Annotated in this window: 47 protein-coding genes and 1 tRNA gene (1 of these 48 running past the window's edge); 26 read left to right on the top strand and 22 right to left on the bottom strand. The window is 40.2% G+C overall.

Going from position 1 to position 57,671, the window contains the following annotated elements:
* A protein-coding gene (locus D0T87_RS12975) for a PspC domain-containing protein (RefSeq protein ID WP_163175565.1) crosses the window boundary here: on the top strand, positions 1–490 show its 3' portion. 605 nt of this gene lie to the left of the window's left edge; 490 of the gene's 1,095 nt are visible here — the last part of the coding sequence; its start codon lies beyond the left edge, outside the window; the stop codon is at positions 488–490.
* A gap of 99 nt (positions 491–589) precedes the next feature.
* Here D0T87_RS12975 and D0T87_RS12970 read toward each other — a convergent pair whose 3' ends face one another.
* The 5 genes from D0T87_RS12970 to D0T87_RS12950 form a co-directional block, all read right to left on the bottom strand.
* Positions 590–3,859 carry a TonB-dependent receptor domain-containing protein gene (locus tag D0T87_RS12970; protein ID WP_163175564.1) on the bottom strand — a complete coding sequence of 1,090 codons (3,270 nt, stop codon included), beginning with the start codon at positions 3,857–3,859 and terminating at the stop codon, positions 590–592.
* A 338-nt stretch (positions 3,860–4,197) separates the two neighbouring features.
* Positions 4,198–6,285 carry a S9 family peptidase gene (locus D0T87_RS12965; protein WP_163175563.1) on the bottom strand — a complete coding sequence of 696 codons (2,088 nt, stop codon included), beginning with the start codon at positions 6,283–6,285 and terminating at the stop codon, positions 4,198–4,200.
* A 186-nt stretch (positions 6,286–6,471) separates the two neighbouring features.
* The gene (yidC, locus tag D0T87_RS12960; RefSeq protein WP_163175562.1) at positions 6,472–8,322 is read right to left on the bottom strand and encodes a membrane protein insertase YidC; all 1,851 of its coding nucleotides are present in this window, start codon (positions 8,320–8,322) and stop codon (positions 6,472–6,474) included.
* A 115-nt stretch (positions 8,323–8,437) separates the two neighbouring features.
* Positions 8,438–10,039: a CTP synthase gene (locus tag D0T87_RS12955; protein WP_163175561.1), complete on the bottom strand. Its 1,602-nt coding sequence runs from the start codon at positions 10,037–10,039 to the stop codon at positions 8,438–8,440.
* A gap of 169 nt (positions 10,040–10,208) precedes the next feature.
* Positions 10,209–12,512: a GH92 family glycosyl hydrolase gene (locus D0T87_RS12950; RefSeq protein WP_163175560.1), complete on the bottom strand. Its 2,304-nt coding sequence runs from the start codon at positions 12,510–12,512 to the stop codon at positions 10,209–10,211.
* 414 nt (positions 12,513–12,926) lie between these two features.
* On the opposite strand from D0T87_RS12950, the gene D0T87_RS12945 reads away from it, so the two are divergent.
* The gene (locus tag D0T87_RS12945; RefSeq protein ID WP_163175559.1) at positions 12,927–15,449 is read left to right on the top strand and encodes a kelch repeat-containing protein; all 2,523 of its coding nucleotides are present in this window, start codon (positions 12,927–12,929) and stop codon (positions 15,447–15,449) included.
* A gap of 119 nt (positions 15,450–15,568) precedes the next feature.
* Here D0T87_RS12945 and D0T87_RS12940 read toward each other — a convergent pair whose 3' ends face one another.
* Together D0T87_RS12940 and D0T87_RS12935 are read right to left on the bottom strand one after the other, a co-directional pair.
* Positions 15,569–16,525 (bottom strand): glycoside hydrolase family 43 protein, encoded by a 957-nt coding sequence (locus tag D0T87_RS12940; RefSeq protein WP_239063659.1) that lies wholly within the window; start codon positions 16,523–16,525, stop codon positions 15,569–15,571.
* Between the two features lie 31 nt (positions 16,526–16,556).
* Positions 16,557–18,032 (bottom strand): glycoside hydrolase family 125 protein, encoded by a 1,476-nt coding sequence (locus D0T87_RS12935; protein WP_163175557.1) that lies wholly within the window; start codon positions 18,030–18,032, stop codon positions 16,557–16,559.
* A 193-nt stretch (positions 18,033–18,225) separates the two neighbouring features.
* On the opposite strand from D0T87_RS12935, the gene D0T87_RS12930 reads away from it, so the two are divergent.
* The 9 genes from D0T87_RS12930 to galE all read left to right on the top strand — a co-directional run bounded on the left by D0T87_RS12930 (position 18,226) and on the right by galE (position 26,545).
* Positions 18,226–19,590 (top strand): DUF3078 domain-containing protein, encoded by a 1,365-nt coding sequence (locus D0T87_RS12930; RefSeq protein ID WP_163175556.1) that lies wholly within the window; start codon positions 18,226–18,228, stop codon positions 19,588–19,590.
* Between the two features lie 226 nt (positions 19,591–19,816).
* Positions 19,817–20,239: a SoxR reducing system RseC family protein gene (locus D0T87_RS12925; protein ID WP_163175555.1), complete on the top strand. Its 423-nt coding sequence runs from the start codon at positions 19,817–19,819 to the stop codon at positions 20,237–20,239.
* Between the two features lie 3 nt (positions 20,240–20,242).
* The gene (locus D0T87_RS12920; RefSeq protein ID WP_163175554.1) at positions 20,243–21,109 is read left to right on the top strand and encodes a Fe-S cluster domain-containing protein; all 867 of its coding nucleotides are present in this window, start codon (positions 20,243–20,245) and stop codon (positions 21,107–21,109) included.
* Between the two features lie 37 nt (positions 21,110–21,146).
* Positions 21,147–22,484, top strand: a complete 1,338-nt coding sequence (rsxC, locus tag D0T87_RS12915) for an electron transport complex subunit RsxC (RefSeq protein ID WP_163175553.1) — start codon at positions 21,147–21,149, stop codon at positions 22,482–22,484.
* A gap of 8 nt (positions 22,485–22,492) precedes the next feature.
* Positions 22,493–23,488 carry an RnfABCDGE type electron transport complex subunit D gene (locus tag D0T87_RS12910; RefSeq protein WP_163175552.1) on the top strand — a complete coding sequence of 332 codons (996 nt, stop codon included), beginning with the start codon at positions 22,493–22,495 and terminating at the stop codon, positions 23,486–23,488.
* Entirely contained in the window at positions 23,485–24,213 is a 729-nt protein-coding gene (locus D0T87_RS12905) for an RnfABCDGE type electron transport complex subunit G (RefSeq protein ID WP_163175551.1), read from the top strand. The genes D0T87_RS12910 and D0T87_RS12905 overlap by 4 nt, the downstream gene beginning before the upstream one ends.
* Before the next feature lie 17 nt (positions 24,214–24,230).
* Positions 24,231–24,815, top strand: coding sequence for an electron transport complex subunit RsxE (gene rsxE, locus D0T87_RS12900; protein ID WP_163175550.1), 585 nt, complete (start codon positions 24,231–24,233; stop codon positions 24,813–24,815).
* Between the two features lie 26 nt (positions 24,816–24,841).
* A complete protein-coding gene (rsxA, locus tag D0T87_RS12895; RefSeq protein ID WP_163175549.1) occupies positions 24,842–25,414 on the top strand; it encodes an electron transport complex subunit RsxA in 573 nt (190 codons plus the stop codon).
* A gap of 96 nt (positions 25,415–25,510) precedes the next feature.
* Positions 25,511–26,545 (top strand): UDP-glucose 4-epimerase GalE, encoded by a 1,035-nt coding sequence (gene galE, locus D0T87_RS12890; protein ID WP_163175548.1) that lies wholly within the window; start codon positions 25,511–25,513, stop codon positions 26,543–26,545.
* Between the two features lie 567 nt (positions 26,546–27,112).
* Here galE and D0T87_RS12885 read toward each other — a convergent pair.
* Positions 27,113–28,003 (bottom strand): SDR family oxidoreductase, encoded by an 891-nt coding sequence (locus D0T87_RS12885; protein WP_163175547.1) that lies wholly within the window; start codon positions 28,001–28,003, stop codon positions 27,113–27,115.
* A 27-nt stretch (positions 28,004–28,030) separates the two neighbouring features.
* Positions 28,031–28,549 carry an occludin gene (locus D0T87_RS12880; protein ID WP_163175546.1) on the bottom strand — a complete coding sequence of 173 codons (519 nt, stop codon included), beginning with the start codon at positions 28,547–28,549 and terminating at the stop codon, positions 28,031–28,033.
* 82 nt (positions 28,550–28,631) lie between these two features.
* On the opposite strand from D0T87_RS12880, the gene D0T87_RS12875 reads away from it, so the two are divergent.
* Positions 28,632–29,849 carry an acyloxyacyl hydrolase gene (locus D0T87_RS12875; protein ID WP_163175545.1) on the top strand — a complete coding sequence of 406 codons (1,218 nt, stop codon included), beginning with the start codon at positions 28,632–28,634 and terminating at the stop codon, positions 29,847–29,849.
* A gap of 179 nt (positions 29,850–30,028) precedes the next feature.
* A complete protein-coding gene (locus tag D0T87_RS12870; protein ID WP_163175544.1) occupies positions 30,029–31,168 on the top strand; it encodes a DUF4919 domain-containing protein in 1,140 nt (379 codons plus the stop codon).
* A 2-nt stretch (positions 31,169–31,170) separates the two neighbouring features.
* Here D0T87_RS12870 and D0T87_RS12865 read toward each other — a convergent pair whose 3' ends face one another.
* From D0T87_RS12865 to D0T87_RS12850, 4 genes are all read right to left on the bottom strand, one after another.
* Entirely contained in the window at positions 31,171–31,938 is a 768-nt protein-coding gene (locus D0T87_RS12865; protein ID WP_163175543.1) for an N-acetylmuramoyl-L-alanine amidase-like domain-containing protein, read from the bottom strand.
* Between the two features lie 38 nt (positions 31,939–31,976).
* The gene (locus tag D0T87_RS12860; protein WP_163175542.1) at positions 31,977–32,834 is read right to left on the bottom strand and encodes an alpha/beta hydrolase; all 858 of its coding nucleotides are present in this window, start codon (positions 32,832–32,834) and stop codon (positions 31,977–31,979) included.
* A gap of 34 nt (positions 32,835–32,868) precedes the next feature.
* Entirely contained in the window at positions 32,869–34,869 is a 2,001-nt protein-coding gene (locus tag D0T87_RS12855) for an OPT family oligopeptide transporter (RefSeq protein WP_163175541.1), read from the bottom strand.
* Between the two features lie 231 nt (positions 34,870–35,100).
* Positions 35,101–35,484 carry a DUF1573 domain-containing protein gene (locus D0T87_RS12850; protein WP_163175540.1) on the bottom strand — a complete coding sequence of 128 codons (384 nt, stop codon included), beginning with the start codon at positions 35,482–35,484 and terminating at the stop codon, positions 35,101–35,103.
* A 96-nt stretch (positions 35,485–35,580) separates the two neighbouring features.
* Here D0T87_RS12850 and D0T87_RS12845 point away from each other — a divergent pair, with 96 nt between their 5' ends.
* Positions 35,581–36,717: an aldose epimerase family protein gene (locus D0T87_RS12845; RefSeq protein WP_163175539.1), complete on the top strand. Its 1,137-nt coding sequence runs from the start codon at positions 35,581–35,583 to the stop codon at positions 36,715–36,717.
* A 78-nt stretch (positions 36,718–36,795) separates the two neighbouring features.
* Here D0T87_RS12845 and D0T87_RS12840 read toward each other — a convergent pair whose 3' ends face one another.
* From D0T87_RS12840 to D0T87_RS12830, 3 genes are read right to left on the bottom strand one after another with little or no spacing between them, the layout of a single operon-like run.
* Positions 36,796–37,404: a DUF4923 family protein gene (locus D0T87_RS12840; protein WP_163175538.1), complete on the bottom strand. Its 609-nt coding sequence runs from the start codon at positions 37,402–37,404 to the stop codon at positions 36,796–36,798.
* Between the two features lie 29 nt (positions 37,405–37,433).
* The gene (gene yihA / locus D0T87_RS12835) at positions 37,434–38,036 is read right to left on the bottom strand and encodes a ribosome biogenesis GTP-binding protein YihA/YsxC (RefSeq protein ID WP_163175537.1); all 603 of its coding nucleotides are present in this window, start codon (positions 38,034–38,036) and stop codon (positions 37,434–37,436) included.
* Positions 38,037–38,086: 50 nt separating this feature from the next.
* The gene (locus D0T87_RS12830) at positions 38,087–39,574 is read right to left on the bottom strand and encodes a sodium:solute symporter (protein WP_163175536.1); all 1,488 of its coding nucleotides are present in this window, start codon (positions 39,572–39,574) and stop codon (positions 38,087–38,089) included.
* A gap of 246 nt (positions 39,575–39,820) precedes the next feature.
* Here D0T87_RS12830 and recR point away from each other — a divergent pair, with 246 nt between their 5' ends.
* The 4 genes from recR to D0T87_RS12810 all read left to right on the top strand — a co-directional run bounded on the left by recR (position 39,821) and on the right by D0T87_RS12810 (position 41,953).
* A complete protein-coding gene (gene recR / locus D0T87_RS12825) occupies positions 39,821–40,432 on the top strand; it encodes a recombination mediator RecR (RefSeq protein WP_163175535.1) in 612 nt (203 codons plus the stop codon).
* 97 nt (positions 40,433–40,529) lie between these two features.
* Positions 40,530–40,973, top strand: a complete 444-nt coding sequence (locus D0T87_RS12820; RefSeq protein ID WP_163175534.1) for a hypothetical protein — start codon at positions 40,530–40,532, stop codon at positions 40,971–40,973.
* Between the two features lie 3 nt (positions 40,974–40,976).
* Positions 40,977–41,417: a hypothetical protein gene (locus D0T87_RS12815; RefSeq protein ID WP_163175533.1), complete on the top strand. Its 441-nt coding sequence runs from the start codon at positions 40,977–40,979 to the stop codon at positions 41,415–41,417.
* 2 nt (positions 41,418–41,419) lie between these two features.
* A complete protein-coding gene (locus D0T87_RS12810; protein WP_163175649.1) occupies positions 41,420–41,953 on the top strand; it encodes a GNAT family N-acetyltransferase in 534 nt (177 codons plus the stop codon).
* Positions 41,954–42,054: 101 nt separating this feature from the next.
* Here D0T87_RS12810 and D0T87_RS12805 read toward each other — a convergent pair whose 3' ends face one another.
* Complete coding sequence (locus tag D0T87_RS12805; protein ID WP_163175532.1) at positions 42,055–43,317, bottom strand: DEAD/DEAH box helicase; 1,263 nt, start codon at positions 43,315–43,317, stop codon at positions 42,055–42,057.
* Positions 43,318–43,448: 131 nt separating this feature from the next.
* Here D0T87_RS12805 and D0T87_RS12800 point away from each other — a divergent pair, with 131 nt between their 5' ends.
* Complete coding sequence (locus D0T87_RS12800) at positions 43,449–44,591, top strand: helix-turn-helix domain-containing protein (RefSeq protein WP_163175531.1); 1,143 nt, start codon at positions 43,449–43,451, stop codon at positions 44,589–44,591.
* Between the two features lie 410 nt (positions 44,592–45,001).
* Positions 45,002–45,637, top strand: a complete 636-nt coding sequence (locus tag D0T87_RS12795) for a DUF1349 domain-containing protein (protein WP_239063657.1) — start codon at positions 45,002–45,004, stop codon at positions 45,635–45,637.
* Between the two features lie 68 nt (positions 45,638–45,705).
* Here D0T87_RS12795 and D0T87_RS12790 read toward each other — a convergent pair whose 3' ends face one another.
* A complete protein-coding gene (locus D0T87_RS12790; protein ID WP_163175529.1) occupies positions 45,706–46,299 on the bottom strand; it encodes a YqgE/AlgH family protein in 594 nt (197 codons plus the stop codon).
* A gap of 79 nt (positions 46,300–46,378) precedes the next feature.
* Positions 46,379–47,695: a pyridoxal phosphate-dependent aminotransferase gene (locus tag D0T87_RS12785; protein ID WP_163175528.1), complete on the bottom strand. Its 1,317-nt coding sequence runs from the start codon at positions 47,693–47,695 to the stop codon at positions 46,379–46,381.
* 145 nt (positions 47,696–47,840) lie between these two features.
* Here D0T87_RS12785 and D0T87_RS12780 point away from each other — a divergent pair.
* From D0T87_RS12780 to D0T87_RS12755, 6 genes are all read left to right on the top strand, one after another.
* A tRNA-Asp gene (locus D0T87_RS12780) sits at positions 47,841–47,914 on the top strand.
* Positions 47,915–48,522: 608 nt separating this feature from the next.
* Positions 48,523–50,178, top strand: coding sequence for a tetratricopeptide repeat protein (locus D0T87_RS12775; RefSeq protein WP_163175527.1), 1,656 nt, complete (start codon positions 48,523–48,525; stop codon positions 50,176–50,178).
* Between the two features lie 138 nt (positions 50,179–50,316).
* Entirely contained in the window at positions 50,317–50,709 is a 393-nt protein-coding gene (locus D0T87_RS12770; protein WP_163175526.1) for a hypothetical protein, read from the top strand.
* A gap of 158 nt (positions 50,710–50,867) precedes the next feature.
* A complete protein-coding gene (locus D0T87_RS12765; protein ID WP_163175525.1) occupies positions 50,868–52,376 on the top strand; it encodes a hypothetical protein in 1,509 nt (502 codons plus the stop codon).
* 55 nt (positions 52,377–52,431) lie between these two features.
* Positions 52,432–53,061 carry a hypothetical protein gene (locus D0T87_RS12760; protein WP_163175524.1) on the top strand — a complete coding sequence of 210 codons (630 nt, stop codon included), beginning with the start codon at positions 52,432–52,434 and terminating at the stop codon, positions 53,059–53,061.
* A gap of 21 nt (positions 53,062–53,082) precedes the next feature.
* Positions 53,083–53,652, top strand: coding sequence for a hypothetical protein (locus D0T87_RS12755; protein WP_163175523.1), 570 nt, complete (start codon positions 53,083–53,085; stop codon positions 53,650–53,652).
* Positions 53,653–54,392: 740 nt separating this feature from the next.
* On the opposite strand, the gene D0T87_RS12750 is transcribed toward D0T87_RS12755, so the two are convergent.
* The 3 genes from D0T87_RS12750 to D0T87_RS12740 form a co-directional block, all read right to left on the bottom strand.
* Entirely contained in the window at positions 54,393–54,737 is a 345-nt protein-coding gene (locus D0T87_RS12750; RefSeq protein ID WP_239063655.1) for a GNAT family N-acetyltransferase, read from the bottom strand.
* 159 nt (positions 54,738–54,896) lie between these two features.
* Positions 54,897–56,339, bottom strand: coding sequence for a MobV family relaxase (gene mobV, locus D0T87_RS12745; RefSeq protein ID WP_163175522.1), 1,443 nt, complete (start codon positions 56,337–56,339; stop codon positions 54,897–54,899).
* Between the two features lie 259 nt (positions 56,340–56,598).
* Positions 56,599–57,564, bottom strand: a complete 966-nt coding sequence (locus D0T87_RS12740; protein ID WP_163175521.1) for a toprim domain-containing protein — start codon at positions 57,562–57,564, stop codon at positions 56,599–56,601.
* Positions 57,565–57,671 lie beyond the last annotated feature (107 nt).

The raw sequence follows: 57,671 nt of genomic DNA, 5'->3' as shown, positions 1-57,671 counted from the left end.
AGTGGCTAATGGAGTGAATGATTATATGCGTTCGGACAAACCGCGTACATTCCTGCAAAAGCTGGCCGATGCCCTTGTTAGCATAATAGGTTTCATTCTGAAAGCGTGTCTTGTGGTGTTGGCTATCATTTTTAGTCCTATACTTTTTGTCTTGATTATTGTTCTTGTAGCTTTGGTAATTGCAATCATTTCCGTGATGATAGGCGGAGGAGCTGCATTATATAGTTTGATGCCTTCTATTGATTGGGGATACATCTCTGCTTCACCGTTAGTTACGATTATCGCATGTATAGCCGGGGTTATAATTGTGGGTATCCCCCTGTTCGGAATCGTCTTTGCCATATTACGCCAGGTTTTTAATTGGCAACCCATGGTTTCAGGCTTAAAATGGACACTACTAATTCTTTGGATAGTGGGGCTGGCCGTGTTCTTTTTAGCTTTGCCACAGTTGAGCTGGGATGTGCCGTATTTAGAAGGTATCCTGATGTAAATTCATTCTTATAATGAGAGAGGCGGAAAATAAAGTAGGCGGAAAACCACTTTATTTTCCGCCTACTCAATTTATCTAAATCGCTTGTATCCTTCTCTATTAATTGAAGATGTAACGGATACCCACTTGCAGTCTCCAGCATTCGCTGTAGTTCTTGTATGTATCATAAGTCTTGGTTGGATATTCACCGTTGACTTTATACATCGAATAAGTTGGTACGTTAGATGCATCTCTTCCTTCATATTTCACGAATCTGCTGCTGTTAGACACTGTATTGGTCTTAGAAATACCCCATTTCGAGTTGATCATATTACCTACGTTCATAATGTCAAAACTCACTTGAATGTTGTGTTTTGTTTTACCTACTTTGAATTCAAAGTCTTCCATCAAGCGGAAATCAAAACGATGTACCCATGAATTACGAGCAGCATAAGCTTCAGCATATTGACCTTTATGGTTTTTCAGGTAAGAGTCTTGATTGACAAATTCCCAGAAAGCAACACGGTCTTCTTCAGATACAAATTTGATTTCGCTATCGTCCTTTGGAATATACATTAAATCGTTAGCAATACCATCGCCATTCATGTCGTTGGTGTAGCAGAAGCTGTAGCCATTAGGTGAATAACCGGAATAGAACAGGTTCAAGTGTGTGCCACGAAGCAATCCTTTGTATTTGAACGGAATGTAATAGCTTACAGAAGAAATCAACTTGTCAGGTATCACATATTGTGAACGTTGCGTACCGCTAAAGTTCGGACCATTCACTGAATGCAGACCTTGCCAGGTCGATACAGGGTCATTGCCCGGCATACCAGAGACTTCCTTAGATTCCGTATGTGTATAAGCTAACATTACGTTTAATTTATCAATTGGTTGAGCATTCACCGTGATATTGGCTGTATAGCCATATCCCTTAGAGGTGTTGTCCAACATTACGGCATTTGTACCCTTGATATAAGCATAGTCCGCAGGATAAATATAACGATCATCCGCACCACTGAAGCGTTCCCAGTTGCTTGGATCTTTAATATTGATGTTATTGATTGTTACAGCGTTGATGTTCTTTGTGTACATGAATTCACCTGTAACAGACAGTGGGAAAGAAACCGGCACTTGATAATCTACAGCTACGGAAGTCTTCCAAACCTGTGGCATCTTAAAGTCGCTGACTACGCCGGAAATCTTATTGCTGGCAACATGTGTGTCAAGCGTAGTGGGCAAACCGAACTTCGAAATGATTTCATCCATATTGGTAATCATGCCACCAGCTAACTGATCCAGGCGAGAATCATGACCGGTTTCTACACCTTTATCGTAAGTTGTCTTGAACTGCACTTGATTTTGGACCATGTTAGAGTTGGTTGGCATATTTGTGAAGAATACCAATGGTAAACGACCGGTAAATACACCCGTACCACCACGAATCTTCAGCGATTTGTCGCCCAATACATCCCAGGAGAAACCTACGCGAGGAGAAATCTGTATTCTTGAATCGGGCCATTTACCGGTATCGATGTGCTGTCCGTTGAAGTCAAGCGCATAGATTGCATCATTGGTTTCAATATCTTTATTATCAAACATCAAGTTGTCGAAACGAACACCATAAGTTAGTTTAAACTTATTTGTAATATCCCATTCGTCTTGTGCATAAAAACCCAACTGGTTGAATGTAACCTGTGCGTTAGGTGATTTGTTGCCGTTCCATCCGTAAGTGAGGGCAAACGATTCGGGAGCAGCACCATTCAGGAAGTCATCCAAACTTTTGTAACGATAGTATCCTGTACCATTACGCATATACGCATTGTTGGCATATTGATGCTCATAGCTGATACCTGCTGTAATCTTATGGTTACCGGTGAAGTATGTAAAGTTATCGATGATGCTTGTAATCTTATTCTTCACACCATTGTTATATGTAAACAACTCGTAACCCGCACTCATATAAGGTTCCAGAATCTGATTGCCTTCTGCGTCCGATCCTGCCATGATGTCAATGAATGGGAATGGAGAAGAACCAGTTCCACGCATATCTTCGATGTTCGTATATGTAAACAGCAACTGATTGGAAATCTTATTCGAGAAACGGCTGTTCAGGTCGGCTGCCCACGATGTCACATTATTGTCCATCGAGTACATACTGTTGGAGAATGCCATAGATTGCGTACCTACACGGTAAGTATTGTTCAAACGAAATCCAGTATCAGAAGAGTTGGCGTTAGGACCATTCCAGGCGGTGTTTTCAGTCTTGTTGTAACGCAAGCTCAAACGGTGTTGGTCGGTAATGTTCCAGTCGATACGAGCTAAGATTTTGGTGTTTTCTTCATCGGCAGGGAAACCAGTGTATGAACCTGCATCATAACCATATTTATCCATCAGATGTTTATGAACTTTTTCCATATCCGACTTCAATGTACGCGATACCATGCCCTCTACTTTTTCACCATCCTCGCGTGCGCGATACTTTATTACTTCTCCGGGAATTGTTTCTTTTTCATAGTTCACAAAGAAGAATAATTTATTCTTGATAATAGGACCGCCTAATGTGAAACCTTTAGTCGTTTTAGACTCATCGGCGCGAGCGCCTAAGTCTTCGCCGTTGATGCGGTTACCACGCATATCCTGATTACGATAGTATGTATAAGCTGTACCTTTGAACGTGTTTGTGCCCGATTTCGTAACAGCATTGATACCACCACCGATGAAGTTCGTCTGACGAACATCAAATGGGGCAATCACAACCTGCACTTCTTCGATAGCGTCTACTGAGATCGGACTACCACCACCGGGCAATGCCGATGAAAGACCGAAGTTGTTATTGAAGTTGGCACCGTCAATCGTAAAGTTGGTAGAACGTCCGTCGCCCCCTGCAAAACTCATTCCGTTGGCATACGGAGAAAGGCGGGCGATGTCACTGATGCTACGATTCACGGTAGGCAACTGTGTAATCTGTTCCGAAGAAATGTTGGTAGTAGCACCTGTTTTTTCGGCAGAGAACTTCGTTCTGGTTCCTATTACTACAACTTCGTCGATAATCTCTGATGATTCGCCAAGCGAAACATCTAAACCTATGGTTTCACCTAATTGTAGATAAATACCTTCATATATAGCGGTATTATATCCAATATAGGAAACTGTTACCTTGTATGGACCTCCGGTACGCATACCTTGTAGTGAGAAGCGACCATCAATATTGGTAATGGCACCATAATTAGTTCCCGAAGGCTCATGTACAACTTGTACTGTAGCTCCGATGATAGCCTCTTTATCTGCCACAACTTTACCATTCATTGATGCGGTTGTAACCTGTGCATCAGATGTTACTGCTAAAGCAAACAACAAAAAACTAAGAAACAGTAATTTCTTAAACATACTTGTTAAAATTTAATTTGAAAAATAAAATAAGACTTAAATTTCGAGCAAAAATATATAAAAAGACCAAATACATCTAAAAAAAACACATGTATTTTTATGACGATATTGTTTCTTTGAGGTTACAAAAAAAAGTGTTCGTTATCTACTGATATAAATGATAAAATATAAGTTAGTGCTTCAAAAAAGAACGAATAAGTAAGTCGCTCTCTTGTTTGAACATTACCATATATGTGTACCATTTTGTTTATCGACAATTTAAAAAAGAAAGAGACCATCTAAGAAATTAGACAGTCTCTTTAAAACCTGGGTGCAGCGCCTCGCTGCCTCCTCGCTGCTTACTTCAACCACCTGTCCAACCATTCAAAGAACGTGCGTTGCCATAATACACCATTCTGTGGTTTCAATACCCAGTGGTTTTCATCAGGGTAAATAAGTAATTCTGCCGGTACCCCACGAAGTACTGCCGCGTTAAATGCAGCCATACCTTGTGATGCCAGAATACGATAGTCTTTTTCTCCGTGGATACATAAAATAGGAGTATCCCATTTATCTACGAATTTATGTGGTGAGTTCGCAAATGTACGTTGGGCAACCGGGTTATTCTTCTCCCAGTAAGCACCACCCATATCCCAGTTTGCAAACCACATCTCTTCGGTTTCCAGGTATTGCATTTCAGTATTGAATATTCCATCATGCGCAATGAAAGCTTTGAATCGCTTATCATGATGTCCGGCAAGCCAATATACAGAGAAACCTCCGAAGCTGGCACCAACACAACCTAAGCGGTCTTTGTCAACAAAAGACTCTTTGCTGACTTCGTCGATAGCCGATAGATAATCTTTCATGCATTGTCCACCGTAATCTCCACTAATAGCTTCGTTCCATTCCAAACCAAATCCGGGAAGTCCACGGCGGTTGGGCATAACAAGGATGTAATCGTTGGCCGCCATGATTTGCATATTCCAACGATATGACCAGAATTGGCTAACCGGGCTTTGCGGACCTCCCTGACAATATAATAAGGTAGGGTATTTCTTGTTCGGATCAAACTGTGGTGGGTAAACAACCCAAGTCAACATCTGCTTGCCATCTGTTGTTTTAATCCAGCGTTCTTCTACTCTTGCCATTTCCAGTTGATCATAGATATGCTGATTCTCAAATGTAATTTGAGTCGCCGCGCCTTCAGTAATATCGACTGTGTAAATCTCGTCGGCAATGCTCATAGAGTGACGCTTAGCAATCAGTTTATCTCCGCATAAAGCTACGGAAGCATAATCGTGTGTGCCCTCTGTTATTGGTTTGATAGTAGCATCGGCTACATTCAATGTGTAGATTTGGGTTTTAGCATGCCATACTCCAATAAAGTAGATCGTTTGTGCATCTTTACTCCAGCAGAACGCATCTACATTCGAATCAAAGGCTTTACTTACAAAACGCTTTTCACCCGATTCCAGATTCATGATGAACAAACGGTTTTGGTCTGCTTCATAACCATCGCGCTCCATACTCAGCCAGGCAATGGAATTGCCATCAGGTGAATATTGAGGATTGGTATCATATCCCATCATGCCCTCAGTGATATTTACGGTCTTTTGGGTATTGAGATCATAAATATAGATATCGGAGTTGGTAGATACGGCGTATGCCATTCCTGTTTTTTTACGGGAAGTATAAGCCACTTTATCTGAAGTGTTATTCCATGCAAGTTGTTCAATGCCGCCAAAAGGTTTCATCGGGCTTTCATATAATTCGCCTTCCATGATATCCGTAATATTACGGATACCTGTACCATCAAAGTCGGCAACGAATGGGTGAGGGGCAGTAGTTACCCATTCATCCCAATGCTTATACATCAGGTCATTCACAATGATACCTGTTGCTTTGGGTAGGTCGGGATATTTATCGGCTGTACTTTTTACGGTTTTAACCTGTGATATGAATAATAGCTTTTTTTCATCGGGCGAGAAAGCAAAACCTTCAATGTCTCCATCGTAATTGGTCAGCTGCTTGCGAGCGGTACCATCCGGATTCATTTCCCAAAGCTGACTGCTTCCGCTTTCGCTGCTTAAGAATGCAAGTTTACTTCCACCTTTTATCCATACGACTTCGTTTTCACTAAATGGCGTGTGTGTAATTTGTTTGTTATCCGTACCATCGACGTTCATAACAAATACTTCACGATTGCTTTTGTTCTCTTCAATACTGTAGTATGCCACAGTATATGCCACTTGTTTTCCATCCGGAGAAACGGAAAGTCCGCCAATACGTCCCATAGCCCACAACGCTTCGGGAGTCATGCGCTTTCCTTCGATCTTGATGTTCGATTTCTCGATAATCGCCTGTTCAGTCTTTCCGGCATCCTGATTGCCACAAGAGGCTAACATCATCGCTGCTGACATCATAATTAGATTTGCTGATTTCATATTGTTTTATATTAATAATTAGCTCTTCAAAGAAATAGATACGCAAAAAATCGAAATGAGCGGAAATATACGGAATTTTATTCATTTTCCGTGTATTTCCGCTCTATCAGTATGCGTAATCTGCGTCAGTTAAAATACATCCGTATGGAAACCTGGCTGCGGTGCCTCACCGCTGCCTCACCGCGCTTACCGCTTTCCTTGTTTTTCGCGTTCTTTCAACAGGCGTTCCTGCTCTTTCTGCATGTTTTCCAAACGGGCAGCAAAACCTGATTTCTTTTTATTTTTGTTTTTGGCTTTGTTAGCTTCCAATTGGGCCAGCAACTTATCTTCATTGGTCGTCTTACGTAATACGATCATGGTCAATACACTGATCAGTGTTGAAATGAAGTAGTAGTAGTTAAGACCGGAAGGATAGTCATTCAGGATGAACAGGAACATAACTGGCATCAGGTACATCATCCATTTCATAGCAGCCATTTGTGGTTGGCCTGTTTCCTGTTGTGCCATGGTGAATTTGGTATTCAGAATGGTAGTAACTGTCATTAACAGACAGAACAAACTTAAGTGGTCTCCCAGGAAAGGAATGTTAAATGGAAAAGTAATCAGTGCATCATAAGTCGAAAGGTCGTCTGCCCAGAGGAAACTCTCCTGACGCAACTCAATCGCACTCGGTACAAACATAAATAACGCCATCAATATCGGGAATTGAAGCAACATAGGCAAACAACCGCCCATTGGACTAACACCATACTTACTGTATAGCGCCATTGTTTCCTGCTGTTTCTTCATTGCATCTTCCTGCTTCGGATATTTCTTGCTGATTTCTTCAATCTGTGGTTTGAGCACACGCATCTTAGCCGAGGAAATATATGTTTTCCATGTTGCAGGGAATACAATGATCTTCACAATGATTGTCATAAACAATAATACAATTCCCATGCTTAGCCCCCAACTGGATAGCCAGTCGAAGATATTAATGGTGAACCATTGGTTGATCTGACGAACAACAGGCCACCCCAGGTACACCAAGTCGTCAAGTTCCCATTTGTCTTTGCGGCCTTTATCAAATGACTTCAACATCTTATAGTGATTTGGACCAAAGTACATGTGCATAGTGGTTGGCTGTTCGCCCTTCGGGTCAAAGAACGTGCTCATTTCACTAGAGTAGTCTTTAACATAGCCACTGCCTTGTTTTTCCAGCTTTGATTTCAATACATTCTTTTCAAAATTCTGATCGGCAATCCATACGGAAGAGAAGAACTGGTTTTTAAATGCCACCCAGTTTAAACGTTCCGGTACAGACTTTTCTTCGTCTTTTGATTCTGAAAGATGGTCTGAGTCATCACTTGCATATTTATATCTAAGATTCGACAAGCGGTTTTCATAAGTAAAGCCTTTTTCGTGCTGACGGGAACGTTGCGACCATTCAATATCCATGTATTGCGTTGATGCCGACAGCTTATCTCCCATATTGTTCGCCCGGATGGTAAAATCCATCATGTAGTTATCCGGATGAAGAACATATACAAAGTCGATGTAGCTGGACTCGTCAGAGAACAAACGCATAATTACGCTGTTTGCCGTTTTCTCTACCGGTTCGAAATAGTACTCCTTGGTTTGAATAGCTTCTTTTTTATTGTAAAAATAGAAGTTCATTGCCACATCTTTGTCATTGAAGAGCACAAGCGGTTGTTTCTCCTGATCGTTGTATTCCTTCAGCATAGCAGAATAAACACGTCCCCCTTTATTTGATAAAGTGATTTTTACCAATTCATTTTCAATAGTGGTAAATGTTTCTTCTCCGGTTAATGCTTGAAAGAATGTGGCAGTAGAGTCTACAATGTTTTCTTCTTTTTCGTTGGCTAATGCGGCGGCAGTTTTGGCTCTGAGTGCTTCTTCCTGTTGCATAACAACAGCAATGGAATCATTATATCGTTTCCAAGCAGCCATTTGTTCCTCGTTCGGACGGCTGAAATAGCTAAATCCTACTAGCAGGAGACCAATCAGAACAAGTCCGATTATGGTGTTTTTATCCATCTTTGAGTTTATTAGTTTTTGAGTTTTTAAGTTGAAATACAGATAAACATAGAGTTTTTACACTAAACTAAGTAACTTCAATCGTAAATCGTAAATCGTCTAATCGTAAATATCTTCACTTATTGATAGCAGCTTTTATAAATGAAAGGAACAATGGATGCGGATTCAATACGGTACTTCTGTATTCCGGATGAAACTGTGCACCGATATACCATTTTAATGTTGGGATTTCAACAATCTCAATCAAATCGGATTCGGGATTTACACCTACGCACTTCATGCCGTTCTTTTCGTATTCTTCGCGATAGCTGTTATTAAATTCATAACGATGGCGGTGACGTTCCTGGATATGTTCTTTTCCGTAGATATCAAAGGCTTTGGAACCTTTGGAAATCACACATTCATATGCTCCAAGGCGCATCGTTCCTCCCATATTGGTAATCGATTTCTGTTCTTCCATGATGTCGATTACGTTATGTTTGGTTTTCTCATTCATTTCTGTAGAGTTAGCATCTTGATAGCCCAATACGTTGCGTGCAAATTCTATGGCCATACATTGCATACCTAAGCAGATACCGAAAGTTGGAATATCATGTTCGCGTGTGTATTTTGCTGCAACAAACTTGCCTTCCACACCGCGTGAACCGAATCCGGGACAAATAACTACACCGTCTACTTTGCTTAATTTTTCTTCAACATTTTCGGGTGTAATATCTTCGGATTGGATATAATCAATTTTAATTTTCCGATCATTGTAAGTGGCTGCCTGTAGAAGTGATTCAAGAATGGATTTGTACGCATCTTGCAATTCAACATACTTTCCTACCAAACCGATAGTGACAACTTCGGTAGCTTTTGCACGGCGATCAAGGAATGATTTCCAGGGTTTTAGTTCCGGGTCCGGGCCAATGGGAAGTCCCATTTTGCGAAGGATCGTTTTATCCAGGTTTTGTTCCTGCATTTTCAGTGGAACTTCGTATATGGTAGGTACGTCTACAGATTGTACAACTGCATCTTCTTCAACGTTGCAGAATAAAGCTACTTTCTTTCTTAGGTTAGCACTTAATTCGTGTTCTGAGCGCAAAACCAGAACATCTGCCTGTACTCCCAGCGATTGAAGCTCTTTTACAGAGTGTTGAGTTGGTTTTGTTTTTAATTCCTGAGCTGCCGATAGGAAAGGAACGTAAGTCAGGTGCACGCAGAGGGCATTTTGTCCTAACTCCCATTTCAACTGACGAATGCTTTCCAGATAGGGGAGTGATTCGATATCGCCTACGGTTCCACCAATCTCAGTAATTACAAAGTCGAATTTATATTTGTTTCCAAGCAACTTGATGTTGCGTTTAATCTCGTCTGTGATATGAGGTACCACCTGTACGGTTTTTCCAAGAAAATCTCCGCGGCGTTCTTTGTCGATAACACTTTTGTAAATACGTCCGGTGGTGATATTGTTTGCTTTTGTGGTTTCAATGCTAAGGAAGCGTTCGTAGTGTCCCAGGTCAAGGTCGGCTTCATGCCCATCTATTGTTACATAGCATTCGCCATGCTCGTAAGGGTTGAGTGTTCCCGGGTCGATGTTGATGTACGGGTCAAATTTCTGGATTGTTACGTTGTAACCTCTTGCTTGTAATAGTTTACCTATGGATGATGACATGATGCCTTTTCCGAGTGAAGAGGCTACACCACCTGTGACGAAAATATACTTAGTTTCTCCCACTGTTATATATAATTTAATTTATTCAATATTTTAATTCTAAAAAGCGCAAAAATACAAAAATAAAAGAAGAAGTCGTTAGGTTTCAGAACAAATAATGCTAAAAAAGAAACTCTCCTGCTTAGAATTTAAGTTCTGAGCAGGAGAGATTAAGTAAAAAGAAAAGCAATGCTTATTTTTTCTTTTTTAATGTATATTCATTAGAGAATGAGTAGGGGAAGTCTTCTTCAAGTATACCTCGGTCTTTATTAGGGCTAGCTGACATCTCATAAGTTATATTTCCGCCTTCCATAAGTGTTTCAAAGGTTATATAGTTTTTAGAATGGGACTGTCCGTTTACGGATATGGATTTTATATATCTGTTTCTTTCGTTATTATTCTTTGTTTCTATGGTTATCAGTTTACCATTCTCTAATTCAAGCGTCATACTTTTGAATAGAGGAGAACCAAAAACATATTCATCCGTACCCGGGCACACAGGATAGAATCCCATAGCAGAGAAAACATACCATGCTGAGGTCTGGCCATTATCTTCATCTCCACAATATCCATCAGGAGCGGGTGTGTACAACTTATCCATTACTTCACGAATCCAATATTGTGCTTTCCAGGGTTCGCCTGAATAGTTATATAGGTAGATCATATGTTGAATGGGTTGGTTCCCGTGTGCATAATTACCCATATTCATAATTTGCATTTCGCGTATTTCATGAATAACGGAACCATAATAGCTTTCATCAAAGAGAGGTGGGACATTGAATACGGAATCCATCATCGTATTGAACTCTTTTGCTCCTCCCATTAAGTTGATTAAGCCTTTAGGATCGTGGAATACGGACCAGGTGTAGTGCCAACTGTTTCCTTCTGTAAAAGCATCGCCCCATCTCAATGGATTAAATGGCGATTGGAACTTACCATCTTTATTTTTACCCCGCATAAGTTTATGCTCCGGATCGAACAGGTTTTTATAGTTCATGGCTCTTTGGGCAAAAATGTCGATCTCTTTTTTAGGCTTACCCAAAGCTTGTCCTAACTTATAGATGGTCCAGTCATCATATGCATATTCCAGTGTACGCGCTGCATTTTCCCTAATGTCTACATCGTATGGAACATACCCCAGCTTATTATAATATTCATATCCCCAGCGGCCTGTCGGCTTGATTTTTGGGTGGACCGAATTTGCACCATGCACTACGGCTTCCCAAAGCGTTTCAATGTCATATCCGCGTAACCCTTTCAGGTAAGCGTCGGCCACAACAGAAGCCGAATTATTTCCCACCATACAGTCTCTATGACCAGGACTTGCCCATTCGGGTAAGAAACCGCTTTCTTTGTATGCATTCACTAAACCTTCCTGCATTTTTTCATTCATGGAAGGATACATTAAATTCAGGAATGGGAAAAGACAACGGAATGTATCCCAAAAACCGGTATCAGTGAACATATATCCGGGTAATACCTCGCCATTATATGGGCTATAATGAACGATTTGGTTCTGGGCATTTATTTCATAAAAGCTGCGTGGAAACAGTACAGACCGGTAAAGACAAGAGTAGAAGGTACGCAGATTATCTATATTCGTGTCATTTACCTTAATTTTACCTAAGACTTCATTCCATCTGTTCCTACCTCTTTCTACAACCTCACTAAAACGATCTTCACCTATTTCATTTAAGTTTAATTCAGCTTGTTCATAACCTATAAATGATGATGCTACACGGGCATGTACAATTTCTCCTTTGCGAGTACTGAATCCGATAATTCCACCGGCGTGATTCGATTGAACCTCCCGGCCTCCATTTGCGATGATATTATCGGAAACGGATGCTGTATAGGTAAATGGTTTATCGAATACGATGACAAAATAGTTTTTGAAATTATCCGGCACTCCTCCGGTGTTTTTGGTGGTGTAACCGATAATCTTATTCTCTTCCGGAATGATCTTTACGTACGATCCGTTGTCGAAAGCATCGACTACAACATACGAATGTTCGTTTTCGGGAAATGTGAAGCGGAACATGGCTGCACGTTCTGTAGGAGTAATTTCGGTCACTACATCATGATCGGCCAGATATACTTTATAGTAGTAAGGTTTGGCTATTTCCGCTTTATGGGAAAACCAGCTTGCCCTTTCGTTTTGATTGAATAAAGCCTTTCCGGTTACGGGCATAATGGAAAACTGACCGTAATCGTTCATCCACGGGCTAGGCTGGTGGGTCTGTTTAAATCCTCTGATCTTATCTGCATTATATATATATGCCCATCCGTCGCCCATCTTTCCGGTTTGAGGTGTCCAGAAGTTCATTCCCCAGGGCATGGCGATGGCCGGATATGTGTTTCCGGTAGATAGTTCATGTTTGGATAATGTTCCTACCAGGATGCTTACATAATCAACAGGCTCTTCCTGAGAACTGACTCCTGTACTGCAAAAACATAGAGAGCAGATTAAATAGAGAATAACAGAGTTTCTTTTCATCGGTAAAACGGTTAATGAATAAATTAAAATGGCCTGGGTGAGTGTTTTCCACCCTTTGGGTTACTGCCGGTAAAAATACGATTATGTAGATTAATTTTGTGGTTATTATTGGGTTAATTGGGGGTTATTGATTCGAATTATTTTGTTAACCGCTTGACTTTTTCTTAAGCGTTCAAAGAAGATGCATAGGGGAGTATGTTATTAATAAACTTATAGGTGTGTTTATTTGAGAATTTGACTGAAAACGATAGAATTGTATCGGAAAAATTTCGGTGGTCTTTTCCTTTCTTGTATATTTGAATAATATAGGATACGCCTTAACATAACTTGCAAATAAATTTGCAGTTCTGTCTTCGGCTTTCACTATATTTGTATGAATGACTTCTTGTTATCGTTGAATCTTTTAATCAGACCATGAAATTATACTATCCAATAATCGTTTGTTTGTCGTTATTTCTGTCCTCTTTGTCCGCATTTTCACAAGGGTTGCGAATTCAGGGGAATGATTACGTTATTGATGAGCGCACCAGTTACTCTGTATTTGAGGAACGTCAACCTACTTTCAGGCATGAATTAAATCTCCGGTTTGAAATATCTCCTCAGGAACTGTCCGGCGATTATGCCAGAGGCTATGTTCTGAGAATAAAGAATGTGGTAGAAAATACGACATATAATATATTGTATAACGGACAGGGAGAGAATGCCGTTTTTAATTTTAATTATGAAGGTAAAGATGTGCTGATAACAGCAGAATTGGATAAGACTATTTTGTATGAGCAACATTGGGTTCCATTTCATTTATCTTTTGATCTTGAAAGGGATTCGTTGACATTGCAGATTCATGAGAAAGTATTTACTGCAAAGGGATTGATGTTAAAGAAAGACTGGCAACCCCGTATCTATTTTGGACGAAGCGAACATGTAATTGATGTGCCGACATTCTCTTTGCGAAATCTAAGCGTAGGAGACAGGGATAAAACTTACTCTTTTCCACTAGATGAAAGTCAGGGTGAAAATGTTCATGACAATCATAAGAAAGTTGTAGGGCGCGTACAGCATCCGGATTGGCTGATTAATGATGCTTACTACTGGGACTTGAACACGTCTTTTCATTCAAAAACGGTAGCCGGTTCTATTTTTAATTCAGAAAGTCAGGAGGTATATTATGTAAATAAGGATTCTCTTATGATTTATAATGTACGCACAGGAGAGGTTTCTTCTAAAAAATACGCGAATGCATGTCCAATGACCTTTAAACTGGGCACTACTTTTATTGATCAGGCGAAAAACCGGTTGTATGTATACGATGTGTTTCTGGAATCTGATGAGGCTGTGACCATAACTTATCTTGATCTGGAAAATTATACTTGGGAAACAGTGAGCCGAGCCATGTTACCAACACAATTGCATCATCATTGTAATTTTCTGGATGAGGTAAATCGCCGGTATATTATTTTTGGAGGGTTTGGAAATACATTATATAATAAGGAGTTTTATTCGTACGATATAGATGCGAACCGATGGGATACACTTTCTTTTGAAGGTGATAAAATAACCCCCAGGTATTTTTCGTCGATGGGATATGAAAAGAAAAACAATGTGTTGTATCTCTTTGGAGGAATGGGCAACGAGTCCGGCAATCAATCTGTAGGACGCATGTACTATTATGACCTGTATAAGATAGATTTGAATGATAACCGGATTACAAAACTATGGGAGATTCCGTGGGACAGGGAAAATATGGTTCCCGTAAGAGGGATGATTCTTGAAAATGACAGTAGTTTTTATACCTTATGTTATCCGGAGCATTTTTCCAAATCATTTTTGCGGTTATATCGTTTTTCATTGAAAAATGGGGAACATGAGATCTTGGGAGATTCCATTCCCATTATTTCGGAGAAGATCACTACGCATGCCAATTTGTATTATAGCAAGAGCTTAAGTAAATTATATGGCATTGTTCAGGAGTTCGAGCATGATGATATTGCGTCGACAGCCAAGGTTTATGCCATTCATTTTCCTCCCGTTGGCAAAGAAAAACTGACGGGGTACTCGGATATGGAGAATTGCTGGTGGTGGCTGTCTATACCTGGCATCATTCTGGTGGCGGCATTTATTTATATGTATATAAGGCGGAAGAAGAAAGTGGGCGATGATACTTCCATTATAAAATATCCGGATGAGAGTTTTTCTGGAGAGCATTCTTCTCATGCAGAGTCCCCAAGACGTCCTAATGCGATCTATCTTTTTGGCGATTTTTCTATTATAGATCGTCGCAATAAAGAGATCGGCTATATGCTGAGTACCAAACTAAAGCACCTCTTTTTTCTAATATTAGGCTATAGCTTGGATAAGGGGATAACCTCTCAGGAATTGAATGAATTGCTGTGGCCAGGCAAGTCCGAAGAAAAAGTGAAGAACTCAAGGGGAGTAGCACTGAATAACCTGAGGAAAGTTCTTGGTGAATTGGACGGTATCAGATTGGTTTACGAAAGTGGATATTTTAAAATTGTCTTAACAAACGAGTGTTATTGCGACTACATACATTGCATTGAGATCACTTCTTCGAGCACTGTAGGCCAACAAATGGATGATCTTATGGGGATTATTTCGAGAGGTAAATTCCTGAAAGGGATTGACGTGTCTTTGTTGGATTCGTTCAAAGAGGAAATAGAACGAAAAGTAGAACCTGCTTTGTATGTTGGCATGGAAAGATATTATACTTCCGGTAATTATGCAGCTGCAATGAAGTTGTGCGAAGGAGTGTTTAATATTGACCCATTGAATGAAGATGCCATTTATTACCTGGTCAGCTCATTAAATAAATTGAAGATGACCGACGAGGCTAAAAGGAGGTATTTATTATTTGTAACCGAATATAAGCAAATTATGGATGCGGATTATTCGCGGTCTTTCAAGGATTTACTGGATAGGTGAATATTTTGTTTGATTGATGTCATTGTGATGCCTAGGGCATACCACTGTGATCCCCTAGGCATCACAGTGGTATGCCCTAGACCTTTTTTCTCCCTTGTCAAACTCCTTTTGACAAGGGATTATTTGATCTTCATTGCCTCTACACCTTCAAACGTAATTTTTACAGGATTGATGTATCCGTTCTCATCAAAGGTAAGTTTCTCAATGCAGGTAACTCTATGGTCGCGTGCATCATCGCCCAAGGGACGACGGTGATAGACAATATAATAATGCTCCGTATTCGGAATGTGAATAATGGAGTGATGCCCCGCACTTGTAGCTACCGTTGAATCCTGTTCCAGGATCTTTCCTATACGTTCGAATGGACCGAAAGGAGAGTCGGAAATGGCGTAAGCTACGCAATAATCCGGACTGCCCCAGCCACCTTCGCTCCACATAAAATAATATTTGCCGTTTTTCTTAAGCATGAAAGGGCCTTCGACATAGTTTTCGGGAGTTACTTCCTTATATAACGTACCATCATCGAAAGGAACAAGGTCGGTAAAATCATCATTCAATTTCACCATATTGCAATGACCCCACCCGCCATAATACATATAATGTGTACCATCTTCATCTCTGAATACAAATTGGTCGATGGGCTGTGCACCGTTCACATTTTCCTGAATCAGAGGTTTGTTGATCAGGTCTTTGTATGGTCCTTCCGGGCGGTCGCTGATTGCTACACCGATGCCTCCGGTTTCTCCGGGATGCACGTCGTTAGCTCCGAAGAAGAGGTAGTATTTATTCTTGTTTTTAATTACCGATGGAGCCCACATGGCTCTTTTTGCCCATTTAACCTCGGTTGTATCCAGAATGTTACTGTGCTTTGTCCATGTGACTAAATCTTTAGAAGAAAAACAGTCAAAGAAGATCTGATTTTCGTATTCATCGCTCCATGTAGGGTAAATCCAGTATGTATCATCGTAAATAATGGCTTCCGGGTCGGCATACCAGCCCTCGAACAGTGGATTTCCACTCATCTCTGCTTTTTTATTGGATTGATTGCATGAGACTAGAAAAGCAGAGGCAATCATAAGGTAAAATACTTTTTTCATAGGAGCTTTCTTATTTAATACTATTGAGTAAATCAACTTTTCCTTCATTTACTAATTTTAAAATCAGTTCGCCAAACAAGGTATTCTGCCAGGCAAACCAAGCGCGGGTGAAGTTCTTAGGATCGTCTTTATGGAAAGACTCGTGCATAAATCCGGTGTCGGCATCTGTATCCATCAACATCTTGACGCAAGCCTTTATCTCTTCATCGGATTGGCTGGTGAAGGCTTTCATCATAATGCTCATGGGCCAGATCATGTCGTAACCAATGTGCGGACCTCCGATTCCTTCGCCGGCTTTCCCTTTGAAGAAGTAAGGATTATCTTCACTCCATACATAATTGCGGGTGTTTTGGTAGATCGGGTCATTCACGTCTATATCGCCGAGATAAGGCATGGCTAGCAGACTGGGAACATTGGCATCATCCATAAGGTAATGATTTCCGAATCCGTCTACTTCGAAGGCATAGATAGTTCCATATTTCGAATGGTTGTAGGTAGCATATTTCTTTAAAGCAGTTTCTACTTCCCGGGCAAGTGCTGTACACTCTTGGGCCAGAGTAGTTTTTCCATTTACAGTTTCAAGAATTTCGGCTGCTTTGCGGAGCGAACTAACAGCAAAGAAATTGGATGGTACGAGGAATTGCAGTGTAGTTGCATCATCGGACGGACGGAAGCTGGAAACGATCAAGCCAACAGGTTTAACCGGTGCTCCCAAGCCATCGTTGTTCAATGTATCCAAAGCACGTTCCGATTTACGCTGAAATTTATACGGTCCAACTCCTTCTTTTCTTTGTTGTTCCCTGAATGTTTGTAACACCAGCTCAATGGCTTTAAGCCAGTTTTCGCTGAATACGCTGGTGTCTCCTGTTGTTTTCCAGTAGTGATATGCCAATCGGAGAGGGTAGCATAAAGAGTCGATTTCCCATTTGCGCTCATGCAATTCCGGTTTCATATCCGTCATGTCGCTCATCCAATGCCCATCGGGTATGGCGCCGTCATTGAATGCATTGGCATACGGGTCGATCAGAATACACTTGAACTGGCGGTTGATAACTCCGGCCAGCATCTTTTTCAGTTCCGGATCTCTGTTTGCCAGTTGTACATACGGCCACACCTGAGCGCCGGAGTCGCGGAGCCACATGGCATGAATATCGCCGGTATAAACAAAGGTATCCGGTTTGCCGTCGGTTGTTCGGTAATGCACTGTTGTTTCCAATGTGTTTGGAAAACAATTCTCAAACATCCATGCCAATTTAGGATTTGAAAGCAGCTTTTTTACACGTACAATCTCTTCTTCAACTGCTTTTGAGGTAAATAGACGTTTCTTAACGGGGGGGCGATTTGTCTTGTATTTCACTTCTTCCCGGCTGTGGCTTATGACCAGTGTGTTATCTTGGGCAAGAGTTAGGTTTGAACTTGTTGCAGGTACTCCTGTCAGTAAAGCCAATGCAGCAACAACATGTAGCTTTTTAAGCTTGATTCTCATGGTTCTTATATTTTAAAATTAATTATAGCCTAAAATTAAAGATGAGAGATTAAAAATAGGGTTATTTTGGGGTTATGAGAGGGTTATTTCCGGAATTATTTTATTAACCATTATATAAGATGTACCTTTCTCTCTTTTTCTGTTAATTATTTCATTTATTTAATGTACTTTTGCGCCCAAATACCGTATAATTATGAAGAAATATTGTCTACTGTTAATCACGATTATTTTTGTTACTTTCTCTGCTACAGGACAAGGTGCTGCGCCCTCTGCTACGAAAACTAAAGATGTTGTATTACAGCAAGATTCGATGCCATCTTTACTTTATCAGTATTACTTTGGTTCGCTCGACTCTTTGAATCGTAGTCAATACCCTTTGCGGTATATTGCTCCTAATCCTTACTACTACCGTCTTTTTACTCCGCTTGCATTTTATCATGCTCCTGTTGATCAGATCAATGAAATGACCTGGGAGTTTCAGCCGTTTGAAACGACTGCTGATACACGTCCGGAGAAAATGTTGCCTTTCAATGAAAACGCTTTTACGGCTGTTGACCGGACGAACAAGCAAGTAAACAAGGTATTGCTAAATACTTATATTAATCATCCTGAACTAATTGTCACTACTGAAGATGAAATAAGAAGCCGTCAGGCATTCCGTGAGGATATTGGGGTAGAGCCTTCTCCCAAGACATCTGTTTTGTCTCTGTTCAAACCAGACCCTATAGGGGTGGAAGTAGGAGAGGCTGAAGTGGTTATCCATAAACCGAACTTCTGGATAACCGGTGGGAATGGCTCATTACAACTGACACAGAACTATATTTCCGATAACTGGCATAAAGGGGGAGATAGTAATAAGTCTATGTTGGGTTATCTTCAACTTTTTGCTAATTATAATGATAAGGAAAAGGTTCAGTTTGAAAACATGTTTGAAGCTAAAGTGGGTTTTATAACAAATGATGCCGATACAATGCATAGTTATAAGATGAATTCCGACCTTTTGCGCCTATATAGTAAACTAGGTATTCAGGCAGCTTATAATTGGTATTATACCATTTCGGGTGAATTCAACACACAGTTCTTTCGCAATTATAAAACGAACTCTAATGAAGTTCAGTCTGCTTTTATGGCTCCGGCCAATTTGATACTCAGTATCGGTATGGACTATAAGAAGAAGACAAAGGATATGAATCTTTCGGTTTTCGTTTCGCCGTTGGCATATAATTTGCGTTATGTAGGACTGGATAAGGTAGATGAAACCAAGTTTGGACTGGACGAAGGTAAATCGACATTGCAGGACTTCGGTTCGAAAATACAGACCACGCTTTCCTGGAAGATTATCCCTTCCGTTGTACTTGATTCCCGTTTGTACTGCTTTACCAATTATGATAAAGTGGAAGCCGAGTGGGAGAATACGGTCAACTTTGTGTTGAATCGTTATTTGTCGACAAAGCTTTTTGTACATGCCCGCTTTGATGATGGTGCTAAGCGTGTAGACGACCATAGTTACTTTCAACTTCAGGAGTTGCTAAGTTTCGGTATTAATTATAAATGGTAACTAAAAAGATGTTTTTGCTAGACTGTTTTTAGGGTTTGGCAGTAAAATCTGGCAAATAGAAACATAAAGCCCGCAATTGGAAAAAGTTTTCCAATTGCGGGCTTTATTGTTGATTTGAAAATAAACCTAAAAAGACCAATTTATTACATAGAAAAAACAACCGAATGCTTCGTGGTTTATAAAATATGCTTAAATTTGCCGCAATTTGTAATCTTCAGTTTGCAAAATGGCTAATGTAATAACTCATCAAGGTATCGTGGAAAACATAGATGATGCTCATGTTTTTGTGAGAATCATCCAGACATCGGCATGTGTGGCTTGTAGTGTCAAGGGGCACTGTTCTTCGGCCGATAGCAAAGAAAAGATACTTGAAATCAGTGCACCTTATTCCTCTTATAAACCAGGAGATCAGGTAACTGTTGTTGGAGAAACCTCTATGGGAATGATGGCTGTACTTCTGGCCTTTTTCATTCCTTTTTTAGTTTTAGTTATTTCTCTTTTCATATTTATGCATGTTTCGGGTGGCAATGAACTGCTGTCCGGTCTTATATCGTTGGGCTTACTTGTCCCTTATTACTTTGTGGTGTGGCTGAATAGAGCCAAATTGAAAAAGAATTTTTCATTTACAATAAAACCTATAAATAGCTAATTTATGAATTTGATTCTGATTGCAGTAATTTCATTGGGAGCAATAGCGCTTGTTATAGCCGTTATTCTTTATGCAGCTTCTAAGAAATTTGCTGTGTATGAAGACCCGCGAATTGCTCAGGTAGCAGAAATACTTCCTCAGGCTAACTGTGGAGGTTGTGGCTTTCCCGGTTGTTCAGGGTTTGCCGATGCCTGTGTAAAAGCAGACACACTTGATGGAAAGTTTTGTCCGGTAGGTGGCCAGGAATTGATGGTTCAGATAGCATCCATATTAGGTAGGGATGCCGGAACTGCCGAGCCAATGCTTGCTGTGGTTAGATGTAGCGGATCGTGTGCAAAGCGTCCTCGTACAAATATGTATGACGGTGCTGTAAGCTGTGCGATTGCTGCTTCTCTTTACGGTGGCGAAACCGGATGTAGTTATGGATGTCTGGGATGTGGAGACTGTGTTTCTGTTTGCCAGTTTGATGCTATCCACATGAATCCGGAAACCGGGCTTCCTGAAGTAGTGGAAGATAAGTGTACGGCTTGTGGCGCATGTGTGAAGGCTTGTCCGAAGTCGATTATTGAACTTCGTGCCAAAGGAAAGAAGTCTCGCCGTGTGTATGTATCCTGTGTAAATAAGGATAAAGGGGCGGTTACTCGTAAAGCTTGTGAAGTAGGTTGTATCGGTTGTGGCAAGTGTGTAAAAGCTTGTTCGTTCGAAGCTATCACATTGGAGAATAACCTGGCTTATATTGACTTTAATAAATGTAAGCTATGCCGTAAGTGCGTTGAGGTTTGTCCGCAACATACGATTATCGAAGAGAATTTCCCTCCTCGTAAACCCAAAGAAGAGGTGAAAGAAGTAGCTCCGGTGGCCGAAGCGTAAGAAATAAGAGTAATAACAGAATTAAATACATAACTGTATGTTGAAGACATTTTCAATTGGTGGAGTTCATCCACACGAAAATAAATTTTCAGCGCATCAATCCATCATAACTGCGGCTGTCCCCGAAAAGGCAGTGATTCTATTAGGGCAGCATATCGGTGCTCCTGCGAAACCTGTTGTGGCAAAGGGTGATGTAGTAAAGGTAGGGACATTGATTGCCGAGGCTGGTGGCTTTGTATCGGCAGCCGTCCATTCATCTGTCAGTGGTAAAGTAACTAAGATTGATTCGATTGTTGATGCCAGTGGATATGCCAAACCGGCGATCTTCATTGATGTTGATGGTGATGAGTGGGAGGAAAACATCGATCGTACTCCCGACCTGATAAAAGATTGTAGCCTCTCATCGGAGGAAATTGTTAAGAAGATTGCAAGTGCCGGTATTGTAGGACTTGGTGGCGCGTGTTTCCCTACTCAGGTGAAACTGACTCCTCCTCCCACAGCAAAGGCCGAGTGCATCATTATAAATGCCGTAGAGTGTGAACCGTATCTTACGGCCGACCACCAACTTATGTTGGAACATGCCGAAGAAATCATGGTAGGGGTAAACATCCTCATGAAAGCGGTTAAAGTGAATAAAGCATTTATCGGCATTGAAAATAATAAGCCCGATGCTATTGAATTGATGAAGAAAGTTGCTTCCGGGTATGCAGGTATTACTGTTGTGCCTCTCAAGGTGCAATATCCTCAGGGAGGTGAAAAGCAGCTGATTGATGCTGTGATGTCTCGTCAGGTAGCCAGTGGCGCTCTGCCTATTTCCGTAGGTGCGGTTGTTCAGAATGTGGGTACTGCGTTTGCGGTTTATGAAGCTGTTCAGAAAAACAAACCGTTGTTTGAACGTGTGATTACCATAACCGGAAAGTCGGTTAAGCAACCATCCAACTTTATGGCTCGTATCGGTACCCCGATGAAGCAGTTGATTGAAGCGTGCGGTGGTTTGCCCGAAGATACCGGCAAGATTATCAGTGGCGGTCCTATGATGGGTAAAGCGTTGGTGAACACAGATGTGCCCACTGCCAAAGGAAGCTCAGGTATCCTGATTATGAATATCAAAGAGGCTAAACGTGGTGAGGCTAAAAGTTGTATTCGTTGTGGTAAGTGTGTAGGTGCTTGTCCGATGGGATTGGAACCTTATTTGCTGTCGGTATTGGCCGAAAATGGAGATTTTGAAAGAATGGAAAGAGAACACATCATGGATTGTATTGAGTGCGGTTCCTGCCAGTTCACTTGTCCTGCCCGTTTGCCGTTGCTTGACTATTGTCGCTTAGGAAAGGCTAAAGTCGGTGCAATGATTCGTTCACGTCAAGCTAAAAACTAATCTGATATATGGAAAAGAAATTAATCGTATCCTTATCGCCCCATGTGCATAGTGGAGATAGCATACAGAAGAATATGTACGGTGTGTTGATTGCACTGGTACCTGCTTTTATTGCATCACTTGCTTTTTATGGTTTAGGGGCGTTGGTTGTTACTGCTACATCGGTCATCGCTTGTATGCTGTTCGAGTGGGTAATTGCCAAATACATTCTGAGAAAAAATACAAATTCAATATGCGATGGTTCGGCTGCTATTACAGGTGTGCTGTTGGCATTCAACTTACCGTCTAACCTTCCGATCTGGATCATCATCATTGGTGCGTTATTTGCTATCGGAGTAGGGAAGATGTCATTCGGTGGTTTAGGTAACAATCCATTCAACCCTGCATTGGCAGGTCGTGTGTTCCTGTTGCTTTCGTTCCCGGTACAAATGACTACCTGGCCGGTTGTCGGACAATTAGGCTCGTATGTGGATGTTGAAACTGCTGCAACGCCTCTTGCTATAATGAAGCGGATTATTCACAATGACCCTAATACAACTTTGGCTGATCTGCCAAGTTCATTAGACTTATTTATAGGTAATAATCCGGGTTGTATTGGTGAAATCAGTGCTGTTGCCTTGTTAATTGGTTTGGTGTATATGTTATGGAGAAAGATTATCACCTGGCATATACCGGTTTCCATCCTGGGTACTGTATTCATATTCTCCGGTATCATGTATTTCGTGAATCCTGAAGTTTATGTATCTCCGGTCATTCAACTACTTTCGGGAGGTTTGATGCTGGGCGCTATTTTCATGGCGACCGATTATGTAACTTCTCCTATGAGTAAAAAAGGAATGTTGATCTACGGGGTGGCTATTGGTATACTGACTGTGGTGATTCGTTTGTTTGGCGCTTATCCCGAAGGAATGTCATTTGCTATTCTGATTATGAATGCATTTACTCCGCTTATTAATATGTATTGTAAACCAAAACGCTTTGGGGAGGTGGCAAAAAAGAAATGAAAAAGTTAGAGTCATCACTTAAAAATATGCTATTAGTCCTAACAGGCGTAACTGTTGTTGCTGTAGGGCTACTTGCATACGTCAATGAGTTAACCAAAGAACCCATTGCGGCTGCAAATATGAAAACGCTGAATGATGCGTTGAAGAACGTTGTGCCTGAGTTTACAAACAATCCTGTAGCCGAATGCGATACCATATTTGAAGAAAAGAATGGTAAGAAGCTGGTTCAGTTTATTGTTTATCCGGCTAAGAACGGCGATCAGGTGGTAGGTACTGCTGTACAGTCTGCTACATTAGGATTTGGCGGAGAGATAAAGGTACTTGTTGGTTTTGATGCTGAAGGGAAGATATACGATTATGCTTTGTTGTCACATGCTGAGACTCCAGGGTTAGGTTCTAAAGCCGATATCTGGTTTAAGGAAGGAAATAAAGGTAGCATCGTTGGAATGAATCCGGGTGAGTCACCTTTGGTTGTGAAGAACGATGGTGGGCAGATTGATGCTATTACTGCTTCGACCATTACCACACGTGCTTTCTTGAATGCAGTGAATGCTGCATATGGTGCATATAAAGGAAATCCTGATGCCCATACTTCAGCTTCTCAGCAGACTAAAGCTACTGCTACAGAAACCGATACCAACACTGCTGCTACTCAACAGGCAGAAGATGGTACTACGGCTGCTACATCAAAAGTTGAATCTACTGATTCCATCAGTGCTAAATAAAAGAAAGGAGTATTGATATGAATAACTTTAAAGTGTTAATGAACGGGATTATCAAAGAGAATCCCGTATTGGTACTTCTGCTTGGTATGTGTCCTACGTTGGGTACGACCTCCTCGGCAATTAATGGTATGGGAATGGGGTTGGCTACCATGTTTGTATTGATCTGTTCCAACCTTGTAATCTCACTGATTAAGAACCTGATTCCTGATATGGTGCGTATTCCTGCATTCATTGTTGTTATCGCCTCGTTTGTGACCTTGCTCCAGATGGTTATGCAAGCCTATGTGCCCGATTTGTATGCTACACTTGGTCTTTTCATTCCATTGATCGTGGTTAACTGTATCGTACTTGGACGGGCGGAAGCTTTTGCCGCTAAAAATAATCCGGTCAGCTCCATGTTTGATGGTTTAGGAATGGGGCTTGGTTTTACATTGGCTCTGACCTTGCTTGGTGCTACACGCGAGCTTTTAGGCACAGGTAAAATCTTTAATCTGACTATTTATCCGGAAGAGTATGGTATGCTTTTGTTTGTACTCGCTCCGGGTGCATTTATAGCTTTAGGTTATCTCATTGCAATTATTAACCGGTTAAAGAAAGCATAAGTCACTAATTAACAGAAGAAACAATTATGGAATATATCATTATATTTATCTCGGCCATCTTTGTGAACAACATTGTGTTGTCACAATTCCTGGGAATCTGTCCGTTCCTTGGTGTATCCAAGAAAGTAGAAACGGCAACAGGCATGGGAGCAGCGGTAGCGTTTGTGCTTACCATTGCCACTATCGTAACTTTCCTTATTCAGAAATACGTTCTCAATGCTTTTGGACTTGAGTACCTGCAAACCATTACCTTTATTCTGGTGATTGCCGGTTTGGTACAGATGGTCGAGATTATTTTAAAGAAAGTATCTCCTGCGCTTTATCAGGCATTGGGTGTATTTTTACCATTGATCACTACCAACTGTTGTATTCTTGGGGTAGCCATTCTGGTTATCCAGAAAGATTACGATCTGCTTACCGGAGTGGTTTATGCATTTTCTACTGCCCTTGGATTTGCGCTTGCGTTAATTTTATTCGCCGGATTAAGAGAGCAGATGGCATTGGTAAAGCTGCCTAAAGGTATGGCTGGTACTCCGATAGCCTTGATCACTGCCGGACTTCTTGCTATGGCTTTTATGGGCTTTTCGGGTATCGTTTAATAAAAACTTAAATAAAAGTTTGATTTATCTACCCATAAATTGATTTATTTATATAAATTTGCAGCGGATAACAAATAAATCATAAGCAAAACAAAAATGGGAAAAAGGATTCTAGTTACCGGAGGAACCGGATACATTGGTTCTCACACAGTTGTAGAGTTACAAAATTCAGGTTATGAAGTAATTATAATAGATAACCTTTCAAACTCCGGTGCTGATGTCGTAGACAACATAGAAAAAGTTTCTGGAATTCGTCCGATCTTTGAAGAATTGGATTGTCTTGATTTCGATGGCTTAGATGCATTATTTACCAAGTATCAAGGAATTGAAGCCATTATTCACTTTGCTGCCAGTAAGGCTGTAGGTGAGTCTGTACAAAAACCACTTTTGTATTATCGTAATAATTTAGTATCTTTGATCAATCTTTTGGAGTTAATGCCGAAACATCATGTTGGTGGAATTGTATTCTCGTCTTCATGTACGGTATACGGTCAACCGGATGAACTTCCGGTAACGGAAAAAGCTCCGATAAAGAAAGCTGAGTCTCCTTATGGAAATACAAAACAGATCAATGAAGAAATTGTTCAGGATACTGTTGCTTCCGGAGCCCCTATTGATGCAATATTATTACGTTATTTTAATCCGATAGGTGCTCATCCTTCTACATTGTTAGGAGAGTTGCCCAATGGAGTTCCTCAGAACCTGATACCTTTCCTTACGCAGACTGCGATAGGTATTCGTGAGAAGTTAAGCGTATTTGGTGATGATTATGATACTCCCGACGGATCTTGTATCCGTGATTTTATCAACGTAGTTGACTTGGCTAAAGCCCATGTTGTTGCGATTGATAGAATTTTACAAAAGAAACAAAAAGCCAAAGTTGAAGTGTTCAACATTGGAACAGGACGCGGTCTTTCTGTATTGGAATTAATAAATGCTTTTGAAGAGTCTACCGGTGTAAAACTGAACTACGAGATTGTAGGACGCCGTGCCGGAGATATAGAGAAAGTATGGGCCAATCCGGAATACGCGAATAATGAGTTAGGATGGAAAGCTGAAACCAGCATTGAAGATACTCTTCGCTCTGCATGGGCATGGCAGCTGAAGCTGCGTGAAAGAGGTATACAATAATTGTTTAGCTTTTTTAGATATTAAAACTTAAACAAATGGTCTCTACCATTTGTTTAAAAGGTGCGAATCTTCCTGATGCTGTTTTTTGTATGTGAATATAGGAAAACAGTTACTAATGTCTCCCCGACATTGACAGGTTGATTGCATAGTAGTTTTGTCGTGTTTTATTTTGTGTTTGTGTTGTGGCGGTACTGCGATGAGAATCGTGGTACCGTTTTTGTTTTGTGAGATAATGCTCATTACACCTCTACATATGGTTTTTCCGCAGAAAAGGTGTCATATCTCACACAGCCTCTCTGGGATGTTGATGAATAGGGAGATTTTGGAGAACGATGTGTAGTCTGGAAATCGCACGCTAGTGTCACAAGTCACACAGATATTATGTTCTCCTTCTTAATTTGAACCGCAATCTTTCGGCAATAGAAGTTTATTTCTTTTCAATATACAGTTTGATGAGTTTCAATACACCCGGGTGTTTTGATCCAAAAGACCCGGGTCTTCCATACCCATACACCCGGGTCTTTCGGATTGATACACCCGGGTCTTTTCAAGGTTTGTCCGTTTGTATCAGCCAAACATTTCTATTAAACCCTGCTCCAATGCAATAGGCAGAAAGCTTAGTTCCTTATGGGCTTTGGCATTACTTAATCCACTGAATTGTGGACGGGGAGTGGCCTCGCCCATTTCTGCTGTCGTTACGGGTTGGATTAGCGAACTGTCCAGTTGCAGATAACTGGCCACCCGGTAGGCTATTTCGGATATACTGTAACATTCACTTCCACAAATATGGAAGATGCCATTCAGTGGTTTTTCGATCAGCAGTTTAACTCCGGCCGATACATCTCCAACAAAAGTTGGCGTGCGCCATTGATCGGATACTACGCGTACGGGTTCTCCATTGCTGAGTTTGTTTGCTACCAGTTGCAGTATATTCCCGTGTTGTCCGGGTAGTGCTTTACCATAGACCACCACTACACGTACAATTGCATAATTGCTGCATAGTTGTTGAACTCTCTCTTCCCCTGCCAGCTTGGTTACGCCATAGTAGTTTACCGGGGCTGGTTTATCATCCTCGGTATAAAGTTGGCGGCCTTTTCCATCGAAAACGAAATCGGTGGACAGATGGATAAAACGACTTTGGTATGCTTCGCAGAATCGTGCAAGTCTTTCTACAGCATCGGTATTGGTGGCCCATGCCTCTGCATGGTGGGTTTCGCAGTAGTCGGGAACGGATAGGGCGGAGGTATTGATTACAACTTCCGGACGAACGGTTTCGAATAATTCTTCCACTTGTTTTTCGTCCCGTATATCTGCCTGGATAAACTGGTGGGTATCTTGTGGCAGAATATCTTCCCGTAAAGAGCAACCCACGACATGAAACGTATTGCATTTGGAAAGATCGTTTAATATTCTCCTGCCTGTGAATCCGTTTGCACCTATTATAAGTATGTTTTTCATTGAAATATAAGTACAGTTCCTCGCTGTTTAGTATGGATACATGGGGTTACGTCCCTGTTGAACTTCTATCCGGATACCGAAATTCTTATTAAATTTCAGTTCCATTCCACCCATAAAATTGTTTTTCTCCCACGGCAGGGCGCTGGGGTTAGGAATGCGCTTACCATCCAATGTATATTGCCCGTACGTACTCAACCGCATGTTGTCATTCAGTTGAAAGGTTGCACTTTGCAAGTAGTTGGAGGTAGGGAATACACCAATGCCAAAGGAACTGTATGAGTTGTACACATGCGTTTTTGATAAGACCATTTGTAGTGGCAGCATAAACAACAAGCTATAATCCTTTGTTGCATCGGGTCCCAGCAGATTGGTGCTGAACGATGGGATTTTTGGAGCAGTAAACAGCGTCATATCCAGCATGAAATCTCCAAATGGTTTGATGTTATATGCAGGGGGCGTTTGGATACTATCGGTAGTAACCTCATTTTGTGCTGATAGCCGGAAAGTTCCCGCTAACAGCGTTAGTATGAATATAAGCTTTCTCATGCTATAATTTTGTTTAGGCTTAACAAAGATACAATTTTACACAAAAAATACGTTATCTTTGCCGTCAAAATATAATATGTATATGAACAGGTGTATAGCATTCAAACGGATTAAACTTCTTTTTCTTTCCTTTTTTGTCTGTTCATGTGCGTTGGCCGGAGATACAATTAAAACGAAACGTCCACAATTTATCTCCGCCCAGTTTTCGGAAGGTTTTCTTCTGCCTAACAGTAAGATAGGGGGAGATGGGGGGAGTAAGACTCCTGCTTATTCGGCATTAACCCTGAAGTATGGTTTGTCTGCACGCGGCGACCGCTGGCAGGATGCTTTATATGGCATGCCCTACAAAGGTATTGGGGTATATCTTCCTTATTTTCCCAGCGATAAATATGATTTGGGCGACCCTTTCTCTGTTTTCCTGTTTCAAGGTGCACGTTTGAAACAATTCTCGCCGCATTGGTCTTTGCATTACGAGATAAACCTGGGAGTTGCATTCGGTTGGCAACATTATGATGTGTACGAACGTCCCCGGTTTATGGCTTTGGGATCGAGTACCAACATTCACCTGGCTGGGAATTGGTATTTGAAATGGAAGTTATCCCGTCACTGGGATTTACATGTCGGGGTGAGTATCACGCACTTCTCGAATGGAGCATTGCGTACGCCGAATAATGGCATCAATAAAGCCTCTGCTTTTATTGAGATGGCTTATAAGATTCATCCGGTGGAAGAAAAGAAAATACTTACCGAAGGGGTGTATACACCTCCGGCATTCCATAAGAACACTGCTCATGATCTGGCTTTCATGTTTACTACACGTACGGTTAAGGTAGATACAATCGGCACCGGGCTGAGAAGCAAGTATCCTAAACACCGGTTTAAAGTTGCCGGGTTGAGTTATAGCTATATGTTCCATAATACCCGCCGGTTTATGTTTGGACCAAGTCTTGAGGCTGTTTACGATGAAAGTGTAAGGGCCGAATTCAGAGGAGAACATGATCCCATATCGGGCCAATATTCCGAATATATAAAACTGGGTAAATTTAGTGATCGCTTCTCTGTGGGGGTGTCCTTGAAAGGTGAACTAACCATGCCCGGATACTCTATCTTTGCCAACTTAGGCTATGATGTTCTGCATAAAGACAAGATTGATAAACGCCTTTATCAGATTTACGGATTGAAAGTATATCTCTTCAACGACCTGTATGCCACTTTCGGCGTACGCTCTACAAATCTTACCCGCTCCCGCTATCTTTATCTGAATGTGGGGTATACGTTTAGGCATTTCAGAAAGAAATAATAGCTTATGCGGACGGGAGGTAAAAGATAATCTCCTCTTTTTCTGGTAGATATCAAATATTCTTTTATCTTTGGTCCGGATCGTATCCGGACTGCGACTTGGCTATTTGTATGCGACCGAACCAGGGAGAAAACCGAAAATCCAGCAAAGAGTAGGTGAAAAGCATTATTAAGGAAAATATGAAAACGACAAAATTGTTTTTATTAATCGTAGTGTTATTTCCTATAACTACTAATCTGTGTGCACAAACAGCGGAGGAATGGAAAAAGCTTGGCAATACCGAATTGGATAGTACAAACTACAGCAAGGCGATAGAATACTATCAAAAGGCCATTGAAGTAGATAGCAATTATTGTGATGCTTACCATAATCTGGGATTAGCGTATTCTGCCATTCAGGAATATGATAAGGCTATAGAATCGTATAATAAAGCAATAACAAAAAACGATACAGTTGCAATTACTTACTTTGCATTAGGAAGTGTTTATAATGAAAAACACGATTACGACAAAGCTATAGAAATGTTTAAGAAAGGTATAAGTTTAGAACCTGACTCTCCGAATGAATACTATTATTTGAGTTTCTTGTATGGCGAAAAAGGCAGTTATGTTTATCAAACATTGTATGCCAAAAAAGCGGCACAACTGGGAGATACATTGGCCCAGCAACTTTTTATCAGCAATGATATGTCGTGGGAAGATAATTTTGTTAAACCGGATTATGACCAGATTAAGATAAACATTGAAAACAAAGAGTCCAACCTTTATTATCCTAAACTTTGGGATAGATATCAGCAAGGCGATAGTACTATGACTGTGGATGAAAGGAGACATCTATATTATGGCTATGTATTTAATGAAAAGTATTCTCCATACTCATCAGTACACGATGGAGCGCAGGTTAATGCCATATTAAACAAGGAAAAACCAACAGAGGACGAATGGAAGGAATTAGTGTCATTGATTAATCTTACATTGAAAGTGCAGCCATTTAACTGTAAATACCTTCATTATCAAAGAATGGCATATCATGCTTTAGGAAGATCTTATTTTGCTGACAGAAACTACCACAAAATAATGTGTGTTCTTGATGCCCTAAACTCAACAGGAGATGGATTAGAAGAGGAAACGGCTATACACGTAACCGCTGTGCATAATGAATATGATTATTTGTTTTTTAGCAACTTATCTATGCAGAGCCAGTCCTTGATGGACGGTGGATACGATGTTTTGTATTTAGAGCTTAATAGAGACGGATTGGAGGAGTTATGGTTTGATGTAAACCAATCACTTAACCATCTGAATAAAATGTTTGAATAAGCTTAATTTACCCTGACTACCCTAATACCTGTTACATGCTTGCTCTGCGCCAGCTGATTGCGTAGTGTCCGTTTGTCTACCACGACCTTTTTCTCTACAGATGAAGCATGTAGCAGATGTAGTTTACCATTTTGGTAGATGGCAATTCCCATATGGCTGACGTCCAGTCCCTGGATATTGGTGCTTAGCATAATGATGTCCCCATCGTGTATCCAGGGGAATCCTTCGTCGGGGAGTTTCTGTTTAGGCATCCAGTGTACCTCCTGTCCGCTGAGCCTCTTTTCTACTTCTGCCATGAAGGAGGTGTTTTCCGGATTGTTTTTCAGATGTTTGTACTTATCCGGGTTTCGCGACATGAAAGACAGGTGTATAATATCGGTATCTTTGCTATATGCAGCGGTTATATCCTGGATGATTCCTTTCTGGATATTATTATTGATCCAGTCGGCTATATAATGCAAGCGTGAAGTATAGTCATCAAGAATTCCATCGCGATAGCGTATTCTTTGTAGGTTTACAGCAAAATCATTTTCAGAGAAAGTACCATCTTCTTTGGAGGATAAAGTCATTGCCATTACGCTTTCAACAAAAGTAGTGCAGTCCAATTCCTTGCGGCTAGTAAACAATTCTTCCTGCTCTGTTCTTTCCAGTGTATGTGCCACATAAGGAGTCCCAACAAGGCTTAATCCGTGTTTAGGCATCAGATTGTCTTGTTGGGCCGATAGGGTAGTGAATACCAAACAGCTGGCGATAAAAAGAATTATTTTCATATACTGTAGGGGCGGTTCGCGAACCGCCCGTTAATGGTTTACAAAACTACTTCTTCTCTCAGCCATTTCTCCAGTTCACCTGTCCATTGACGTTTATATTTAAAGTTGTCGCGGAATCCCCAACCATGTCCACCAATAGGGTAGATGTGCATGGCAGCCGAAACTTTATTCTGTATCAAAGCCATGTAATAATTTATGCTATTCTCGGGAACAACCGTACCATCGTCAGAAGAAAGCATAATGAATGCTTTAGGAGTATCGGGTGTTACTTGTTGCTCATTAGAGAATTTCTTCTCCAGCTCTGCCGATGGCGACTGTCCCAGTAAATTGCCACGCGAACCTGAATGCGTATACGGTTTCATTGTAATTACCGGATAGAATAAGATCTGGAAATCGGGACGGGTTTCTTTGCTGCTATAGTGAGTAGCCAGTGTAGAAGCCAGGTGTCCGCCGGCCGAAGCCCCCATGATGCCTACCTTATTCGGATCGACATTCCATTCGCTGGCATGTTGGCGCACCAGGCGGATGGCCTGTTCTGCATCCGACAGAGGAACCTCATGGTTTCCGTTGGGCATTCTATACTTTAAAACAACATACGTAATGCCTTGTGCATTGAACCAAGGTGCCATATCAAAACCTTCGTGATTCATCGCCAGGCGAGCATATCCTCCTCCCGGACACATGATAATGGTAGTACTGTTCGGGGTTGCCGATTTAAACACAGTGATGGAAGGATTCACGACATTAGCAACGCGTCCACCGTTCAGGTCTTCTTCCGTACCGGTAAGCCCGTTTGAATTGGGCGCTCCATTAGGCCATAAAAGCATTTCAATAGGTTGTTGTGCACATACACTTGTTGCTATTGCAAGTAGTGACATAATCAATATCTTTTTCATACTATAATTTGCGGCAAGGCGCCGCTACCTGTTATTATTTACTGATTTTCATACTGGTTTTGATTAAATATACAATTAGTAGTGCATACATAGCCAATGAAAGCACTTCCGACCATGAGTTTGCTACCCATGCAGTCATTTCCCAATTGTAGTCAGCAAAACGGATGATGGCACTTACCACACCCATCAGTGCACCTCCGGCAATAAATCCGGAAGCCAGTAATGTACCCTTTTCGCCACGGGCAGCATTTACCGCCTGGTCTTTGCTACGTGTAGTTACGTACCAGCTTACGGCTCCACCCACAACCAATGGAATATTCAATTCCAACGGAATAAACATACCCAGTGCAAAGGCCAATGCAGGTACTTTCAGGAAAGTAAGTACGATAGCCAAAGCCGCACCAATACCATACAACAACCAAGGTGCCCCTGTTCCTGTCATCAACGGTTCGATCACAGCAGCCATCGCATTGGCTTGTGGAGCATTCAACGCTCCTTCGCCCGTAAACCCATATGCTTTATTCAGGATAATCATTACCCCGCCTACGGTTGCAGCAGAAACGATGGTTCCCAGGAATTTCCAACCCTCCTGTTTGGCTGGGGTACTTCCCAACCAGTAGCCGATTTTGAGGTCCGTTATGAATCCGCCTGCCATTGATAACGCAGTACATACCACACCTCCCATAATCAGGGCAGCTACCATTCCTTCTGTACCATTCAATCCCACGGCTACCATCACTACGGAAGCAAGGATCAAGGTCATCAAAGTCATACCCGATACCGGATTGGTTCCTACAATAGCAATGGCATTGGCAGCAACCGTAGTAAACAGGAAAGCAATGATAGCAACCAAAAGGATGCCTACCAAAGTATGTAACAAGTTGCCTTGCATCACATCAAAATAGAAGAATAGTGTAATAAGCAAAAGGGTTATGACCGAACCAACAGCGATAATCTTCATCGACAAGTCACGCTGTGTTCTTTTGACTTCCGTAGAAACGGATGATTTACCTTTAAACTCATTTGCAGCCAGTCCGATAGCACCTTTAATAATGCTCCATGAACGAATAATACCAATCACTCCCGCCATAGCGATACCACCGATACCGATGCTACGGGCATATTCTTTAAAAATCGCTTCGGGTGCCATGTCGCCAACCAATGTGCCGGCAAGAGCAGGATTCCACATACTCAACTCCTGGCCTCCCCAGATTAAAGAAATACCCGGGATAATAATCCACCATACGGCCAGCGAGCCGGCACAGATAATGATCGCATATTTTAGTCCGATAATATATCCCAGACCAAGAAGTGCTGCACTGGTATTCACCTTGAATACCAATTTGGCTTTATCGGCCAGTGTATGCCCCAGCTCGCTTACCCGGCTGGTAAAGTCTGCATTCCATAGCCCGAAAGTAGATACAAGGAAATCGTATAAACCACCTATGATACCGGCTATTAACAATGGTTTAGCCTGGCTTCCGCCTTTTTCGCCCGATACAAGTACTTGTGCAGTTGCCGTAGCTTCCGGGAATGGGTACTTGCCGTGCATATCTTGCACGAAATATTTACGAAAAGGAATAAGGAAAAGGATACCCAACACACCTCCAAGCAATGAACTGATAAAGACCTGTGTAAAGGTTATTGTAATCTCTTTCGGATAATTCTCCTGAAGTATATATAAAGCCGGCAAGGTAAATATAGCACCTGCTACAATCACTCCCGAACTGGAACCGATAGATTGGATGATTACATTCTCGCCCAGCGCATTTTTACGTTTGGCGGCAGCCGATACTCCCACCGCAATAATTGCAATTGGAATAGCCGCTTCAAAAACTTGCCCTACTTTAAGTCCCAAATAAGCAGCTGCGGCAGAGAATAATACAGCCATAGCCAATCCCCACAATACCGACCAGAGATTTACCTCCGGATACTTTTTATCAGGGCTCATCAATGGATTGTACACTTCTCCGGGCTTTAGCTCACGGAAAGCGTTTTCGGGTAGTCCCGTGATTTTTTCTTCTTCGTGATTCATAGTTGAAACGCAGATTAACGCGGATTTACGCAGATTGTTTATTTTATTGTTTTACATTATTTATAGCATTCACAAAGCAGGAAGATAGTAAGCTGTACAAAAAATAAGCGAAAACACAAGGAATCAATCTTTCTTCATCCATGTATTTTCGCTTATTAACTCATATATCTTTTTTATTTATTAAAGATTGCGCAACGCGGCTTGCCGCACTTGGCCGCCCCGCCTCGGGGCCTATTTTGCTTCCATATCGCCTTCTATGAAGAGGCGTACCATTTCGGTTTTAGCGTTGGTACGGAGAGTGATGGACTTCTTAAAGTGTCCCGGGAATTTTCCGGTTCCATCATAAGTTACAGTGATCTTACCGGTTTTTCCGGGCAATATAGGTTCTTTAGTGTACTCGGGTACAGCGCAACCGCAAGATGCTACAGCCTGATGAATAACCAATGGAGCGTCACCAATATTGGTAAAGGTGAATGATCCGGTTACTTTCGGACTGTTCTCAGAGAATTTTCCGAAATCGTATGTTGTTTTATCAAATTTGATTTCCGCACCACCTTGGGCAGAAGCATAGCCGATTCCGGCAATCAGGAAAATAAAAAATAATATTTTTTTCATTTAAGTCTTTTTTTAGTGTTTACCAAATACAAAGGTAAGTCTTTTTTTCAGAAATAATCGTGTATATTTGCGAAATAGTATTAAAAACGTTTATGTATGAATGTCAGGAATGGTTTATTGATGGTGCTTTTGTTATCCGCAGGACTCCTGGGGTGCGACGATTCATCGCTAACACTTTCAGGGTTGAAGGTTGCGGATTTTCAAACAGAGAGGGACGGAAAGCTTACTAACCTTTACGTTTTAAAAAACAAAAACGGAATGGAAGTTTGTGTCACCAACTATGGTGCGCGTGTAGTCTCCATAATGGCTCCCGATCGAAATGGAAAGTCGGAAGATGTAGTGAATGGATTTCCTACCATAAAGGAATATATGGATCAGTCGCAGAATTTCGGATCTACAGTGGGACGATATATCGGGCGTATTCTGAATGCGACTTTTACACTGGATTCCATTACCTATCATTTAACACCAAATACAGGACAACATTCGGCTCATGGCGGTAACCCTGGGTTTGCCGCTAAAATCTGGGATGCAGAGCAATTAGATCCCTCGGCTATTAAGTTGAGCTATTTGTCTATAGATGGCGAAAACGGTTTTCCCGGTAATCTGGACGTAAGTGTAGTGTATCGGCTGACAGATGATAATGAACTTGATATTACTTATGAAGCAAAAACGGATAAACCAACCGTGGTTAACCTCTCACATCATTCATTCTTTAATATATCCGGTGATCTGGCCGGTACAATAGAAGATGAAATCCTATATGTGAATGCCGATTACTTTACCCCTTATGACTCAACCAAATGTGTGACCGGTGAGTTTGCTGCTGTGGAAGGAACACCTTTTGATTTTACTGTTCCCGAACGTATGGGCAGTCGTATGGATGAAGATGATCCGCAGTTAAACCTTGCCCGGGGTGGGTATGATCATTGCTTTGTGTTGAATACGAAAGGGGATGTTACTAAACTTGCCGCTTCTGTGTATGATGAGAAAAGTGGCAGGATACTTGAGGTTTATACAAACGAACCGGGCTTACAAGTCTATACAGCCGAAGGGTTGAGAGGGAAGTTGGTAGGGAAAAAAGGTATTGCTTACCCGAAACGTAATTCGATTTGTCTTGAAACGATGCATTTTCAGGATAGCCCGAATAAACCTCAGTTTCCTTCGACAGTGTTGCGACCCGGTGAAAAATACTATAGCCGGTGTGTGTATAGGTTTGGGGTAAAATTGTAATAAGAGTAGGGGCGGTTCGCGAACCGCCCGAAAATGGTTTCCTGTACATTGGGCGGTTCGCGAACCGCCCCTACAGTATTATTTCTTCATTTCCATTCCCAGCTTCATGCCGTCATAACTTTCGGCCAATGCAGTGATAGATTTGATGGTGGTGTTATTTACCTTGTTACCCAGGAAAGTTACCAGTTGCAGGAGTTTGTCTGCATCGAAAAGCAACGACATATTATTGGAAGATCCGGTAACTGCTGCATTCATACCCACAAGTCCGGAGAATTTCAGGTTAAGGGTTGATGCACTGCTATCATATGTGTATGTACCTTTTATTGTACGTTTTCCGATAACGCTGCTAAATGAACCGTCTTCGTTAAAAGTAAAGCTTGTTGCTCCAGCCTTGATCCCTACTTTGGATAGTTGTGTATCCAGTTTGCTTTCTACAGTTGATGCTGCAACGGCTCCTCCGGCTTTATTCAGCAAGTTGTCCGATTCGAATTGTACTGCCGATCCACTGTAGCTCCATGTTCCAGTGATGTTTTTTACTACAGCGGTTCCGGTAACTTCTTTAACAGTGTCTACTGCTTTTGATATATTCTCGCTGTTGAATATATCCTTCCATGATTGTGCATTAGCGTTGTTTACAGTGAATAATAAGCCACATACGCATGCGATAATTAATTGCAATTGTTTCATTTTTCTTCTTTTTTGTGAATAAATTAATACTAACGGTAAATCTCCTTGTTGATAGACTCGATATAACCCAGTATCTCATTTCGTCCGAGTTTAGTTTCGGAAGAGGAGATAAAATGAGGAGGTAGTTCCTCCCATTGGCGGCGTAACTCGCGCAGATACATTTGTATGTTACTGCTAAGTTTACCCCCCTTGAGTTTATCGGCCTTGGTGAACACGATAGAGAAAGGGATTCCGTTTTCGCCCAGCCACTCCATAAACTCCATGTCTATCTTCTGTGGTTCCAGGCGACTATCAATTAAAAGAAATAGATTAGTCATTTGTTCGCGCTCAAGGATATAATCTTCAATAATTTTTCGAATCTGATCCTGTCCTTTCATTCCACGGCGAGCGTATCCGTATCCGGGCAGGTCGACAATATACCAGCTATCGTCAATAATAAAATGATTGATCAGCATTGTTTTACCAGGTGTGGCCGAAGTCATAGCCAATCCCTTTCGTCCGGTCAGCATATTGATCAGGCTGGACTTACCAACGTTGGAACGTCCGATGAACGCATACTCAGGCAATGTCCCCTCCGGGCATTTCTTCACATCTGTATTACTGATAACAAACTCTACTTTATTAATATTCATAGTCCTTGTTCTTTATTAGTTATATTTTACCACAGAGTAACACAGAGTTTTTAATGATTCTGTTGCGGCACATTGCCATCTCTGTGAAACTCTGTGTTACTCTGTGGTGAGGCGCTCATTAGCCACATGCCTGCAAAGGTAAGGGCTCCGTTTAACATAAGCAACTCATACCCGAAAGAATATTGTGTGTATTTACTCACAATCATGTTCAGTATATAGCAGATGATGGGCGATGCTATGGCAATATAAGGTACCCATTTATCTTTCGTTGTTCGTTTAGTGAATAATCCGAAGCAGAACATGCCTAATAATGGTCCGTAAGTATATGAAGCTATGATATATATGGCATCAATTACGCTTTTGTTGTTTACAATCCGGAAGAAGCAGATGAAGGCTATTAACACAACGGACATAAGGATATGTACTTTCTGACGTTTCCGGCGTGCGATTTCCTCCGGGTCTTTGTCCGTGTTCAGGATATCTACGCAGAAACTAGTGGTCATTGAGGTTAGGGCAGAGTCTGAGTTGCTGAATGCAGCTGCAATAATGCCGATGGTGAACAGTACCAGTACCGACTGGCCCAGATAACCCTGTGTGGCAAACATCGGAAGGATATCATCGTTCATCGGTGGTAGTTCCAGTTGCATCTTACCAGCAAGTACCAATAGCAGAATGCCCAGACAAAGGAATAACAGGTTCAGAGGAATAAATGAGAATCCGTAACAATACATGTTTTTCTGTGCCTCCTTCAGGTTGCGGCAAGTGAGATTCTTTTGCATCATATCCTGATCCAACCCTGTCATCACAATCACAATGAAAATCCCGCTGATGAATTGTTTGAAGAAGTTCTGGCGGGACACCCAGTCGTCAAAAACAAAGATGCGAGAATGTTCGTTTTCCCGGATAACCTGAACCATACCTTTCACATCCAGGTCAAGATGTCCGGCAATGGATATAATAATAAAGATTAATGCTATGATCAGGCAGAGGGTTTGTAAGGTATCCGTCCATACAATTGTTTTGATACCACTTTTTTGTGTATAGAACCATACCAACGTGACTGCACCGGCAGCTATAGCCCAGAAGGGTACGTTCATTTCCTGAAATACATATGTATAAAGAATCAGACATACCAGATAGAGTTTGGCTGCTGTACCCAGCATGCGCGAAAGCAAAAAGAATAACGATCCGGTGCGATAGGTATGAACACCAATCCGATTTCCCAGGTAGGTATATATGCTTGTCAGGTTCAGTCTATAGTAGAGTGGGAGTAATATGTGTGCTACGATGAGGTAGCCGAAGAAGAAACCAATCACCGTCTGCATATAGGTCATGTCCATGCCCCGAACCATTCCCGGTACGGAAACAAATGTTACCCCGGAGATGGATGCTCCGATCATTCCGAAAGCTACGACGTACCACGGCGATTTATTCTCTCCTTTAAAGAAAACGGCATTGGAACCACCTTTCCTTCCGGTGATCCGGGCAATAATCAATAATGCTGTGAAATAGCAGATAATGGTGATAATGATCATCATGCCGCAAAAGTACGATTTTAGTTTTTAAGTTTTTGAGTTTTTAAGATTAAAAATAGCCCGCTATTTTCGACTTAAAAAGAAAACAAACAGCCAAAAAATAGCGCTAAATAAAAGAACGAGCAAAATTTAAACAGGCTCTTAATCTTAAAATCTTAAAAACTCAAGAACTTAAAAACTAAAACATGTATCTTTGGCGACTGAGTTTGTATTTTGATTTTATAGACTTAAAAACTTAAAGACTAAAAAATGAATCAACAATATCCGTCAATGTTGCTGGAAAAGGCTGTGAACGAGTTTTCCAAACTTCCCGGCATCGGACGAAAGACGGCGATGAGACTTGTACTCCATTTGCTCCGGCAGGAAACGAGTGTAGTGGAAGCGTTTGGAAACGCTATGATTACGCTTAAACATGAAGTGAAATATTGTAAAGTATGCCATAATATATCGGATACGGAAGTTTGTCAGATTTGTGCCAATCCTAAACGTGATGCTTCTACTATTTGTGTGGTAGAGAATATTCGTGATGTGATGGCCGTAGAAGGCACTCAGCAATTTCGTGGCTTATACCATGTCTTGGGTGGTGTTATTTCGCCTATGGATGGTGTTGGTCCCAGTGATTTACAGATCGAAAGCCTGATAGAGCGGGTCAAAGAAGGAGGAATCAATGAGGTAGTCCTGGCTTTGAGTTCTACAATGGAAGGTGATACCACCAACTTTTATATTTATCGTAAACTGGAAAGCACAGGTGTTAAACTGACAGTCATTGCCCGTGGAATCTCCATTGGCGATGAACTCGAATATACCGATGAAGTCACCCTCGGACGAAGTATCGTCAACCGCATTCCATTTAATCAGTAGTCAGTAGCTAGTAGTCAGTAGTAAGGTTTTATCCTTACCTATGTAGTATTGTTCCATTGACCTAGCTTCTAACTTTTAACTTCTAACTTCTAAAATTATGTTTAAGAAAATAGCACAGAAACTAAAGACGCAATATTACCTGTTCTGGGTATTACCAATTCTATTTGTGGTAGCTTACGAAACGGATTTCTTACCTGTAGGACTCTATGCGGATGATCCTCGGATGATGTATATTTGGGAGACAGTGGGCATACTGACTGCCATTGTTTGTGTTCCTTTAGCCTTGAAGCTGTTCAGTGTTGTACTTAAGAAAAAGATAGACGAGGTTCATCTTACCGAGGCACTGTCTAAATACATTCTTTGGAGTGGTGTACGTCTGGCTATATTGGAAGTTGCAATACTATTAAATATATTAGTATATTATCTCACGCTTAGCAACGTCGGTGCTTTTTGTGCACTGATTGCTGTGACGGCTTCCGTCTTTTGCCTCCCGGGAGAGAAGCGGATGCGCGAAGAACTGAATGTAAATACGGAGGAATAACCGATGAATACACCCGTTGGAAAGAAAAGAAAACCATCCCTGTATCTTTGTATGCAGATTTTAGGAGGTGTCATAGCCATTATTGTTTTTGTGGTGGTGGTTAGGATTCATTCAACAGAAGCAAATGTTTCCATTGAGGGCGAGGAGATCAGAATTGAGGGATCGTATGGAGAGAGATTTTCTCTTGATGACCTGTCTCAGGTAAACTTAGTAGATACGTTGCCTGTTATAAAATCAAGAACAGATGGTTATTCGTTTGCTTCTGTGAAAAAGGGTTATTTCAGAACAGAAAGTGGTGAGCGTATCAAGCTCTTTCTGCATGTTGCAGATGGGCCATTCCTGAAAATACAACGTAAGGATGATATACCTGTTTTTATAAATTATAGTGATTCAAGTAAAACCCAGCAAGTATATAAAGAGATTCTTGCGCAAATCAACAAGTAATGATGCAAAAGTCTTATCTAACCAACGAACGCATATATCTTCGGGCAGTAGAACCGGAGGATCTTGAGATATTCTACCAAATGGAGAATGATCCCGCTTTTTGGGAAATCAGTAATTTTACCGTGCCTTATTCCCGCTATGTATTAACGCAGTATATCGAAAATTCGGCCAATGATATGTTTGCCGATAAGCAACTTCGTTTGATGATTATGCGGCACTCCGACCATAAAGTTTTGGGTACGATTGATATCACAGATTTTATTCCTCTTCATTTGCGGGCAGCTGTAGGAATTGCTTTACTGGAAGAGTACCGGGGCAATGGGTATGCTAAAGATGCTCTGTCTCTTTTATGCGATTATGCTTTGGGCTTTCTGCGAATGAAGCAACTCTATGCCCACATTCCAGTTGATAATAAGGGCAGTTTGAACTTATTTACGAATTGCGGCTTTCAAGCTTGTGGAACCATGATAGAGTGGTTGAGAACAGGGGAGGGGTATAAGGATGTTGTGATGATGCAAAAAGTAGTAAGAAGCTAGAAGTAAGAAGTTAGTAGTAAGAAGTTAGTAGTAAGGTTATTTAACCATGCGGCATCGTTCCTTAACCTTACTACTAACTTCTTACTACTAACTTCTTACTTCTAGCTTCTTTTCTGCGCCCGTTTTTTATTCCGCCAGTAATTGCCATTGCTCTTGCTGCCGTACATATTCCGTTTCTTGGCTTCGTCTTTGATTTCCTTTTTCTTTTCCACGACAGCTTCTTTCGCGGTTTGTGTTTCGAAAGCATGTCCATTCATTACAGGTATCTGCTTGCCAATGAGTTTATGAATATCTTTGAGTAGTGCTACTTCTTCCGTATCGCAGAAGGAGAATGAGATACCCGACCGTCCGGCGCGACCTGTTCGTCCGATGCGGTGAACATATGTTTCGGGAACATTCGGCAGATCGTAGTTGATCACATGCGATAAATGATCTACGTCAATCCCCCGAGCAGCAATATCCGTAGCGATTAACACCCGGGTAGTGTGATCTTTGAAATTGTTCAAGGCACGCTGGCGTGCATTTTGCGATTTATTGCCATGTATAGCTTCTGCTATGATTCCGGTTTTTGATAATACACGGGCTACTTTATCCGCCCCATGTTTGGTGCGGGTAAATACCAATACAGATTCCAGCGTTTTATCCTGAAGCAGACTTGTCAGCAGTTTAATCTTCTCCTTCTTTTCCACATAATAAACCGACTGCTCGATCTTGTCGACTGTAGAAGAAGGTGGGGTTACCTCCACTTTTTCCGGATCATGCAATATTTTCTCGGCCAGGCGTTGTATTTCCGGTGGCATCGTGGCTGAGAAAAATAACGTCTGACGTTTCTTGGGCAGTAACGGCAGCAACCGTTTAATATCATGAATGAACCCCATGTCGAGCATGCGGTCTGCTTCGTCAAGAACGAAATATTCCAATGTGTTCAACTTGATAAATCCCTGGCCGATAAGGTCGAGCAGTCGCCCCGGAGTTGCAATTAATACATCTACCCCTTTTTTGAGGGCATCTGTTTGCGGGTTCTGGGTTACTCCACCGAAAATCACTGTGTGGCGTACGTCTGTGTAATATCCGTAAGAGGCGAAACTTTCATCTATCTGAATGGCAAGTTCGCGGGTTGGTGTTAATACCAATGCCTTTATCCCTTTTGTTTTACCGGCTTTATGCTGTTCATGAAGTTTCTGTATGATGGGTATGGAAAATGCAGCGGTTTTACCGGTACCGGTTTGTGCACATCCTAACAAATCATGTCCATTAAGTATAATCGGAATAGCTTCAGCTTGAATAGGGGTGGGGGTGATGTATTCTTCGTCTTGTAATGCCTGACGAATAGGGGCAATAAGTTTTAAATCTTCAAATGTCATTAAATTCTGTAATAAAGTGGTGAGTTGTCACAACTCGTAAATTTCTTGGGTACAAAGGTAGGGTAATAATTCAAATCTTCTGGCATATTGCATGAAAAAAGATATCTTTGTGGCAATATACGTTTTATTATATGGCCGAATTGCTAACGCATAATGTATTGTCTTTTGCTTCCTCATTTACTCTTGTGATTTTGGGAACCATATTGATGAGTATTCATATTTTACCGGATGCCCGACTGGAATATCTACGCAAATCCCGCAAATACTTATCTTTCTCCTATTTCTTACTAGGGGTGTTTGGTTTTATCAGTTTCTTTTTATGCGAAGAAGCGGGGAATATAAATATGTTGCAAGCGTTTGGTATATTCATCAGTTCGTATCAGGCGCTACTTTTTACAACGACCGTCTTGACATTTATTCAGCCTCTGTATATTAAGAAAAGGAATGTGTTGTGGCAGATAGGCCTGATTACTGTTGTGGGAAGCATACTTATTATTGCTTTTTTTTCATTTTCACATAAAATATACATCATCTTTTTTTGTATTGCCTGGGTTGCTTATCTTTTCCAGATTATCTGTTACGTCTTTTTGTTTCGCCGGAAATATAAAGTTCTTTTGCGGCAGTTAGAGAATTATTATGATGAGGAGCAAAAAGCGCGTTTGCATTGGGTGAAATTCTGCTTTTATAGTGCTACAACTATAGGATTAGCTTCTCTGTTTGTCTGGTCTTTGGGTAGTACTGTTCATACTTTATTTGTCATGCTATATACCAGCTATTATGCTTATATGGTGGTTCGTTTCTATAATTATCAGATTGATGCTAAGTTCCTCTTGCCGGTTATTACCCATATACAACAGGATGCGGAGGCCGAGATCTCTATTGCATCTGATGATCCATCTGCATTCCGGTACACTACGATGGTTTTTACCCACAAGGAACGTCAATTGCAGATTAATCTGGAGCAATGGGTGAACGAAAAGAAGTATCTTGAGAAAGATAAGGGGGTGAATGAAATAGTTGAGGAGCTTGGGGCGGGCGACCGCTACTTCTTACAAGATTATTTCAAAAGGCATATGCCGACAAACTTTCGCACCTGGCGTTCCGGGTTACGTATTAAAGAAGCGCAACGCATGATCAGTGAAGATCCTGACATTACTTTAGAAACAGTGTGTGAGGCTGTTGGCTTTAATCACCGTAGTAACTTTCATCAGCAGTTCCAGAAGATAACCGGTATTACACCTACCGAATATAAAAGGCGATGTAAAGGGTATTAATTGGGGTTAAATAAGGCATACTCTGTTATTTTTAAGTGGTATCACTTAAAAATAACAGAGTATATTTTTTAGCGAACCTCGTTCATCTTAACTTTGCATCATTACATCTGTTAATCATATGTTGATAACAATTTCATGTAGAAAAACATATATTAGCAAGAGCGATAATTTATTCATGATGTGATATCATGATGCTACTTAAGTTGTATTTCCCCTCAATCAGGCGTGCTTGAGGGGAGTTTCTAACTCTAATGATGCATCAAAAGTTTTGCGCTGATGCATCCATTTAAGAAATACTGTTTAACTCTTTTATTTGCAAGAAAAAAATGAGTACTTTTATCAGGCTATTCGTCATTTATATGAAGAAGAGGAATCCATAAATACAATTATATGAAACGAATAAAATGACCATGAAGAAAAAACCTATCCTTATATTTACTTTTTGCTTGTTGTTTTTATCACAAAGTGTATTTGCACAACAACTTGTTGAACGTGTTGAAAGTATACCGTATCCTTTAGCCGTGTATAATTCTCCAGTTGGATACTTAGTTGAAGGAAATACAATTCAACTATCTGCTGTAGGAAAAACAAACCTTTATAATAATCCTAATGGTTCGCCGAAAGTAACCAATGCTCCGATGATTTTGTTTGAGCCTGAAGGTGATTTTACCTTAAGTGCAAAAGTCTCAGGTAATTTGCAGGCAATTTATGATGTTGCCGCATTAGTGGTTTATCAGGATGAGAATACGTGGGCAAAGTTCTGTTATGAGAATTCGGTGAAGAAACAGCCCACTATCGTATCGGTGGTAACACGTACATACTCGGATGATTGTAACTCGGTATTAACAGGTGGTTATGCTTATATGTCTATCGTGAAAAAGGGCAATCAGTATACATTTAATTATTCCATTGATGGAAGAGAATGGGATATGATCCGTAGCTTCAATCTGGCGACAACCGGTAAAATAAAAGTAGGATTTGCCGCTCACGGTTCAAGAGGTGATGGCTTTACGGGGCTGTTCTCGGAGATAAAGTTCGAGCAATAAGACGCTAGCGGACAAACTCGCTGTTTTCAGACTACAGCAAGGAGATTCTCCCTGCTGCAATGTTTGGCTTAATTCAATGATGGAATCTGCGGGAATCGCGACCAGGTTTCGTATTTTGATCCTAGTTTGCCAAGTGACTTTTTCCACAGCGAGTTAACTTTTTCGTTCATCAAATCAAGAATCTCTCCTTTCCCTACCAGCCAGGTGTTTTCTTTGATTTCCCGTGCTAGTTGGTCTTCTTCCCATCCTGAGTATCCAAGGAAAAAACGAATATGTCCTCTGATAGGGTTTCCTTCAGTAACATAGTCTTTAATGGCGTCAAAGTTTCCGTTCAGGTATAGTCCTTTACTGATAGTCAACGCTCCGGGAATTTCCGACAGGGTATGTATAAAGAAAAGCGTATCGGATGATAAAGGACCTCCTTTGTATACCAATATTTCTTCTTCAATGCTTCTGAATTCTTTGATGATTTGGTTTAGGGTCAGGGGCAACATTTTATTCATAATAAGCCCCATGCTGCCTCCTGCTGTATGATCAACAAGCAGCACAACAGAACGGCCGAACGTGTCGTCATTAAGGAATGGCTCTGATATCAGAATCTTCCCACGTGAGGGGAGTACATTGTTCGACTCGATTTTGAATATATTCGTATTGAACTTCATGCAACTAATATAAATAAATTATTTGCAAATCCAATACGTATTAATGTTTTTTTGTGGAATGAAAGGAGTTAAAAATGTTTCAACTCCCTTTATTGTTTTTCGCAAAGACTTCCATTCTTTTGTTCAATTCCTCGTATTGGTGGTCTCCAATGAACGACGTACAGGCGCGAAGTCCTTCCTGATGACTTCCGGTGGTAACCAATGATATGGCACTTACCCCGTAGTACATGAGTTCTTTTGCCAGCTCGCCTCCAGTCATCCCGGGATAACCAATCGTAAAATAAAATCCGTCGGCAACCGGGTTACCCAGGTCATTGTCGTATACCAAATGGAAGCCGTGGCGAAGGAAGATTTCTTTCAGCTTACGGGCGCGTTCGCCATAGATTTTCACATCATCAAGGAAATTATATTTTCCTTCGTTTGCTGCTTTTAGCATAGCTGCCATGGCATATTGTGCCGAATGGCTTGTTCCTGAAGAAAGGGCATAAAGTACGCGATGGATGAATACGGTACCGAATGTTCCGCCACCGTAGCGTTTATCGAATCCGGAATAGGAGCGATGATATAGTTTATCAGAAATGCACGTTACCCCGATACGTTGGCCGGCATAGCTGAATGCTTTTGATCCGGAGATCAACAATACGTAATTATCTGTATAATGAGCTACACTGGGCTGGTAGGGTGCCTGATATGGTTTACTGAGATCGTGGCGGAAGTCCATAGCGAAATATGCCAGGTCTTCGAGTACAATTACATCATATTTGGTGGCGAGTGCACCAATTATCTCAAGTTCCTGTTCGTTCAGGCATATCCAACTTGGGTTGTTCGGGTTGGAGTAGATGATTGCTGAAATGTTTCCTTTGCTGAGGTAGCTTTCCAGTTTGTTTTTCAGTTTGCTGCCACGGAAGTCATACACATCAAATGTTTCATATTTCTGTCCCATCACAACGAGTTGTTGCTTTTGTACAGGAAAGCCGGGGTCGATAAAGAGAATGGTATCTTTCTTTTCATCGCATTGGCTGCAAGTCAGGAAGGAAGCAAATGTGCCTTGCATTGAACCGGTAACAGGCACGCAGCCTTCCGGACTAAGGTCTACATTAATAAATGCCTTAATAAAGTTGGACGCTTCTTCCTTCAATTCGGGGAGACCGTTGATATCGGGGTAGAGACTGGCGATGCCTTTCTGTAATGCTTCGACCTCTGCCTGCACGCCGACAGCGGAGGGGGGGAGGCCGGGCACGCCCATTTCCATCTTAATAAATTCTACTCCCGAAGCTGCTTCGGCTTTAGCGGCGATGGCTTTTACTTCGCGGATTGTGGCTTTCGAAAAGTCGGAAATCCGGAAGTCCCGGATAGTTTCGTCGATTAGGTTTCGACTAATTGGTGTATTATCCATATTTAAGTTCTTTATTTTTAGCAGTATGAATTGCAAAGTTAAAAAAAAGATGAGATTTTTTCGTTTTATATATTGCAAATATGAAATAAATATCTACCTTTGCATCCGCAATCGAGAGAGATTGTTACTCTAAAAAAGTAAACTTGGTGTGGTAGTTCAGTTGGTTAGAATACCTGCCTGTCACGCAGGGGGTCGCGGGTTCGAGTCCCGTCCATACCGCAAATAAGGCTGATTTTCAGCGAGTTGTGAAATTTACGCCCGGTTTTACACCCGAAAAAGTAAAACTGGGTGTTTTCTTTTGCCCTCTTCAAAGTAACACATACAAAAAGCAAGTATGTAATTACCTCCTTTTATATATGTTAATACAATACCTATTATTTTTTGTCTTTCAGCACATGCAGCAAATAAATAGTCTCATTTTGTATAATAATGAATATTACAGCAACGGCGGTTTCTTAATCACCGCCGTTGTTGCTTATACGGACGGTTTGCGCTACATCAAAGGATGAGTCGTTTTAAAAAAAGAAGTTTTTCAGGTATTTAAAGGAATATGCGGAGATCAGTTTGTATTATAGGAGGCCGAAAAGGATAACTCCAAAGAGATTGGTTTATTATCGGGCGATCCGGAATAAGAAGATGGCTGAATTATCAGGAGAAACAGGGAGAGGATTGAGGGGATGAAAAAATATTTTAGACCTGTGTATAAAAAATACTTATTGTGCAAATCGTTTACAACAATAAAATACTAAATTTGCATCTATATGTATATAAATACTCTGAAAAACATACTGTTACTTTTTCTTGCATCAATAATATTTGTGGGATGTATGCAGAAGAATAGGCTGGATGCTAAATTGAAAACGCTTGAATGTTATATCAGCTCAAATCCAGATAGTATAAAATACGAGCTGGAAAAAATTAATACCGAAACTTTAGATGAAATTAATAACGCATACCATAATATTTTATTGGTTGAAGCAGGTTATTACAGTGGATTTGAATTGGTTCAATATGATTCAACGTTAAATGCTTCAATAGATATTTTGAAGAACACGAAATATAAACGAGCGTACGCTAAAGCTTTATTTTATAAAGGTATAATATGGGATTATCTTGAAATTCCCCAGGAAGCAATAAAAAGTTATTTTACCGCATTGGATTTAGTAAAAGATAAAGATTATGAATTAATTTCTTCCTTGTATTCTGCTTTAGGAAATGTGTATTTAGATCAGGAATTATATGAAGATGCTATAAATGCTTTTCGTTCGGGGTATTATAAAACATTAACAGGAAATAATTTTAAAAGTATATATACAAATGCCAGAAACTTAGGTATTGGTTTTTTTTTAGTTGAAAAACCGGACAGTTCATATCATTATTTAAAAAAGGCATACGGTTATGCTAATATGAGTAGTGATTCTGTAAAATTGAAGGACCTAATTTATAACGATTTAGGATTGTATTTCAGTGAAAAAGATAATTATGACGAAGCTCTAAAATACATGAAAAAAATATCTAAAATGACTGATAATTATCATTTAAATCTGGGTTGTATTTATGCAGCAACGGGAGATTGGGATTTGGCTATTGAGAATTTAGTAATTGCAATAGAAAGTACGGATTTGGGGATCAGGACTGTTGCATTAAAGCAATTATCAAGAGTTGAAGAGAATTTTGGTTCGTACGAAAACTCACTTGTACACTTACACGATTTTTTAGAGTCTTATGACTCCCTAACAATAAAAACGAAAACCGGTGAAATATATGCAATAAATCAAATACATAATATTGATAAAGAGTTGATATATATAAACAACAAACATAAATCATTCATAATAATGATAGTTAGTTGTTCGATTATTATAATTCTCATCATTATCCTAATAGCAGTATATACAGACAAAAAGAAGAAAATAAAACAGGCAAATGAACTGTTGGTTAAGGAAAAGAAAATAATGGAAAATGAGAAAGATATTATAAATCTTCAAAACCAAATTTCCGAAACTAAGAATACCATACTGAAATTAAAATATGAAAATCAAAATTTAGCCAAAGATACACAAGACAATCTGGTAAAAGAGAAAGAAGAAAGTATTGCTAAAATGGAAAAACAGATTAATCATTTACGAATACTGTTGTTCTATGACAAACCTATATACAAAAAAATTAGGAAATTTGATAACCAAAAAGATTCTGAAAACATAAACTTATTGCCATTGAAAGATAGAATAGAATTGTTTGGTATTATAAAGAATGTATACTCGGATTTATTCGAGAATCTTAAAACTAATTGCCCAAGCTTAACTGAAGAAGATCTAATTTTCTGTTGTCTTTCAAAGATGAATTTTAATCTACCTCTTATATGTGCATGTACTGGATATCCACGTACTGCATCTGCGCGTCAACGAAGATACCGAATCAAGAAAAAAATGATTGAACATTCTGCTAACGAAAACCTATACAATTTTATTTTTCAGCCATAAAATTTATTGTTGTAACGCAAGTAAAATCTACCACATTGATTTACAGGCACTTACCGGATTGTGTTGTAACGCAAAAAATCTCGTAAACTAAAATACCATCCCTAATTTTGTAACATCAAAACCCCAAAACAAGATGTTATGAAAAAAGTACTTTTATTATTATTTCTGATTTGCAGTGTTCCAACAATGGAATTGTTTGCTAAGAGTGAATCGGTTGAAGAATCTACCAAAGCGAAAAGACACAGAAAAATTGAATGGAGGCATAGAGTAGGACGAACAAGGTCAATTCAATGGCAGGACTGTGTTGTTGCTTATACTCAGGGAACGTTTCTTACTATCAGTTTCGGCATGGCACCGGAAATTGCGGAAATAAGAATTATAATTAGTGATGACGAAGGTAGTATTATTTCAGATGATATGCATCGTATAACTGAACCTTGTGATGTGTTGAAACAATTACCACTTGATGATGAGAGAGAATATTATCTGGAAATAATTTCAGGCGGGTCCCGTTGCCAAGGTTATTTTTAACCGAGCAAAACATAGGATTAAATCTATTCATATTATTATGATTATTCACTTTAGAACGGAAAGGAGGTAATGATTTCAAATACTTATTTCAAAAGAACTTTAATACATATCCTTTAAATTTAATTATTCGAAGTATTAACGAACAAAAAAATTGTAACATGAAAAAATTACATTTATTATTATCCTGTTTATTAGTGTTGTTTGTCGCATGTCAGAAAGACGACATTATAGAAGATAAAAATCTTGTTGACATTCCGGAGCCAGTACATGTAACACCAGAAGGGTATTTGCACTTCGATTCGCAATCAATTTTTACTGATTATCTGAATAATTTTAAGGAAGATGCATCACCTTCAACGCGGAGCAACTATTTTACAGTAACCGGATTTAACTCCATAAATAAAGTAAAATCCAATATACAGAGAATGTATGCCACCCGTGCATTGGATGAAGATGATGAAGAGGGATGTGAAGATGAGTACAAGGTTTCGCTATGTGAAGAACTAATTCCCGATGATATCCTGTTTAATGTACTTGATACAACTTTACGAATCAGCATTGATGATAATTATTATAAAATTACTGATAAAGGAACGTTCTATACCAAACGGGAATATTCTTCTCAGCTAGCACAAAAAATTGAAAATTTTAATCCTAAGACAGCAAGTTTAATTGATGGAGATACCTATCAAATTGATGATATTACTTATTTTTGCGATACTTATGGATTTATATCCGGAGTACCAAATGTAACTGATGTTGAATGCATTGAAGCGGATGATGTTCCAATGACACGTGCCGTTTTTGGTGATGCCAATACTAATACCAGAGAGTATTCACTTAGTACTTATAAGTGGAAAAACAAAACATGGTTAGGTCGTGCATGGTCGTGGCTATTTGGGAAAGATGTATCGAGAGAGCAAAAATTTGATAGTAAACATAAGATGGTAGCAAATCTATTCCAGACTAACTATGTATTCTATGCTTCTACAGGTTTTAAAGTTAAAATGCAAAAACGGAAAAAATTCCTGTTTGTTAAATATTGGACTGGAGATACAGCTGATGATATTGTTATCGGCATTGAAAAATTGAAAGGTCAAATGAGTTTCAATAATAATCCAGGAAAAGTAGGTGATTATGGTAAATTTACAAGTACATGGCAAGGACAAGTAAATAACATGATTTATGCCGGTATGGGCAGTCCAATATTTCTTGAAGATTTTGCCAGTAAGATAAAAACCTGGTTTGGCGGCATTAAAGAGTTCAATGTTGGGCAATGGAAAATTGATCCTTGGAAATGGACAGATAATACATTAACAAAAGATGCAATTTTTTCCGGTTTGAAATCTCTTGAAGGTAAATATATATCAGGACCAATTGGTCAAAAAATAACAAATACTGATCCACGTTTAATTTACGTGTTTGGTAAGAGTGGGAAATTAGACTCCTATATTATGGGATTGCAGAGTTACGGAAGACGGGAACACAAAACAGTACGTTTTAGTGAAGCTGGTGGAATTACCGTTAGTATAGGTGGAAGCGGTAGCAGTGGTGTTAGTGTTGATGGTTATATTCCTGATAAATATACAATTAAAGATGCTGAGATATTTGGCGCTGTGAAATATGGCGGCAAATGGAAGGGTATCAGATTTCATCACGAAGATTAACGATTTATAAAATATGAAGTCCTGTTGTGTAATACATACTAAAAGAGTATTACTGATGGTTATAATAGTAATAACATCAGTGCAATTGTACTCCCAAACGAAGAAGGGATTAGGTTTTGATATTGCAATGTACGATTATAACGAAACAGGACTTCATTATTCAATATTTTATAATTGGGATATACTTAAAAATCTAGTTTTTTCAACCGGTATATCATATTTTACTAATGAAGTAAATGCCGGTTGGTTTTCCAATGACAACACTTCCTATAATTTAGGGGAAAAGAACAGACGTGTAAATGGAGCTATTGCAAGCACTGTTGTGGTACCCGTTTTTAAAAAAGCAGGATTACTGGTTACTTGTAATGTTCTATTCGATATTGTGCCATTCAATTATATTTCCATTGATAAGGGATTAAAAGTAACCGAAGGGCATACTATCGAACCGATAGGGAAATATGTTTTCACACAATTTAATCCTGGTGCGTTTGTGGATATCGGATTATATTATGATATGGTTAAAAATGATGCCCGATTGAGATTGATGGTTTCAATGGGCTATGGCATTTATGATCCGGTGAGGGAATATCGTAGAACTACAATTGATAATCAAAAATTAGGTGATTATATATCTGAGAATAAATCTGCAACCAGGATATCTTTTAAAATAATAGGATATTGGTAGTATAAACTTAAAAAATGCATTATGAAAAAAATGTTTTTATTGTGTCTGATATTCATATCAGTAAGTATTTCAGCACAGGATAATATTTTGGTTTCAAAGTTCCAAATTCTTCTTGATTACCACTATAACCTAGGTTTGGTTGAAAATGGTGACCTGGCAAAAATTACCCGTTCGGATTTTAAGATGTATGGTAACTCCATTCATCTTTCAGGTTTATATAACCTTAATCCTAAAATAGCACTTGGGGTAGGTATTGGTTTAGACAGATATGAAAATCATGGGTTTAATACTCTGCCTATATATTTAACCGCTCATTACAAACCTTTGTATAAATTGCCTTCGGGATATATATTTTCAAATTTGGGTTATGGTTTGGATACTTCAGATTTCATTCCGGGTGCTCTGTTTGACATAGGTATTGGATACAAAAAAATGTTCAGAAAGCATTTTGGATTGAACTTCCAGTTGGGTTATAATTTGAAACAGCAAAAAGGTAATTTAGGTTATATTGATGAGAAACAGCAAATTGTTCACGATAAAATAAACAGATATAGACATTCGCTCTCATTTGGTATTGGCTTAATATTTTAAGTGTTTTATGATTTTCTAATTATAAATTACATTTTATTTCTCTGTACTTAAGTTATCTAGCAGTTTTCCAATTAAATATCAATTATTATTAATTGATATTCAAAGCATTAAATTAGTTGGAAAAAAACTAAATCTCAAATATTGAAGTAGTGTTGGTTGGCTCATATATTTTCGTAACCTAATCGAAAACCGCGACAGATAATTGATTTTCTGTATGGGGAAACTTGTGATGCTTGGAAGTATGGACAGTCGGATATTGATCGTCCTTATTTTCTTTCCCATTCCTAATATTCCATTAAACTGAAATGCAGGAGTTCGGTTACCTCAATATGGAAGGTGTTTTTCAGGATAGATAACACTGAAATTGAGAAAAAGATGCAATTGCTTTTTCAAAAAAAACAGGATGATTACAAGCTATCTAACAGTTAAATTGCATCACAAATAATAGATAGAGTTATCCTTTGGAATAAGGCAATGCTTTGGGGGAATTTACTCTTTTTGTGAAGCATAAAGAAAGAAATTCTTTCAAACCCGTAGGGCTTGGCATTGACGTTTCATTCTTGAAATATATCTTTGTGTACAGAGTGCGACAAGAAGTCGTATAAATAATTGTTTAGCAAAAACTAAACCTGTTATTCCGTTAATAGTACCCAGTGAATTACTGATTGCATATTATTTGCTTCTGATTAATCCGTAATAATGCAAATCTATAATATTTCCGTTTTTTATGGCGGATTGTTTTAAAACTGCCTCTTTCTCGAATCCGGCTTTCTCCACAACCCGTTGCGAGGAGATATTAAATTGAACACAGGAGCATAAATCTTGATAACAGGAAAGCTGGCAAAGGTATAATCTACCATTTCCGTTACAACGGAAGTCATAATTCCTCTTCCCCAATATCTCTCGCCAAGCCAATAGCCAATCTCAGCAGTGATTCTTTCTACCTCAGCGTTCAGGACTATTCCAATTCCGCCGACAGCTTTTCCGTCTACCTCTATTGCAAAATCAGTAACCGGCTTGGGCTTTTCAGAACCATTGCGATAAACGCTTCGCCGTATTTCACGGTATAAGGATGTGGAAAACAATCCCGCACATTATTCCAGATATTGATATTATTCGCGTTTTCGGCAAGTGATTCCGCATCCGCTAGTCTCCATTCACGTAATTTATAGGTGCTCATACTGCATAAAATGATAGTGCTAACCAACTACAAAGGTAGGCAATTATTTAAGAATCAGACCACATTATCTCCCTAAACCTTTGCTCTCACCTATCTTCGGCTTCTGCTTGAACTTTATTCCTATTGATTCTTGGAACTCTTTGTATTTCTGCCTGAACCAGTTTGTGTCACTTACTCCATCTATAGTAAGTTGAAATTTGTTATTTTCCTTTGGATGCTCTTTGATTTCAGCAACAGAATGTTCCGTCTTGAAATATCGCTGGTATTCAGTAGAATATATTTCTCCCTTAAAGCTAACCGGTTTCATTTTCAGAATCTCCTTTATCAGTTCTTCTGAGAACTTCATCACTTGCAATAGTTTCTCAATCCATAGCAAATCCTTAATGTTCGGGAACAGGCCGTAAATCTTCTTCAACTCCTGTTTTAGTTTATCCATAGCCGTTTGATGTTCTTTCTGCATGGTCTGCGTATTCTGTTTCAAGATTTTCAGTTCCTGAATCAGACTTTCTTTTTCATCTTTTAGACTTTCAATTTCCTGTTGTTGCCGTTTAACTTTGGAAGTCCCAACAAGAGAACTTAAGCCATCCATGATATTAGAACCCACATCGGCAGCCTTGTTCTTAAATTCTTCGGTTTTCAGTTGCCCTTTCACCTGATTGAGGTTTTCTTCTGTCTTTTTTAGTTCTGATTCTTTTTGTAGTTTGAGTTCCTCTGCCTGTGTTGCGTATTGTTTGGCTTCCTGTTCCTGCTGTTTGAGTTCCTCAATACTCAATCGTTTGGCATCTTCCACTGCTAATAACAATCCGATATTTTCCTGTAAATTCTTGCATTCTACTGCTTGGTTGCGGTAAAACTCAGTCAGGGTAATATGCCGGGCATCTGAACCCTTCACTCCTCGTATTAATCCATATTTATTCATGGCTTCGCCATAACTATCCTGATATTCAATCAATTTTGCTTTTGCCATTACATCGTCGCAACATAAACGAACCCGATTCGGGTCTTTCTTCTTATATTTCCGTTTAGGCTTATCTGTTTGGTTCAGCTCCTGCTTTTTCTTCTTAGAATCTTTTTGCCTGCGTTCGCCCTGAACAATAGGCACAACGGAAGCGTGAATGTGAGGAGTAGTTTCATCCATATGCAGAGTTGCTGCAACAACATTTTCTGCTCCGTATGTCTTTTCTAGCCAGTCAACGTTATCGTTGCACCATTCATCCAATCTGCCCTCATCTTGGATGCGTTTCATATCTTCCGGTGTGCCGGAAAGCATAATGCGGATTACTTGTACCTGATTCTTTCCAACCTGCCGTGTCAGCCCGGCTGTACCCAGTCTGTGTCGGATAGCTTCGGTTCGGTCTTTTACTCCTTCAGGAAATTCTATTAATTTTTTATTCAAATGTATCCGGTTAGGATCTACATTCGGGTGTATTTTATTTCGCTCGATATGGTCAGTCATGGCGGACTCATTGCCGGGCGATTTATCTAAATGGAGAACAGCATATCCCATAATTATTATCTTTAAATTTGTTCGAAATTTGGCTTAGAGCGAATCACCCTGCCAATAGAGATGCTGCTATCGACAGGAGGTGATTCATCTTTAATAGTCGCCCAAAGCGACTGCGGTCGAAAGACCGCTAAGGGAGATTCCAAAGGGGGAAAACCTTTGGCTTATTGGGGAATTTTTAGCAGAGTGAAACGGGAGCGTAAAGAAAATTCCCTAATAAGCTATGGCTTTTCTGAAAAGCCTTTGGGATAGCGGCGGCGGATTACATTTTGAACCCTCTGTTTTTCTTTTTAGGGGGTTGCGGAGCCAGCTTCGTAATCTTGTTTTGCCCGGCTATTTCTGGGTGTTTCTTTCCGCAGAGATAATCGTTCAGGTCTTTATATTCTGAATAATGCCGGGAAGCATCCCGGATATGAAGAGTAAATTCTTTTTCTAATTCCTTATATGCGGTTATTCCTGCCGTATCATTATCCAGAAAACAATGTATCTGTTCGTAATTTGATAACAGTCTTGCTGCTTTCGGTAGATTAGCTATTGAGTTTAGGATGATATAATCCTGCCAGTCCGAACATGGGAATTGCGGATTTTGATTCTTTCGAATGGTCAGGAACGAAAGATAGTCTATAAAACCCTCGAATAGATAACAGGTATCCCGCTTGTCTGTTTGTTGTATATAGGAAATATCTTTGGGAGCAATACAACCTTTGAAATAAGGGTTACGGATTTCATATCCTCCCGACTGGTTTTGAAAGCCGATACCGTAATAGGGTTTGTCATTTACCGTGTAATTGATTTCTTTGCAGTACTGTTTGGCTATGTCGGTATCTATACCACGTTTATTCAGATAATTGATTAAAGCGGGTGCATTCAGTTCACTCACATTAGTTATTTGTATAGTTGGTTCCCTTTCTTTTTCAGGTATTGGACTGTTATTATTCCCATGAAAAGAAAGAGAGTTATTTCCAGTAAACTTTTGCTCCAGTAATCGCATGGCTTCACCGTTAGAGCAGTTTTTGATTCGCATCACAAGGTCGATGAGCGTTCCACCCTCGTTTGCACCATAATCAATCCATAGGTTTTTATTGTAATCCACTTTCATACTGGCGTCTTTATCTTTCCGGAAAGGAGAATGATACATGCCATAATAGCCTCTTTCTTTTGCAGGATAAATATTCAGATCCGCAAGGTATTCCCGGATGGGGAACATATTTATTGTTTTAGAATCCATTAGTTTGAATCATTGCTGGGCACTTATTCCCAGCTGATTTTCAATTGTTTATAATTTAGTTCTTTGACATTTTTGTAATCGTGTTCAGTAAGTATCTCATTTACAGC

Source organism: Bacteroides sp. 51, from assembly GCF_010500965.1.
Classification (GTDB): Bacteria; Bacteroidota; Bacteroidia; order Bacteroidales; family Bacteroidaceae; genus Bacteroides.
Note: the sequence above shows the minus strand (reverse complement) of the source record. Positions and strands in the feature narration are given on the sequence as shown.

Excerpts from the sequence above, each read along its gene's own strand:
- D0T87_RS12970 (WP_163175564.1), bottom strand. The coding sequence starts at position 3,859 with ATGTTTAAGAAATTACTGTTTCTTAGTTTTTTGTTGTTTGCTTTAGCA.
- D0T87_RS12965 (WP_163175563.1), bottom strand. The coding sequence starts at position 6,285 with ATGAAATCAGCAAATCTAATTATGATGTCAGCAGCGATGATGTTAGCC.
- yidC (WP_163175562.1), bottom strand. The coding sequence starts at position 8,322 with ATGGATAAAAACACCATAATCGGACTTGTTCTGATTGGTCTCCTGCTA.
- D0T87_RS12950 (WP_163175560.1), bottom strand. The coding sequence starts at position 12,512 with ATGAAAAGAAACTCTGTTATTCTCTATTTAATCTGCTCTCTATGTTTT.
- D0T87_RS12945 (WP_163175559.1), top strand. The coding sequence starts at position 12,927 with ATGAAATTATACTATCCAATAATCGTTTGTTTGTCGTTATTTCTGTCC.
- D0T87_RS12940 (WP_239063659.1), bottom strand. The coding sequence starts at position 16,525 with ATGATTGCCTCTGCTTTTCTAGTCTCATGCAATCAATCCAATAAAAAA.
- D0T87_RS12935 (WP_163175557.1), bottom strand. The coding sequence starts at position 18,032 with ATGAGAATCAAGCTTAAAAAGCTACATGTTGTTGCTGCATTGGCTTTA.
- D0T87_RS12930 (WP_163175556.1), top strand. The coding sequence starts at position 18,226 with ATGAAGAAATATTGTCTACTGTTAATCACGATTATTTTTGTTACTTTC.
- D0T87_RS12925 (WP_163175555.1), top strand. The coding sequence starts at position 19,817 with ATGGCTAATGTAATAACTCATCAAGGTATCGTGGAAAACATAGATGAT.
- D0T87_RS12920 (WP_163175554.1), top strand. The coding sequence starts at position 20,243 with ATGAATTTGATTCTGATTGCAGTAATTTCATTGGGAGCAATAGCGCTT.
- rsxC (WP_163175553.1), top strand. The coding sequence starts at position 21,147 with ATGTTGAAGACATTTTCAATTGGTGGAGTTCATCCACACGAAAATAAA.
- D0T87_RS12910 (WP_163175552.1), top strand. The coding sequence starts at position 22,493 with ATGGAAAAGAAATTAATCGTATCCTTATCGCCCCATGTGCATAGTGGA.
- D0T87_RS12905 (WP_163175551.1), top strand. The coding sequence starts at position 23,485 with ATGAAAAAGTTAGAGTCATCACTTAAAAATATGCTATTAGTCCTAACA.
- rsxE (WP_163175550.1), top strand. The coding sequence starts at position 24,231 with ATGAATAACTTTAAAGTGTTAATGAACGGGATTATCAAAGAGAATCCC.
- rsxA (WP_163175549.1), top strand. The coding sequence starts at position 24,842 with ATGGAATATATCATTATATTTATCTCGGCCATCTTTGTGAACAACATT.
- galE (WP_163175548.1), top strand. The coding sequence starts at position 25,511 with ATGGGAAAAAGGATTCTAGTTACCGGAGGAACCGGATACATTGGTTCT.
- D0T87_RS12885 (WP_163175547.1), bottom strand. The coding sequence starts at position 28,003 with ATGAAAAACATACTTATAATAGGTGCAAACGGATTCACAGGCAGGAGA.
- D0T87_RS12880 (WP_163175546.1), bottom strand. The coding sequence starts at position 28,549 with ATGAGAAAGCTTATATTCATACTAACGCTGTTAGCGGGAACTTTCCGG.
- D0T87_RS12875 (WP_163175545.1), top strand. The coding sequence starts at position 28,632 with ATGAACAGGTGTATAGCATTCAAACGGATTAAACTTCTTTTTCTTTCC.
- D0T87_RS12870 (WP_163175544.1), top strand. The coding sequence starts at position 30,029 with ATGAAAACGACAAAATTGTTTTTATTAATCGTAGTGTTATTTCCTATA.
- D0T87_RS12865 (WP_163175543.1), bottom strand. The coding sequence starts at position 31,938 with ATGAAAATAATTCTTTTTATCGCCAGCTGTTTGGTATTCACTACCCTA.
- D0T87_RS12860 (WP_163175542.1), bottom strand. The coding sequence starts at position 32,834 with ATGAAAAAGATATTGATTATGTCACTACTTGCAATAGCAACAAGTGTA.
- D0T87_RS12855 (WP_163175541.1), bottom strand. The coding sequence starts at position 34,869 with ATGAATCACGAAGAAGAAAAAATCACGGGACTACCCGAAAACGCTTTC.
- D0T87_RS12850 (WP_163175540.1), bottom strand. The coding sequence starts at position 35,484 with ATGAAAAAAATATTATTTTTTATTTTCCTGATTGCCGGAATCGGCTAT.
- D0T87_RS12845 (WP_163175539.1), top strand. The coding sequence starts at position 35,581 with ATGAATGTCAGGAATGGTTTATTGATGGTGCTTTTGTTATCCGCAGGA.
- D0T87_RS12840 (WP_163175538.1), bottom strand. The coding sequence starts at position 37,404 with ATGAAACAATTGCAATTAATTATCGCATGCGTATGTGGCTTATTATTC.
- yihA (WP_163175537.1), bottom strand. The coding sequence starts at position 38,036 with ATGAATATTAATAAAGTAGAGTTTGTTATCAGTAATACAGATGTGAAG.
- D0T87_RS12830 (WP_163175536.1), bottom strand. The coding sequence starts at position 39,574 with ATGATGATCATTATCACCATTATCTGCTATTTCACAGCATTATTGATT.
- recR (WP_163175535.1), top strand. The coding sequence starts at position 39,821 with ATGAATCAACAATATCCGTCAATGTTGCTGGAAAAGGCTGTGAACGAG.
- D0T87_RS12820 (WP_163175534.1), top strand. The coding sequence starts at position 40,530 with ATGTTTAAGAAAATAGCACAGAAACTAAAGACGCAATATTACCTGTTC.
- D0T87_RS12815 (WP_163175533.1), top strand. The coding sequence starts at position 40,977 with ATGAATACACCCGTTGGAAAGAAAAGAAAACCATCCCTGTATCTTTGT.
- D0T87_RS12810 (WP_163175649.1), top strand. The coding sequence starts at position 41,420 with ATGCAAAAGTCTTATCTAACCAACGAACGCATATATCTTCGGGCAGTA.
- D0T87_RS12805 (WP_163175532.1), bottom strand. The coding sequence starts at position 43,317 with ATGACATTTGAAGATTTAAAACTTATTGCCCCTATTCGTCAGGCATTA.
- D0T87_RS12800 (WP_163175531.1), top strand. The coding sequence starts at position 43,449 with ATGGCCGAATTGCTAACGCATAATGTATTGTCTTTTGCTTCCTCATTT.
- D0T87_RS12795 (WP_239063657.1), top strand. The coding sequence starts at position 45,002 with ATGAAGAAAAAACCTATCCTTATATTTACTTTTTGCTTGTTGTTTTTA.
- D0T87_RS12790 (WP_163175529.1), bottom strand. The coding sequence starts at position 46,299 with ATGAAGTTCAATACGAATATATTCAAAATCGAGTCGAACAATGTACTC.
- D0T87_RS12785 (WP_163175528.1), bottom strand. The coding sequence starts at position 47,695 with ATGGATAATACACCAATTAGTCGAAACCTAATCGACGAAACTATCCGG.
- D0T87_RS12775 (WP_163175527.1), top strand. The coding sequence starts at position 48,523 with ATGCAGAAGAATAGGCTGGATGCTAAATTGAAAACGCTTGAATGTTAT.
- D0T87_RS12770 (WP_163175526.1), top strand. The coding sequence starts at position 50,317 with ATGAAAAAAGTACTTTTATTATTATTTCTGATTTGCAGTGTTCCAACA.
- D0T87_RS12765 (WP_163175525.1), top strand. The coding sequence starts at position 50,868 with ATGAAAAAATTACATTTATTATTATCCTGTTTATTAGTGTTGTTTGTC.
- D0T87_RS12760 (WP_163175524.1), top strand. The coding sequence starts at position 52,432 with ATGGTTATAATAGTAATAACATCAGTGCAATTGTACTCCCAAACGAAG.
- D0T87_RS12755 (WP_163175523.1), top strand. The coding sequence starts at position 53,083 with ATGAAAAAAATGTTTTTATTGTGTCTGATATTCATATCAGTAAGTATT.
- mobV (WP_163175522.1), bottom strand. The coding sequence starts at position 56,339 with ATGGGATATGCTGTTCTCCATTTAGATAAATCGCCCGGCAATGAGTCC.
- D0T87_RS12740 (WP_163175521.1), bottom strand. The coding sequence starts at position 57,564 with ATGGATTCTAAAACAATAAATATGTTCCCCATCCGGGAATACCTTGCG.